Annotated in this window: 65 protein-coding genes (1 of these 65 cut by a window edge); 9 read left to right on the top strand and 56 right to left on the bottom strand. The window is 58.3% G+C overall.

All coding sequences use genetic code 11. The features are described 5' to 3' along the window. Positions 1-1,633, top strand: the 3' end of a protein-coding gene (gene mobF, locus FFS45_RS08180; RefSeq protein ID WP_249362719.1) for a MobF family relaxase. The gene continues 1,892 nt to the left of window position 1, outside the view; only the last 1,633 of its 3,525 coding nucleotides appear in the window; its start codon lies off the left edge, out of view; it ends in the stop codon at positions 1,631-1,633. Between the two features lie 72 nt (positions 1,634-1,705). Here mobF and FFS45_RS42710 read toward each other — a convergent pair whose 3' ends face one another. The 6 genes from FFS45_RS42710 to FFS45_RS08155 all read right to left on the bottom strand — a co-directional run bounded on the left by FFS45_RS42710 (position 1,706) and on the right by FFS45_RS08155 (position 7,458). Next, positions 1,706-1,837 carry a hypothetical protein gene (locus FFS45_RS42710; protein ID WP_256390511.1) on the bottom strand — a complete coding sequence of 44 codons (132 nt, stop codon included), beginning with the start codon at positions 1,835-1,837 and terminating at the stop codon, positions 1,706-1,708. Next, positions 1,824-2,735 carry a hypothetical protein gene (locus tag FFS45_RS08175; protein ID WP_137954125.1) on the bottom strand — a complete coding sequence of 304 codons (912 nt, stop codon included), beginning with the start codon at positions 2,733-2,735 and terminating at the stop codon, positions 1,824-1,826. The genes FFS45_RS42710 and FFS45_RS08175 overlap by 14 nt, the downstream gene beginning before the upstream one ends. 9 nt (positions 2,736-2,744) lie before the next feature. Continuing rightward, positions 2,745-3,080, bottom strand: a complete 336-nt coding sequence (locus FFS45_RS08170; RefSeq protein WP_063501180.1) for a hypothetical protein — start codon at positions 3,078-3,080, stop codon at positions 2,745-2,747. 14 nt (positions 3,081-3,094) lie between these two features. Beyond that, positions 3,095-4,471 carry a conjugal transfer protein TraN gene (traN, locus tag FFS45_RS08165; RefSeq protein WP_283204751.1) on the bottom strand — a complete coding sequence of 459 codons (1,377 nt, stop codon included), beginning with the start codon at positions 4,469-4,471 and terminating at the stop codon, positions 3,095-3,097. Positions 4,472-4,518: 47 nt separating this feature from the next. Beyond that, a complete protein-coding gene (locus FFS45_RS08160) occupies positions 4,519-5,805 on the bottom strand; it encodes a hypothetical protein (RefSeq protein WP_137954124.1) in 1,287 nt (428 codons plus the stop codon). A 564-nt stretch (positions 5,806-6,369) separates the two neighbouring features. Next, complete coding sequence (locus FFS45_RS08155; RefSeq protein ID WP_137954123.1) at positions 6,370-7,458, bottom strand: sel1 repeat family protein; 1,089 nt, start codon at positions 7,456-7,458, stop codon at positions 6,370-6,372. Between the two features lie 219 nt (positions 7,459-7,677). On the opposite strand from FFS45_RS08155, the gene FFS45_RS08150 reads away from it, so the two are divergent. From FFS45_RS08150 to FFS45_RS08140, 3 genes are all read left to right on the top strand, one after another. After that, positions 7,678-9,192 carry an ATPase, T2SS/T4P/T4SS family gene (locus tag FFS45_RS08150; protein WP_137954122.1) on the top strand — a complete coding sequence of 505 codons (1,515 nt, stop codon included), beginning with the start codon at positions 7,678-7,680 and terminating at the stop codon, positions 9,190-9,192. Position 9,193: 1 nt separating this feature from the next. Continuing rightward, complete coding sequence (locus FFS45_RS08145) at positions 9,194-9,820, top strand: thiol-disulfide isomerase (RefSeq protein ID WP_137954121.1); 627 nt, start codon at positions 9,194-9,196, stop codon at positions 9,818-9,820. Positions 9,821-10,289: 469 nt separating this feature from the next. After that, positions 10,290-10,811: a hypothetical protein gene (locus FFS45_RS08140; RefSeq protein ID WP_063501187.1), complete on the top strand. Its 522-nt coding sequence runs from the start codon at positions 10,290-10,292 to the stop codon at positions 10,809-10,811. Positions 10,812-10,923: 112 nt separating this feature from the next. Here FFS45_RS08140 and FFS45_RS08135 read toward each other — a convergent pair whose 3' ends face one another. From FFS45_RS08135 to FFS45_RS08015, 24 genes are all read right to left on the bottom strand, one after another. Next, complete coding sequence (locus FFS45_RS08135) at positions 10,924-11,118, bottom strand: hypothetical protein (protein WP_063501188.1); 195 nt, start codon at positions 11,116-11,118, stop codon at positions 10,924-10,926. Positions 11,119-11,313: 195 nt separating this feature from the next. Next, the gene (locus tag FFS45_RS08130; RefSeq protein ID WP_137954120.1) at positions 11,314-11,823 is read right to left on the bottom strand and encodes a hypothetical protein; all 510 of its coding nucleotides are present in this window, start codon (positions 11,821-11,823) and stop codon (positions 11,314-11,316) included. A gap of 96 nt (positions 11,824-11,919) precedes the next feature. Further along, a complete protein-coding gene (locus FFS45_RS08125; RefSeq protein ID WP_137954119.1) occupies positions 11,920-12,864 on the bottom strand; it encodes a hypothetical protein in 945 nt (314 codons plus the stop codon). Positions 12,865-12,954: 90 nt separating this feature from the next. Further along, positions 12,955-16,185, bottom strand: a complete 3,231-nt coding sequence (locus tag FFS45_RS08120) for a conjugal transfer protein TraG N-terminal domain-containing protein (protein ID WP_137954118.1) — start codon at positions 16,183-16,185, stop codon at positions 12,955-12,957. A gap of 17 nt (positions 16,186-16,202) precedes the next feature. Further along, entirely contained in the window at positions 16,203-17,684 is a 1,482-nt protein-coding gene (locus tag FFS45_RS08115) for a conjugal transfer protein TraH (protein ID WP_063501192.1), read from the bottom strand. Between the two features lie 9 nt (positions 17,685-17,693). Further along, positions 17,694-18,680: a conjugal transfer protein TraF gene (gene traF / locus FFS45_RS08110; RefSeq protein WP_137954154.1), complete on the bottom strand. Its 987-nt coding sequence runs from the start codon at positions 18,678-18,680 to the stop codon at positions 17,694-17,696. A gap of 10 nt (positions 18,681-18,690) precedes the next feature. Further along, positions 18,691-19,221 (bottom strand): signal peptidase I, encoded by a 531-nt coding sequence (lepB, locus tag FFS45_RS08105; protein WP_137954117.1) that lies wholly within the window; start codon positions 19,219-19,221, stop codon positions 18,691-18,693. Beyond that, complete coding sequence (locus tag FFS45_RS08100; RefSeq protein WP_137954116.1) at positions 19,214-19,633, bottom strand: hypothetical protein; 420 nt, start codon at positions 19,631-19,633, stop codon at positions 19,214-19,216. The genes lepB and FFS45_RS08100 overlap by 8 nt, the downstream gene beginning before the upstream one ends. Further along, a complete protein-coding gene (locus tag FFS45_RS08095) occupies positions 19,630-22,209 on the bottom strand; it encodes a TraC family protein (protein WP_137954115.1) in 2,580 nt (859 codons plus the stop codon). Before FFS45_RS08095 ends, FFS45_RS08100 begins: the two co-directional genes overlap by 4 nt. A 94-nt stretch (positions 22,210-22,303) precedes the next feature. Continuing rightward, positions 22,304-22,696 (bottom strand): hypothetical protein, encoded by a 393-nt coding sequence (locus FFS45_RS08090; RefSeq protein WP_062085483.1) that lies wholly within the window; start codon positions 22,694-22,696, stop codon positions 22,304-22,306. Between the two features lie 15 nt (positions 22,697-22,711). Continuing rightward, the gene (locus FFS45_RS08080) at positions 22,712-23,395 is read right to left on the bottom strand and encodes a TraV family lipoprotein (RefSeq protein WP_063501197.1); all 684 of its coding nucleotides are present in this window, start codon (positions 23,393-23,395) and stop codon (positions 22,712-22,714) included. After that, entirely contained in the window at positions 23,392-24,729 is a 1,338-nt protein-coding gene (locus tag FFS45_RS08075; RefSeq protein ID WP_063501198.1) for a TraB/VirB10 family protein, read from the bottom strand. The genes FFS45_RS08080 and FFS45_RS08075 overlap by 4 nt, the downstream gene beginning before the upstream one ends. Before the next feature lie 2 nt (positions 24,730-24,731). Then, the gene (locus FFS45_RS08070) at positions 24,732-25,682 is read right to left on the bottom strand and encodes a type-F conjugative transfer system secretin TraK (protein ID WP_249362717.1); all 951 of its coding nucleotides are present in this window, start codon (positions 25,680-25,682) and stop codon (positions 24,732-24,734) included. Beyond that, positions 25,679-26,278, bottom strand: a complete 600-nt coding sequence (locus FFS45_RS08065) for a TraE/TraK family type IV conjugative transfer system protein (RefSeq protein WP_137954114.1) — start codon at positions 26,276-26,278, stop codon at positions 25,679-25,681. Before FFS45_RS08065 ends, FFS45_RS08070 begins: the two co-directional genes overlap by 4 nt. 12 nt (positions 26,279-26,290) lie before the next feature. Continuing rightward, positions 26,291-26,653 (bottom strand): hypothetical protein, encoded by a 363-nt coding sequence (locus tag FFS45_RS08060; protein WP_062085477.1) that lies wholly within the window; start codon positions 26,651-26,653, stop codon positions 26,291-26,293. Continuing rightward, positions 26,643-27,113: a hypothetical protein gene (locus FFS45_RS08055; protein ID WP_063501200.1), complete on the bottom strand. Its 471-nt coding sequence runs from the start codon at positions 27,111-27,113 to the stop codon at positions 26,643-26,645. Before FFS45_RS08055 ends, FFS45_RS08060 begins: the two co-directional genes overlap by 11 nt. 35 nt (positions 27,114-27,148) lie before the next feature. After that, the gene (locus tag FFS45_RS08050) at positions 27,149-27,649 is read right to left on the bottom strand and encodes a TrbC family F-type conjugative pilus assembly protein (protein WP_062085475.1); all 501 of its coding nucleotides are present in this window, start codon (positions 27,647-27,649) and stop codon (positions 27,149-27,151) included. A gap of 10 nt (positions 27,650-27,659) precedes the next feature. Then, positions 27,660-28,685 carry a TraU family protein gene (locus tag FFS45_RS08045; protein WP_249362716.1) on the bottom strand — a complete coding sequence of 342 codons (1,026 nt, stop codon included), beginning with the start codon at positions 28,683-28,685 and terminating at the stop codon, positions 27,660-27,662. After that, positions 28,682-29,350, bottom strand: coding sequence for a hypothetical protein (locus tag FFS45_RS08040; RefSeq protein WP_062085474.1), 669 nt, complete (start codon positions 29,348-29,350; stop codon positions 28,682-28,684). The genes FFS45_RS08045 and FFS45_RS08040 overlap by 4 nt, the downstream gene beginning before the upstream one ends. Then, the gene (locus FFS45_RS08035) at positions 29,347-29,868 is read right to left on the bottom strand and encodes a lytic transglycosylase domain-containing protein (protein WP_062085473.1); all 522 of its coding nucleotides are present in this window, start codon (positions 29,866-29,868) and stop codon (positions 29,347-29,349) included. The genes FFS45_RS08040 and FFS45_RS08035 overlap by 4 nt, the downstream gene beginning before the upstream one ends. Further along, complete coding sequence (locus FFS45_RS08030; protein WP_137954113.1) at positions 29,868-30,125, bottom strand: hypothetical protein; 258 nt, start codon at positions 30,123-30,125, stop codon at positions 29,868-29,870. The genes FFS45_RS08035 and FFS45_RS08030 overlap by 1 nt, the downstream gene beginning before the upstream one ends. After that, complete coding sequence (locus FFS45_RS08025; RefSeq protein WP_063501202.1) at positions 30,122-30,898, bottom strand: DsbC family protein; 777 nt, start codon at positions 30,896-30,898, stop codon at positions 30,122-30,124. The genes FFS45_RS08030 and FFS45_RS08025 overlap by 4 nt, the downstream gene beginning before the upstream one ends. Positions 30,899-30,905: 7 nt before the next feature. Next, positions 30,906-31,166 carry a hypothetical protein gene (locus FFS45_RS08020; RefSeq protein WP_062085469.1) on the bottom strand — a complete coding sequence of 87 codons (261 nt, stop codon included), beginning with the start codon at positions 31,164-31,166 and terminating at the stop codon, positions 30,906-30,908. Positions 31,167-31,313: 147 nt separating this feature from the next. Continuing rightward, complete coding sequence (locus FFS45_RS08015; protein ID WP_137954112.1) at positions 31,314-31,646, bottom strand: DUF5658 family protein; 333 nt, start codon at positions 31,644-31,646, stop codon at positions 31,314-31,316. A gap of 410 nt (positions 31,647-32,056) precedes the next feature. On the opposite strand from FFS45_RS08015, the gene FFS45_RS08010 reads away from it, so the two are divergent. From FFS45_RS08010 to FFS45_RS42295, 3 genes are all read left to right on the top strand, one after another. Continuing rightward, positions 32,057-33,325: a hypothetical protein gene (locus tag FFS45_RS08010; protein WP_137954111.1), complete on the top strand. Its 1,269-nt coding sequence runs from the start codon at positions 32,057-32,059 to the stop codon at positions 33,323-33,325. 70 nt (positions 33,326-33,395) lie between these two features. Next, complete coding sequence (locus tag FFS45_RS08005; protein WP_062085465.1) at positions 33,396-34,607, top strand: DUF1173 domain-containing protein; 1,212 nt, start codon at positions 33,396-33,398, stop codon at positions 34,605-34,607. Between the two features lie 79 nt (positions 34,608-34,686). After that, positions 34,687-35,220: a hypothetical protein gene (locus FFS45_RS42295; protein ID WP_249362715.1), complete on the top strand. Its 534-nt coding sequence runs from the start codon at positions 34,687-34,689 to the stop codon at positions 35,218-35,220. Positions 35,221-35,309: 89 nt separating this feature from the next. Here the strand turns inward: FFS45_RS42295 and FFS45_RS07995 are convergent, their stop codons facing one another. From FFS45_RS07995 to FFS45_RS42705, 13 genes are all read right to left on the bottom strand, one after another. After that, positions 35,310-36,542, bottom strand: coding sequence for an SGNH/GDSL hydrolase family protein (locus FFS45_RS07995; protein ID WP_137954110.1), 1,233 nt, complete (start codon positions 36,540-36,542; stop codon positions 35,310-35,312). Positions 36,543-36,953: 411 nt separating this feature from the next. After that, complete coding sequence (locus FFS45_RS07990) at positions 36,954-37,502, bottom strand: DUF2726 domain-containing protein (RefSeq protein ID WP_137954109.1); 549 nt, start codon at positions 37,500-37,502, stop codon at positions 36,954-36,956. 286 nt (positions 37,503-37,788) lie between these two features. Beyond that, positions 37,789-38,115 (bottom strand): hypothetical protein, encoded by a 327-nt coding sequence (locus FFS45_RS07980; RefSeq protein WP_137954107.1) that lies wholly within the window; start codon positions 38,113-38,115, stop codon positions 37,789-37,791. A gap of 17 nt (positions 38,116-38,132) precedes the next feature. Beyond that, entirely contained in the window at positions 38,133-38,303 is a 171-nt protein-coding gene (locus tag FFS45_RS41655) for a hypothetical protein (protein ID WP_171029601.1), read from the bottom strand. Between the two features lie 59 nt (positions 38,304-38,362). Then, positions 38,363-38,800: a hypothetical protein gene (locus FFS45_RS07975; RefSeq protein WP_249362714.1), complete on the bottom strand. Its 438-nt coding sequence runs from the start codon at positions 38,798-38,800 to the stop codon at positions 38,363-38,365. Between the two features lie 96 nt (positions 38,801-38,896). Beyond that, complete coding sequence (locus FFS45_RS07970; RefSeq protein ID WP_062085448.1) at positions 38,897-39,451, bottom strand: hypothetical protein; 555 nt, start codon at positions 39,449-39,451, stop codon at positions 38,897-38,899. Positions 39,452-39,855: 404 nt separating this feature from the next. Further along, positions 39,856-40,542 (bottom strand): hypothetical protein, encoded by a 687-nt coding sequence (locus FFS45_RS07965; protein ID WP_137954105.1) that lies wholly within the window; start codon positions 40,540-40,542, stop codon positions 39,856-39,858. 2 nt (positions 40,543-40,544) lie between these two features. Next, positions 40,545-40,799 carry a hypothetical protein gene (locus tag FFS45_RS07960; protein WP_137954104.1) on the bottom strand — a complete coding sequence of 85 codons (255 nt, stop codon included), beginning with the start codon at positions 40,797-40,799 and terminating at the stop codon, positions 40,545-40,547. Between the two features lie 516 nt (positions 40,800-41,315). Further along, complete coding sequence (locus tag FFS45_RS07950) at positions 41,316-41,510, bottom strand: hypothetical protein (RefSeq protein WP_062085440.1); 195 nt, start codon at positions 41,508-41,510, stop codon at positions 41,316-41,318. 4 nt (positions 41,511-41,514) lie between these two features. Beyond that, entirely contained in the window at positions 41,515-41,721 is a 207-nt protein-coding gene (locus tag FFS45_RS07945) for a hypothetical protein (RefSeq protein WP_137954103.1), read from the bottom strand. Positions 41,722-42,014: 293 nt separating this feature from the next. After that, positions 42,015-42,209, bottom strand: a complete 195-nt coding sequence (locus tag FFS45_RS07940) for a hypothetical protein (RefSeq protein ID WP_137954102.1) — start codon at positions 42,207-42,209, stop codon at positions 42,015-42,017. Positions 42,210-42,239: 30 nt separating this feature from the next. Next, complete coding sequence (locus tag FFS45_RS07935) at positions 42,240-42,839, bottom strand: hypothetical protein (protein WP_137954101.1); 600 nt, start codon at positions 42,837-42,839, stop codon at positions 42,240-42,242. A gap of 286 nt (positions 42,840-43,125) precedes the next feature. Continuing rightward, positions 43,126-43,251: a hypothetical protein gene (locus FFS45_RS42705; RefSeq protein WP_269447479.1), complete on the bottom strand. Its 126-nt coding sequence runs from the start codon at positions 43,249-43,251 to the stop codon at positions 43,126-43,128. Between the two features lie 199 nt (positions 43,252-43,450). Here FFS45_RS42705 and imuA point away from each other — a divergent pair, with 199 nt between their 5' ends. Then, positions 43,451-44,146, top strand: a complete 696-nt coding sequence (gene imuA, locus FFS45_RS07930; RefSeq protein ID WP_137954100.1) for a translesion DNA synthesis-associated protein ImuA — start codon at positions 43,451-43,453, stop codon at positions 44,144-44,146. Positions 44,147-44,328: 182 nt separating this feature from the next. Here the strand turns inward: imuA and FFS45_RS07920 are convergent, their stop codons facing one another. From FFS45_RS07920 to FFS45_RS07890, 7 genes are all read right to left on the bottom strand, one after another. Beyond that, positions 44,329-44,799 carry a hypothetical protein gene (locus FFS45_RS07920; protein ID WP_235429569.1) on the bottom strand — a complete coding sequence of 157 codons (471 nt, stop codon included), beginning with the start codon at positions 44,797-44,799 and terminating at the stop codon, positions 44,329-44,331. 2 nt (positions 44,800-44,801) lie between these two features. Beyond that, positions 44,802-45,896 carry a hypothetical protein gene (locus FFS45_RS07915; RefSeq protein WP_046565166.1) on the bottom strand — a complete coding sequence of 365 codons (1,095 nt, stop codon included), beginning with the start codon at positions 45,894-45,896 and terminating at the stop codon, positions 44,802-44,804. Between the two features lie 20 nt (positions 45,897-45,916). Then, positions 45,917-46,609 carry an SOS response-associated peptidase gene (locus FFS45_RS07910; RefSeq protein WP_046565164.1) on the bottom strand — a complete coding sequence of 231 codons (693 nt, stop codon included), beginning with the start codon at positions 46,607-46,609 and terminating at the stop codon, positions 45,917-45,919. A 26-nt stretch (positions 46,610-46,635) separates the two neighbouring features. Then, positions 46,636-46,935, bottom strand: coding sequence for a hypothetical protein (locus FFS45_RS41650; RefSeq protein ID WP_046565162.1), 300 nt, complete (start codon positions 46,933-46,935; stop codon positions 46,636-46,638). Between the two features lie 198 nt (positions 46,936-47,133). Continuing rightward, positions 47,134-47,481: a hypothetical protein gene (locus tag FFS45_RS07900; RefSeq protein ID WP_046565160.1), complete on the bottom strand. Its 348-nt coding sequence runs from the start codon at positions 47,479-47,481 to the stop codon at positions 47,134-47,136. 73 nt (positions 47,482-47,554) lie between these two features. Continuing rightward, positions 47,555-48,034, bottom strand: a complete 480-nt coding sequence (locus FFS45_RS07895) for an RES family NAD+ phosphorylase (protein WP_046565159.1) — start codon at positions 48,032-48,034, stop codon at positions 47,555-47,557. Beyond that, positions 48,031-48,564 (bottom strand): antitoxin Xre-like helix-turn-helix domain-containing protein, encoded by a 534-nt coding sequence (locus FFS45_RS07890; protein ID WP_052719590.1) that lies wholly within the window; start codon positions 48,562-48,564, stop codon positions 48,031-48,033. Before FFS45_RS07890 ends, FFS45_RS07895 begins: the two co-directional genes overlap by 4 nt. A 138-nt stretch (positions 48,565-48,702) precedes the next feature. Between FFS45_RS07890 and FFS45_RS07885 the strand changes: the two genes are divergently transcribed. Beyond that, the gene (locus FFS45_RS07885; RefSeq protein ID WP_046565157.1) at positions 48,703-49,014 is read left to right on the top strand and encodes a hypothetical protein; all 312 of its coding nucleotides are present in this window, start codon (positions 48,703-48,705) and stop codon (positions 49,012-49,014) included. 789 nt (positions 49,015-49,803) lie between these two features. On the opposite strand, the gene FFS45_RS07880 is transcribed toward FFS45_RS07885, so the two are convergent. The 6 genes from FFS45_RS07880 to FFS45_RS07860 form a co-directional block, all read right to left on the bottom strand. Further along, positions 49,804-50,724, bottom strand: coding sequence for a hypothetical protein (locus FFS45_RS07880; RefSeq protein ID WP_052719567.1), 921 nt, complete (start codon positions 50,722-50,724; stop codon positions 49,804-49,806). A 638-nt stretch (positions 50,725-51,362) separates the two neighbouring features. Next, complete coding sequence (locus FFS45_RS07875; protein ID WP_046565154.1) at positions 51,363-51,893, bottom strand: hypothetical protein; 531 nt, start codon at positions 51,891-51,893, stop codon at positions 51,363-51,365. A gap of 91 nt (positions 51,894-51,984) precedes the next feature. Beyond that, positions 51,985-52,872: a hypothetical protein gene (locus tag FFS45_RS07870; RefSeq protein WP_046565152.1), complete on the bottom strand. Its 888-nt coding sequence runs from the start codon at positions 52,870-52,872 to the stop codon at positions 51,985-51,987. 51 nt (positions 52,873-52,923) lie between these two features. Then, a complete protein-coding gene (locus FFS45_RS41645; RefSeq protein WP_158380663.1) occupies positions 52,924-53,100 on the bottom strand; it encodes a hypothetical protein in 177 nt (58 codons plus the stop codon). 38 nt (positions 53,101-53,138) lie between these two features. Then, a complete protein-coding gene (locus FFS45_RS07865; protein ID WP_137954097.1) occupies positions 53,139-53,909 on the bottom strand; it encodes a hypothetical protein in 771 nt (256 codons plus the stop codon). 129 nt (positions 53,910-54,038) lie between these two features. Then, entirely contained in the window at positions 54,039-55,094 is a 1,056-nt protein-coding gene (locus FFS45_RS07860; RefSeq protein ID WP_200898818.1) for a hypothetical protein, read from the bottom strand. Between the last annotated feature and the right edge of the window lie 132 nt (positions 55,095-55,226).

Raw genomic sequence — 55,226 nt, 5'->3', positions numbered from 1 at the left:
GATCGGAGTGATGCTGACGGGTGTCGCCAATCGAAACCGTGACGCGGCCGCGGAAGCTCGCGAGAGTGCCGCTACCTTCGGCCAGCGTGTTCGGGCCGGGGCGTTGAACACCGGCGTTGAGTTCGCGGAATCGCTGGGTCGACGGTTCACCACGTTCGAACAGGTTGGCACCGTGGAGGCCGTTGCGGCACGAAACACTCTCTATCTGGACAAGGACGGAGCGGGTAGTGAGCTGAAGCGGGAGTACGAGACGAAACAGGCCGAACTGGCGAACCTCAAACGCTTTGGCAATGCAGAAGGCCGGAAAACCCTAATCGTTATGGACGAATCGTCGCTGACCGGGGCATTCGACACGGAGAAGATCTCGAACCTCGCTCGCGAGATCGGCGCGCGAGTCGTGTTTCAGGGCGATACGAAGCAGCACGGGAGTGTGGCAGCCGGCCGGGCTTTCGAGCAGGCGCAAAACTCCGGGATGAAGGTATCGGTGCTGCAGGAGACCCGCCGCTTCGACAAGGCGACGCAACAGACCAAACAGGCGTTGCTGGACATGAAGGCGGGCCAGTATGCGACGGCGATAGGACGCCTGGATACCCGCGTGGTCGAGGAGGACGCGCTGGCCCGCGAGGTAGCACAACGTTATCTGACCAACATGATCGAGTTGAAGGAGCGGGGCCCTGAAAATCCGAGGGTTGGTGTCGTTGCCGTCACGAACAACGACCGCAAGGCGATCAACGCGGAGATCCATGGTCTGCTTGCAGAGAAGGGGCTTATCTCAGACAAGTCGTTTCCGAAACGACATTTGGACGATCCCAAGCTAACCGAGGCCGAGCAAACGCAGGCCGTGATGCTCCAGCAGAAGTTTGTGGACACACTAATCTTTCGAAAGACGTACCGTGAAATCGGCGTTGAGAAGGGCGACGTCATTTCAGTTGTCGGCTATGACCTGTCCGCTAACCGGATCATCGCGGTGAATTCGCAAGGCAAGAAGGTCGAGATCAATCCCCAGCGGCAAGACTACTTTTCTCCGGCGAAACTTGAGGACCGCGAGTACGCCGCCGGCGATCGCATCGAGACACGCGCGATCATCCGGTTGGAAAATCAGGACCGCAAGCGGATTGCCAACGGCACACCTGGCGTGATTACCGAGATCGACGCCAAGGGAGCCAAAATCAGATGGACCGACAATGAAAAGGGCGCCAAGAGCCGACAGGACGGGGAGCGATCTGAGTCGTATCTGACAAACGCCGAGTTGAGGTTCATCGATCATGCGTACGCGCATACCTCGTACAAGGAGCAGGGCGCGACAAACGACCGGGAGATCATTGCGGTCAGTGAGGTAGGCGCAAAGGTGTTCAATAAGCAGGCCGCCTACGTCGCAGCGTCGCGCGCCAAGGACAACACCGAAATTGTCACTTCGGCTCTCGATGCTCTCAAGAAGAACGCAGGGAAGGACGTCGAGAAAACGACAGCGATTGACATGGAGAAGCAGCCGGAACGGACACAGGCTCGAACGACCCAGCAGAATCTCAACCAAGGCCGAGATCCGGGACGGCAGCAGCAACCGGGCCGTTCTGGTGTGCAGCAGACGCCGGCCGATAAGGTCAAGGACAAGGGGCAGATCCTGGAGCTTTGATCGTTACTCGACGCTCTAATGAAAAACGGCCCGCTCGAATCGCAGCGGGCCGTTTTTTTGGTCTTCCAACGCCTAGTGATGTTGCACGAGGGAGATTACGGCAACGACCGCGATCGCGGCAAATGCCACCCACGTGATCCAGCCATTCTTCTTCGCAAACTTCTGGCCAAACGTTTCTTTTTTTGCGTTGTCACTTTGAGTCATTAGATGCCTCCTTTTGGCATTTTCCATCAGCTACACATGCGTCCCAAATGGCGACGCGTTTCTCAAAATCCCGTTGGCGTGACTGTTCTACAGCCTCGGGGGTGGTATCGGCGCCCGTCACAGAGACGATCGCCTTGATCAGTGCGTCCTGCTCGGCCTGCGGTGTCTTGTCAGCCTTGTACGCGATGATGATTTCGCCGGGCGTGTCCGGCTTGAACTCAACGCGTCGAACGTCGATTTCCTTGTAGACGCTGGGGTCGAGTGCCGGCAGCGCTGAGGGCGTCAACACCGACCGCGCCGGTCGGGGGATGTTTCCGATATCCTCCGCAAGCCCGGAGTTGGCCATAACCTGCGCTCCCATGCCAGCGCCCAAAGCGTGAGCGGGAATGAACAACGCCCCCACCGAGAGCACATTACCCACAAAGTTGCGAACCCGGACGCTGCCCGGCAACGTCCGCGGATCGCCTTGGCGAAGAACGAACTGCGTGTAGTACTCGACCTGCGCTTTGGCAAAGAGCGGGTAGTCGGCGGGAGCCAGCGCGGTGTAGTCCAGCACATGAAACAGGTACGCACCGTTCCTGACGAGGTTGGTGTCGCGTTCCTTCAAGGCCGACTCCACACCGAGCGTGACGGGATTGTCGCTCACGCCCTGCAGGACGAGCGGGCTACCGCGATAGCGCGTGCCGTCGAGCTTTACATCGTACGATACCTTGCGTTCACGCACAGCGGCCAGCGTTGCGTCTAGCGTCGACGTGTCGCCGGACCACATGTCGATTGGGCGTACCACGATGATGTGCGCTGCGTCCGTATCGAGTTCTACCGGCTGCGCATGCGCAGCCGATGCTCCCAGGGCAGCGATGGCAACGCAGATCGACGCCACGAACCTTGATCGCTTCATTCCTGTCTCCTAGCTCTTGATGTTCAGCGACTGCCTGATGGTCTCGCATGCCGCGGCCTGCGTTGCAAACGCTCCGACGCTTTGCTTGAGCTTGTCGTAGTCGGGCTGCATGGTCTGGAGCTGGTCGCGCATCGACGCGAGCTGCGTCTCATCGTCCTTTTTCGTCCGGCTCAGATCCACGACCTGTTTGTCGAGTTTGGCGAGCTTGTCGGACTGCTGCTTGTTCGTCCTTTCGAGCGACCTGTTTCCGAGGTACATCACTCCGGAGAATCCGAGGGAAGCGACAAGCGCGATCGAACCGATCACGATCAGGGCCTTGCGAATAAGCTGTTTAGTGTTCGTCATGGTTATCTGGCGGTTTAGTAGGTAGGAAGAACCGATGAACCGGCTTTTTGCGCGGTGCCGTTTGAGCTGTTTTGCTCGATAGGGTTGTAGTTGCCGCTGATGTTCGTCGGCAGGTTCGAAAGTGCCTGATTCATCATCTGCGACGTGAAAGCGCTGAAGTCGATCTTGGTGAAGTCGATCGCACTGATCTGTGCGGGCGACAATCCGCTACATCCGGCGAGCGGTAGACCCAGCTGGGTTTTGCCCTGGATGTTGATGATCTCTGCAAGCAGCGAGTTAAAGGAGCAGTAGTTGTCGACGTACTGAACACAGGAGCCCAGCACGCTCTTTGCGCACGTTTCGTTAATGTAGGTGCTCAGGCCTGATCCCTTGTGCAGCGCGAGTAACTGTTCCGACTGCGAGCACTGCGCAAGGTGTTCGATCACCTGGATCGCGACCATTGCAGCGAAAACGTACGGGTTAAAAGCGAGGTAGCCATCTGAACCGAAGGACGCCAGTTCCATGTTGCCGCCCAACACACCGGCGGACATCGTGCCGGTGCCGACCGTGAAGCCGTAAGCGCCGACAGAAAGGCCGTTCGTCGCCAGACTTGTCCCTAGCGTACCGCCGCCATCGGCGGCATTCATCGAAAACGCCGTCGTGAAGTTCTCTGTCAGCGCCTGCGAGAAAATGCCGTTCGAGTACATGGCGTCAAAGACATAAGGCGAGGCCATGTCGATTGCCTTCTCACCGGCGTATTTGACAACGGACGCGGCCGCACCGATCGCCACACTCATGACGGCCGAATTGGTCTGGCCGCCCGGCGTGCTCTTGCAGCAGTTCTGGATCCCTTCATATCCCTTCCGGCAACTCTCGGAGACTCCAGCGAAGATGCTGTTTCCGTCCGTGTAGGTCTGGCCTTCGCCAGTGATTTCCAGACCGAGGGCGCCACGTGCGAACGAATTGTTGTTATTAGGCGGCGTCGTGAACCCTCCGTCGTTAAAGAGGCCACTGGTGCAGCTCATTTGCTGCGCGGTCTGCTGTGCCTGCGTCAAACATGAGTACGTATACGTCCACTCATCGCACTGTCCGGTCTCAGCGATCGTGTCGTTACAGACGCTACCTTTGACGCCGCAGGCAGAGTTGTTCCGATACTGCGCGCACGTGTCCGTCGTCGTGCCCGTGCAGGCGTATTGATACGAATATTGCCAGCAGCTATAGGGAACGGCCAGCGCGCCCGATGGCAGGGAAGCGGTTGAGAGACACACCTGCTGACCGTTCGAATCTGTCTTGCAGGGTGTAGTGTCGATGCACGTTTGTGAGCCCGGGATTTGGGAGCAGGCACCCGCTGCATAGGTTTCCTGACTCTGCGCACGTGGAGCATGAGCCAGCGACAGCACACACACGATCACGGCCAGTGCGCGCCAAAGCGTCAGCGAAGACGCGAGATTTAGCGTTTTCAATTTTGTGGCACCCCAAGGGAAACACCGGCGCTCTTCTCGTAGGTTCCGCACGTGTCGGTCCAGCTCGTCGTGACGGTTTTCTGGATGCAGTTCGTGCCGTTTAACGTCTGACCGGTCGGGCAGCTGTACGTGGTTGTGGACGATGTAGTGGTGGACGAAACGCAGGTCTGTCCCTGCAGCGATCCACCACTCGGGCAGCTGTAGGTAACGCCTACGGTATTGGTCTGCGTGCAGGCCGACCCGTCCCACGTGTAGCCAGACGGGCACGATTGCAGCGGCAGGTAGTCACCGAGACACGTGCCCCCTAACGAGAAAACAATGGCCTCAAGCGGCATGCCGGCATAGGAAGCCGGGCACCCATTACTAAATTGAGGCGCGAGGCACAGCATCGTGCCGTTGTTCGTATGGTTTTCCGTAGTGCCACCCGGGCAATAGGGAGTGCCCGCCAGTTGCGAATACTGGATGCACTCATTCACGTTGTCTTGGATATAGCCGGCCGGGCAGGAAATCGTAGGGTTGTAGTTAATGGTATGCACGCATACACCGGCCTGCAGCGTGCCGCCATCGGGGCAGCTCGTGGTCGACAATGCCTGATTGATCGAGTTGGTGATCGTCGTGTTCAGATATTGAGAGCACGTGTTGTCTTCTTCATCGGTGGAGACAATGCAGGTATTGGTCGCGTACTGAGCCGGCGTTGTCACGACGGTTTGGGTAGAGCACGTCTGGGTAAGCGTGTTCGACGCAGTGTTGCCGAGATTTTGCGTTCCCGAGAAAATCGGATCGCTGGGCGTGACCTGATTGCCGTAACCGAACTGAGACTGACCGGCGCCGTATGTACCCGCGCAGTTTGCGGAGGTGCCTTGCACCGTGCCAGTCTTTCCCAGGACGGACGCTTCGCCCGTCGTTGGCTGCATGCACTGGTTGTTCAAGAAGTTCACGGCAGCGCAATACTGGTTCTGGTACGGGTCGCTGCCTGGCGTGTAACTCGCGCAATCGATCTGAGCCTGATTCCCGAGCGCAGTCAGACTGCCGGACTTTGCCGCGGTCAACGCGGAGGATGACGTGTTCGGGTTGGAGAAACCGGCGAAGCCTGACGGTACCGTGGTCGGTGTCGTGGTGCTTCCTGACCAAGCGCTGCTAACCCCGGACGGATTCACTATCTGCGAGGGCGAGGTAGGAGCGATCGAGTTGGCGAAGCTTGTCCCGTTTGCCACGTCGGCAGCGCTTTGCGCGAAAACGGCGGGCGCGCAGAGTGCAAGGAGTAATGGTAGCAGACGCCTCATGTCTATTGCCCCTTTGCGCCTTGCGCAGCGCCGTCATGCTGCGGGCGAACCATTTTCGATGCGTCTTCTGGCGTCATGCTGCCGCCCGCAACAGCCGCCTGAATCGCTGCGGTAACCTCAGAGGTGTCCGCGGGCGTGGACCTATCCGGGCAAAGGCTGTTGGCCAATACGAGTTTGTCCGGGTGACCGGCGCACATGCGCAACGGGGGTTGGCCGTCCTCGCAGATGTTCAGCTGGCCGCCCATATCTGGCCACGCAAGGTGAGCGCTTGGCTGTGCGATCACGTACGCCACGCGACCGCATCGAGGCTGTTCCTTGAAAGTCAGGATGCGCGCGGCGTAGAGCATTACCGGACCGTCGTTTCCCGTCCTTTGCTTGATTGACGCAATAGCGGCCGCAAACTGTCCGTTGTCGTCAAGAGGCGCGTTTGCCTTTCCGTCTACGACAGCCTGTGTGAGTACGCTCTTTGGCGAGTCGTCAGCCGCGTGTCCAACAGCCGGTAGCACGAGCGCAATGGCACTCACTGCCAGTGCGGAGATGGTCAGTCTCATTTCTTGTTGGCCCTTATTGTTTTGTATGACTTACGAATGGTGAAAAGAGGTCCACGTCCTCTTGACGGAACGGCAGGTACGGCACGCTCCACGCGTAGTGAAACTTGTTGGAAGCACGCGACTTTTCGAGCGCGCGGATCTCCGTAGGCACGAACCCGATAATCCCCGGAACGACGGTGTTGAGCTTGAGAAGTGCCTCTTTGGGATCAGTAGGTGCTGAACCGGACTGCCGGTAGCAGCTCACCGCATCGTCCTTCAGCGTGTTGCCGTTGAGCGTGCGGCGGTATTTGTCGACCAGCATGTATTTGCATGCGAGATACTGCGGCTCTGGCCCGGCGTCGTGAGTGACGCGCGCGAGCAATCCGTAGCCGTCGTCAACGCCTGTCGCGATCGAGGCGCGCAGCAGCATGACGCGTTGATTCGGTGTGACCTGATCGTTGTACAGCGCTTTCGGAATGCCCGCGAGATCGGACCAGCAAGATTTTGTATAGGTCAGCGCCCGTTGCTGATCGCCCTGGCGATAGCTGAGGAACGCGCCGAATCCACAGACACGGTATGAGGCATCCGGAGCGATGGCTGCAGCCTGACTTATCAGCGCGGACGCTGTGCCGGCGTCCGGGCGTTGGCCCTTGCCATACGCAGCGGCAACGGCGAGATCGTAGATCGCCGGCTGGTAGTTGAATGCCGCAGCGTTCCGGTACAGGTCCATAGCTTTCGGGACGCTTTGCGGTTCGCCGAAGAGACCATACTCGGACACAAAACCCTCGAAGGTCATTGCTTCAGGGTTGCGCTGGGAAGCCAGATTGGCAAGCCTTGTCAGGAAGTCTTTCCGTTGTGCGGCGTTCGCGCCGGTCAGTTGGATCATCCACGAAACGATCGTTTCTCCGTCGTTGGTCACAACGTTATGGGTTCCGTAGCGAATCCTGTCGCCATATTCCGATGCTTTCGGCAGCGCAGCCTTGGCCTGTGCGACAGCGAGATCGTTCACGCTATTGACGACCGCCGAATTTTGATGCTGGTAGTTCTGTACCAGTCCTTTGAAGACTTCTGAATTGAACGTTGACTCGGCGAAGCCCTTCACGCTCTCGGGCGTCGTCGGCATGCCTTGCGCAAACGCCGCTGTACAGAATAGCGCGGCCAGGACTGCGCTTGAGCACATGGCGACTGGACGGCGAACACCCGGGACATTGGTCTGCATCGTTATGTTGAGAGCTAGGTATAGTTAAATTATAATCAGTTCCCTTGCCGACTCAAATCAATATTTGAGTGCTTGGCGAAAGCGCGACAACCTAACGAGTCAGAACAGTAAACGGGGGCTAGGATGGCCGAGAAAGATCTACCTGCAGTAAAGGGACTGGATGCCCTGACGCCTGACCAGCGCAGGGCGATCATGATGGTGAAGGAGGGTTCAAGCGAGCATGCGCCCATCGAGCAGGCCATACGCCAGCTATTCGTGTGGGCGATCGTCACGCAGTCATCCGATGTCCACATAAGTGGGCGCGGCCACAGGGACTCGCCCGACGTGTTTGTGAATGTCCGCACTCCGGGCGGATTCAAGAACTTCAAGTTCAGATACGACGGTGCGGCGATTGGCCGACATTGGGAAACCAAGATGTTCCAGCTGACTGGTACATCGCAAGGCGCCACGACCCCTGAAATCGCGTCTACCCGTTTCGAGCTGGAGCTACCGGCCGAGTTCGCTCGCGAACATGGCCTGCGACCGTTCGAGGGCGAATCGTTGTATATGGTTGACGTGCGGGTCGAATACACGAAGACCTATAACGGGTTCTCGTTCAAGTGCCGGCTACTCGACCCGCAGCGCGCTCCAAAGCTCCATGAGCTTCGTCTGTCTTATGCGCTGCTTCGCACGATCCTGCGCGCGCTTTCGGAGCCTAGTGGACTGATCCTCGTGACTGGCCCTACAGGATCAGGGAAGACCACATTACTCAACGCGATGCTGGACTGGTTGAACGACGAGCAGAAGGCGATCCACACGATTGAGAACCCGGTGGAAATCGCTATTCGCGGCGACGGGCCAATTACGCAGGTCCAGATTGGCGGCAACATCACGTTCAAACGAGCGTTGCGCTCTTCGCTGCGTCAGGATCCGGACATCATCATGGTGGCCGAGATCCGCGACTCGGAGACGATGGAGATCGCCCTGCAGGCCGCGCAAACGGGGCATCTGGTGCTTGCAACGCTTCACACCAATAGCAGCTTCGAGACGTATTCCCGCTCCATTGATCTGACCGAGGACAAGGTGCGCGACGCGTACCGTGTCGCGCAGGTGCTGAAACTGGTGGTTGCGCAGCGGCTCATAGATCGCTACGAAGGCGTGCCCACGACCCGCAGGCTGACCCGGGATGAGCAGTTCTGGCTGAAGTCCAACGGAATGTATCTCGGAGATACCATCACGGAGGTTAAGGATGGCGTGAAGAAGGGCAAGGTTGCGCTCCTTGAAGTCATCACGACGACTCCTGAAATCAAGGGCTTGCTGCAAGCCGACCGGGTTGACACTTCCGCGATCTATCGCGCTGCTTGCGAGCAGGACCAGTTCGAGCCTCTCGCGGTGGCCGGCATTCGCGCCGTTCAGTCGTTTGGGTCGACCATGGCGGAAGTCGTCACCAAACTCGAAGGGAACATCGACGCAGAGGCGCATCCGAGCCTCCGCGTTCGACTTTCCAAGACACACGGATTGAACTACGTCCAGGTTGCGAACGCGATCGACGCTTACCACCAGGCGGCCGATGCCGGTAGCGACGAACCGCTTTCGTCACATATGGACCGTGCGCAGGTTGACGCCATCACCGAAGTTATCGAAGCCGAAGAGGTCTGATATGAAGCGACTCGCGTCACTGGTTCTGGCCGTCGCCGTAGCGCTGCCCGTTGCTGCTCACGCCCAGGTTCCGGCCGGCATGGAGCAGCTCAAGCCGTACCTGCAGGTCAAGCCCGTTGCGGGCGATGAGGAGACTGTACGGGTTTTCTTTTCGCCCAGCTGCCCGTTCTCCCGTATGTATTTCCAGTTCTTCAAGAATCTGGAGGCGACACTGCCGCAGGATAAGACCTTTGCTTTTACGCCGCTCGTCAATAAAGCCGATGGAATCCAGTTCGCGTTGAGTTATCTCGCTGTGCAGAAATATTACCCAGCGTACATACATAACTTTATGGAAGCGGCATTTATAGGGGTGCAGGATAAAGGGTTGTCCACGCTGAATTGGGCGGGCATTGACAGGATAGGGCGCGCGGCGCACGTGCCGGTATCGGTACCTGAGCTGGTGCAAGCGCACGGTGACACGCTCAGGGCTAGTCTGCAGTCGCTTCTGGTGCTCCAGAAGTCACTGCAGATCACAAACACACCGGCCGTTTCGGTTGCAGGAACTTACATTGTGACGCCGGAATTTACGGGAGGGGATACCGCGATGTTCAGTCAGCTGGTGAACGGAATCATCTCAATGGCGCGCTGACGAGTGTCGCGGACGCGCTTGCGGCATTCAGGAAGAGTGGGGGGAACCGCGTGGCCCGCAAACTGCTACGCTGGTTTGTGCTTTCCTTACATTACAATTATTAACAGTATTGTCATGTTCGATCCGATACCATTGCGCGCGCCAGTGCCGCATCCTTGGTTTAGTAAACCACGGTAAACACCTTTTGTGACGGGCGTCACAGCTACATTCTTTCCGAATTTTAAATGACGATGTACAGTGGCAGGGGTGTTCCGGCACCTTTTTTAGGGTCCGGCTCCTTGTTATGTAGTTGTAATATCGTGTCTAATCCGGGTAGCGGCGCTCCGTACATGCTCCAGACGCTTGGAAAGTCGCTTTCCCCCGGATCTGATCTGTCGGTTTTCGCCATGCTTGTGTCGCCGCCGGCGGGCCGGGACATAACAGAGTCTGATCCTGTACGTGGCATCCCAAATGCTCCCGATGGACCGCTATGCTGACTGACGAACAAAAAACACTTATTAAAAAAGGTCTGGGCAAGGGTGTCGCCGATACTCAAATCGCGGAGTCCATCGGCGCGAAGCACATGCAGGTCTTTTCCTATCGCAAGCAACTAGGCATCACGGCCAGCCAGGTACTGGAGATTCGCTACGACACGTGGATCCGCCTGCTCGAGTCCGGCATGAGCGTCGACCTCGTGGCCTCGCTCTACAAGGTTAAGCCCGAGTCCGTCTTGAACACGCTGTACCGCAAGCGGAAATTTTCCTACACCGAGGCGAAGAAGCGCGGCCAGAAGGCGATCGAGGCGGGTTTTCGGAAGGCAATGGGCCTGACGGCGCAGGACGTCAGGGAGCAGCGGCTGGAGACATGGCTGAAGCTTTTCGATTCAGGCATGACGATCGATTCGATTGCGGACCTATACAAAGTAAAGGCGTCGACGGTGCGCAATGCGTTGAAAAAGCGAACGGCCGGCATGGAGCAGCCCGTGTGCGAAGGCGCTGCGTTCGACTGGTAGACGGTGGCACCATAGAAAAAGGGCTGGTTTCGCATGCGAAAACCAGCCCTTTCTATTTCCTGTTCAGCGCGGCCAGACCGTCACCGTTGCGACGCGGCAACTCAGCCGATGCTCAATACCCCGAGCGGCCGTTCATGCCGAACTTGTTCTTCGGACCCGGTGCGCCCAGGCCAACCCCGTTGTGATTTATCCCTTTTGCCGGGCCACCATAAGAATTGCCACCGCTGTAGCCGCCGGGGCCTTCTGCAATCGGAATACGTTTGATCAGTTCGAGGACTTTCAGCGCCGCCTTTTTTAACATCGCCATTTTTCACCTCTAATTTTCATTGATTTTCTTTCACACTAGCACAAAAGAGTTTTTACCGAAACCCCTCTCTTTTAACGCCAGATTTTCGAATTAATACCAGAGTCAGCGGATCGGCTTCGCACGTACGTGTATTCATTTACAGTCGATCAATCGGCTCTGCTGATCGGCTATCGATGGGGGAACTGGCGCGTGACCCTACACCACCGGTTTAGCCGTTCGCGGACCGCGGCCGGTTGCCGACGCTCGGAAGGCGCGGCGACTCGATTCGAAGATGCCGAGCATGGAGGCGAAAAAGGCTGCGACAAACACAGCGATTCCGTAGCCACCCCACAGGTATTTACTCGCTTCCGATGTGAGCTTTTCAATCGGTTGTTCCGAGAATCCGAGGGTCTTGCATATGATCGGTGGCAAAGCGGCCTCGGTCTTCTCGCCGCTCGCCAATTTGCGGACGTCAGGATCCTTGCATGTTTGCACGGTCACGTACCCGTCTTGAGCTGTAGGATATTTGGCTACATCGGAGACGTATTGATAGAACTCGCGTGGAATCGGCGAGAACGAAAATCCGCTGTACAGGGCCAGCGCGACGCAGAGAAGCACACTCGGCACAGCGAACAGCGTGTAGAACGCCCACTTGGCCCAAAAAGCTATATGCCGTACGACGGTCCATGCGGCCTCGAGCTGGGTCTGCAAAGCTTCCTGATTCATAGATCACCTTAACGTTGGTTATTGCCGGAGGAAATCCCCTGCCGACTATCTTTAAATGGCGCTCGCGCACGAAAACCGGCAAAGCCGGTTGTGAAATTACTGCGGGGCCTGCGAACCACGCGACGTGCTGTCGCTAATTGCCCTCAATAGACCATGCCGGACGCGATCCAATTCGGCTGCGGTAGTTTTCCTGTCGGCCTCTCTGCGTTCACTTCCGTGCGTCCATGCCTCCTGAAGCTCGGTGTCGTCTTGCAGGAGATGCGGCATCGGCTCGCAAGAAAAGAGATACCCGGCGCGCTCGGCAAACGCCCACGCATCCGACCTGTGCCGGTCGAAGGCTTCGGTGCCGACATCGCCCGAAGTGACCAGAAGCCACATAAGCGCTGACTCAACGCGGGCATTGAGCGCCAGGCTGAAAAGGCTTTCTGCTGCCGCATCGTCGGTCGGCGAATCGGGCCAGAGCCTCTCAAGCATCAACAGGGCGGCGCTATCACACGCATCGAACCGATCGTCTTCGGGCGAGCGGCGATCATCGTCGTCCGGATCCTGGCAATACGGCGGAACCGGCCCGAGGTCTTCGCCCTTCCTGACGGATTCCAGCAGCCATTCGAAATGACCCTCGCGCGCCAGAAACGCGCAGTTGTCCACACCGTACGCGTTGGTCAAAGACCAGCCATCGCATTCCCGCCAGAGTGTGTAGCCGTGGAAGTCGTAGCTCCCTTCAGAAGCATTCACTTCGGCCATCAATTCGGCTGCGGTCGGCAGTGAGGCGAGCCACGTGGCGTGATTGTCGGCGGCCTTTCGTTGCGCTTCCTTTGACGTCGCATATCGTTGTGCTGCGTCGTGTATGGCCGCAAGCTCGGGAATCGCATCGAGCTGGGACAGATCTACGTCGGGTGCAGTCAGCGCTGTTTCGAACGCATGATCGAAGGCGGAATATAAGTCGCCCCAATCTGGTTCGTTGAGCACGGCGAGGAAAGCAGTTGCTACCGCAACCAAGCCAGTATCAGGCACGACTTTTTCAACAGTGTCCTCTATCACCTTTCCTCCGGGACAAAATCGGTTTCGCGGTTCGGGGCGTATTGTGTCGACGTGGAGCGCACCATCGCGCTCCACGTATCAGGGATCGACTCAACCCGGCCCGCGTCTGACAAATCTCGACTTCGGTTCGGCAGCCGGTGGCGTCGGCGTCGGTTTTGCCGGAGTATCGGTGTTGCCAAGACGCGTACGGGACGAAGCGCCCGCTGACCGGCCTGCGTCGACCACGTTGTCTGCCACGTTTGCTGCCGTTCTCGCAACGGTGCCGTGGCCATTCGCATCGAGCCCTGAGTCAGCCGCCAGGTGCTCCGCGCCAGTGACCTGCTTTTCGATCCCTCGTTGGGCTGCTGGCACGCGGGTCTCTACCTCCCTCTTCAGATCCGGAGCAAGGTTGAATTGGGGCGCGGGCGCTACTGGCAGGCTTGGGACGCCCGCGATTTGCGGCGACGCAGGTGCTGTAGGCGTTGCACGTGTTGCAGATGCTGCAGGAGCGGCACCCGCGCTCACAGGCGACGGCGACCGGCCGGCGTCATGATGCGTAACGCCAGATGCGCGACGGTGAGCTGCCGCTACCGGGTCGTTGGCGGCCGGCGCAGTAAACGGGCTGCGCTGGGTGGTCGGCACGGCAGGAACGATCGCGCCAGGTGTCCTCGAATTGGCAGCGCCCTGCAACCCGCCACTGTTGACGCCGGTGCGGTCCGCAGGAGCCGCGATGTCCATGTTCATCGGGCCCGTGTTAGTCGGGTCGAATCGCATGTGCTGCATCGCCCGACCTTCATCGGTCAGATAGCGGGCTGCTGCAAGCCTGTCTTCCGGTTTGGCGCTCTGATCCTGCGCAAGCATGACGGCCGCACGGTGACGGTTGATCGCTTCCTGTCCTGCGGAGTCACCTACAAGTCGACCTGTCGAGCCGGAATTCGCGTCGGAGGAAGCGGTGGCCAGGTACTTGCCGGCCGCTGCGTTATCGTTGAATTTGCGCCCGTCGATGGCCTGGAACGCCGCATATTCGGGATTGGTTTTCTGTTGCCATGCAATTTCTTCGGAACCGATCTTCGAGCTGAGGTCGACGAAACTGGAGCTTTCGTGGACGCCTTGAGACGCAGCGTCGCTCGTCGATTGAACCTCACTGAGCGTCTTTTGATAGGACTGCTGGGTACTGAGGCTTCTCGACAGATCGCTTGACGCCTGTTTGCCCGCGCTGGTGTTCTGATACTGCGACATCGTGTCGGACAACGCCTTGGTCAGCGCGACAGAATTGTTGAAATTTTCAGAACGACCACGATCCTGATTGGCCTGCAATGAGTCCTGCGCGGCCGTACCGGTGTCGCCGTGCGCGCCAGCGGAAAGGCTAAGCCCGCCCATCTTCCCGGTGCTCGCACCGATGCTGCCCCCCATGCCGGCGTTCGTCGCATTGGTGTTGCTCCGTAGCCCGGTCAGGCCGCTACCGGCATGCAACTGGTTCTGCGCCTGCTGTTCCTTGTTGTAGTTCGTCGCAACCGACTGCCCGATTGACTGATCGATGCCGAGTTTGCTGTAGTTGCCTGTACTCATCGCCTCCCGCCACTCGGCGAGATTCGTCTGTCCCGAGCTGATCGCCTGACTGCGGGTGTCAGACTGCGTCAGCACGCGGCCCGCGTCCCGCACCGAATTGCCGAAGGTGGACGTCGTGGAGACCGCATCTAGGCTGCCTTGCATTGCGAGCTTGCCGGACCCATTTCCCAGCTGGCTGATAGTGCCGACCGAGCTGTTCTCAAACATGGGCCGTGTTGATGCAGGCGTAGGCGCAAGGTTCTCTTCGACATCTTTGCTCTTGGGCGCAATGGTCGTGGCCACGCTCGTCATTGCGGACGACTCGCCGAGGCCGAAAATCAGACTCATCAGAACCGGCAGGCTTGCCATGATGTGCGAGCCGACGCCGATCTGCAGGCTGAGTTCCTTGTACGCGGCCAGCGTGGTCGCCTGCGACAGCCAGCCACCTTGCCGGATCGATTGAAGGTAGTTCGCCACGTCGATGCACAGCATGCCGTTGACCAGCTCCGCGCCAACGTTCACGACGAGCAGCGGCCACACCATAATGTGCGCGGCGGTCTTGACACACTTCCCAGCGTCTACGCCGGCGAACATCATGAACATGATGATGACGGGTCCGAGGCCGATGATCAGGGCGATCAGGTAATTGCCGAAGCTGCCGGCATAGCGGAGCATGGGCACTTCACTCGCCGCCTGCTGCAAATTGTTGCGCTCGACTTCCGATGCTTGCAGCGCTGTCGCTTCACATTCGGTCAGCGTGTCGCTGCTCGCCCGCAAACAGTTAAGGTCGTTCTGCACCATCTCCGAGAAGATCAGGTTCATGAACTCCGCATTCGACTGCCCGGTGCCGCCGGCAAACACACCACCGAGCGTGTTCGCGGTAGTGACTGCGTTGTATTGCGACGCGACGGTGTTAAAGCTGTAATCCGCTCCCGGAACAGGCGAGTCCATCCCGTTGACCGCGCCCTGGATCACGCGCGTAAATTCGACCGAGTTGAGCGCATTCGTGACGTCGTTCGCCACTTGATTGGCCGCTGCCGAGCACGAGAGCATGTTCGTGGCGTTCAGGCCCGGATCGTTGACCATCCCGCTGGTATTGAGTGACGCCTGATAGAGCAGCGCGCCGAGCGCGGTCGGATTTGTGCCGTTGATTTCAATTGACTGTGAAGTGGTCGCGCCCGTGTTGCCGGCGTTCATCACAAGATTCTGGATATTGGCGTAGTTCACGCCCGAGTCCGGCCCAAGACACGCGGCCAGTACAGTCTTCACTTCCGAGTCGACACCACCCAGCCGGACCATGGCCGTGCGGGAGGTCAACAACACTTTCAATGGGTTCAGAAAGCCGTTGGCCGTGGCCGAAATCGCTGGATATTCGGCGTCGACGTTCTGGAAGGCGGTAGAGAAAAGCTGGTTCAGATTCTGTGAAAGCACGCTGCCGAAAGCCGGGATGGCCGAGATCGCCAGCGGAACGTGATCGACTTCGGTCACGGCTCCGTTGATGGTCGACTCCAGCTGGACGGTTCCCTGCAGCATGGGATTGGTGAGTGTCATCGCCAGAATAAACGGCATGAAAGCACTCATTGATCCGGACGCGAGCACCGCGCCCCCCTGCCCGTTCGCGCCTTTCAGCGCGGCACTGGTCGCGGTCGAAAGCAGACGCCACAGCCCCACGGCGAACGCGAAACCCCAGATCAGGGCGTTCTGCTGACAGATCATCGCGACGCCGTTGAGGACGGCACTCAGGGTCGTGAGGTCCGCGCTGACCGAATAGTACGTTAAGGTAGGTATAGCCACTGATACGCCCCGTTCGGTTACTTGATGTTGGAGGCCGTGAAACGCGTGTCCTCGTTGATTTCCGAGACGATCTTGAACAGCACGTCGCTGTTGTTGCACGCCGTTTCCTTGGTCAGAAAATCGCCACGCAGCTGTGCAATACGATCCTTCTCGTCCTTGGTGATATCGAAGCCCGTCGTCGTCTGGATGAGGTTAGACCCCTTATAGAGAACCTCCCCTACATGCGAAGCCACGCAATCGACAATGTGCGGCGCAAGACGCTCGGCGATTGCGATACGGGTATTCGGGTTCGAGGTCTTGGCCAGCAGAGCCGCCAGCGGCACCCCAGCCTGATTCATGAACTGGATTTGCGATGCCGTAAATTGTGTCGACTGCCCGCTGTTCACCTGCCCGATGATCGAGGTTCCGGTAATGGACGAGGCGGGGTCCGGCGACCCAAACAACATCGTATTCACCCACCCCTGGATGCCTTGATAGTTGAACGGAATCACCCGCATCTGCGTACAGATCTGATCGTCCACACCGCCAGTAATGCTTCCGCTCGGATTGACACACTGATAAAGCGACAACGGTGTATTTGGGTTCAATGAGCCGCTGCCGCCACCCTTGATAATGTCGTCGAGGGTAATGAGAGCCGGTCCAGAGCACGTGACCTGTCCCACCGTATTATTCGCGGGAGTGCTGGTTGACGGCGCTTGACCTGCCCCGTTGTAGCTATTGCAAGGCACGGCATCAATGTTGTAGCCGAGCAGCGCGTAGAGGATCTCGTTGTTCAGACTGTTCGGATTGGTCGGATCATCACCGCTGCCGTCGACGTTGCCGAGACCGGCAAGCCCCATGATCGAGGATGCGCCAGAAGACACAACCGTCTTGACCAGTGCGTTGCCGCTCTTCGGGTTATTAGCCGACTGCTGTTTGAGGTACGAATTCGCCTGCGACAGATAGTTGGTCAGACCACCGAAGGCGTCGGAGAACATGTTCGAGTTCGTACCCGCAATGTTGCCGTCACCATTGACTGCATTCGACAACGCCGAAGCTGCGGGATCGACGAGCATGTGCGCCATCTGGCAGGAATTCTTTGCCAGGTTATTCATGTTTTGCAGCAGCGTCTGAAATTCGGTGATCAACGCGTCGAGCGACGGAGAGATCGCCTTGATAGCAGCCTTGAACGCGAGGCCAGCCGCGTCGGCCGCAACCTGACGGAATATCTGGATCAACTGCTGGCCATTGATGAAGCTGAACGAACCACCGTACAGGTCAATCCCGCCGCACCCAGCGTCAATGCGCGGCGGGTCGAACGTAATGAGGTTCACGGACGAGATTGGTGTCCGCATGGTGAAGCCCCCCATGAACACGCCGACCCGATCTTTGGTGCTCATTGTGCTGGGCGCTGTCGAATTGCTCATGACCATCGAGCCGAGGTCCGCAAAGATCCCCGCGAAGGCGAATATCGGGGCGACCATAAGCACGATGGCCGCCAGGAAATGTTTTAGACGCATGGGCGACTCCTAGTACTGCTTGAGCAAGTAAGGTTGGAGGGTTTCTCTGAACGTATCCGGCTTGTTCGGGTCGAGCTTCAGGTTTTGCAGGTCGGTGCTTGTCGCTACGCCACGATCCCACACACTCAAATCCCGCATGACATCAGCGCTGAGCAGTCGCGTATCGTGACCGGCATAAGCGATCTGTTTGATCAGTTCATCTTCCGCATAGAAGCCTTGCGACACGACGAGATATCGGTTCGGGTCTGTTGAGCCGTCATAAGCCTTGGGATGAGGAACGAAAACGACAGACGGAGTGAGCTTGAGATTCAGCTTGTGAAACAGCCCGTTGTCCTGCATCACGTTGCCCTTGAATCCCTTGGGCTTTGTGCCGTCGAGCGATATCACGACGTACTCAAGGCCGAATCCATTTTTAAGCATCCCCAGCACTGGCAGCTCCATCGCGCAGAACCTACAGGAGCCATCTACGAACACGACCAGACCGCCAACTTGAGAAAGCTCCTGAACAGCCTTCTGCTGGGCTTGATAGTCCGCGTTTCGTACCGCGATCGCGCCCGTCGACGCATAGGGGACACGATTGTTTTCGTCCAGCACAGGATCCTCGTGCAGCACTCGCGTAACGGCCTCACTGAACCGTTGAGCCTTATCCATGACGATGCGCTTGGTGTACATGTAGGCAGAAACATTGGCGTCAGTCGGGTCGTTGATCGCGCGCTCTTCCAGCATTGGATAAACCTTGCGCAGAAAAGCGACGTCGACGGTCTGGCTACCGGTCGGCTTGGCAGCGGAAGCAGGAGCCGGCGCTGCGGCCTGCGGCGCCGGTTTGGGTTCGGCGTCGGGTTTCTGGCCCGGTGTCACGTAGGGTTCGTAGTTCAGAAAGGCGTCGCCGTAGTCGTCGCCGCGCGGAGCGACTTGCTGCGCGAACGCAACGGCAGATGCCGCCAGTGAACTGACGGCAACCAGCAGGGCGAGAACGGTATTTCGGCGGCCGGGCATGTCGTAGTCGTTAGAAAAGTTTGTAGGCAAAACCGGCTATCTGGTGCGCGTCCAGATAGCCCCAATAGCGCGAGTCGTTCGACAGCGGATGCACGCCGACCATAAAGAACTCGCCTGCAGGAATGGTTTCATCGCGATTGAAATCATTTGCGCTTCGGTGATAGAAGCGGGCAAGCGGAAAACCCTGAACCACCGTCTTCCCGTTGATCTGTACCTTGCCGTCCCTGATCGTCACGTGGTCCCCAGGAACGCCGGCGACTTCCTTGAGAATGAACTGTTCCTTGAAACCAGCGAGTGCGCCGCTAGGCTTCCAGAAAATGAGGTCTCCGTCGTGTACGGTCTGCGGAGCTTCGTGAACGAGCAGCGCAAGATGCAGGTCAGGCAGGCAGCGCTCGCTTTGAGGATCGAAACCGAGCGTGAGGATCGGCTTGCACCAGAACCCGACAACGAGCAGAAGCACACCGAGAAAAAGCGCGGCGAATTTGCCGCGCTGGTTGCTGCGCTTCGACCCATCGTCGGATACGGGTGCCGCGCTATTCATGATTGCCCACGGCCGCCGCGTTGGAGGCCCCAGCTGGAGGCACGGCCAGGGCAGGCTTCTGGATCGGAAGATGAACGGCCGTACGCAGTTCATTCGTGATGTCAATGGTATTCGGCGGGATCGCGGCCACGGTGATTTCGCCCTGGTCATTGCGGCTGGTGTCGATGACGACGTAGCCGTTTTTCTGATAGCGGCGTAGCACTGCCTTGATCGGCTCGCTCACCTGGGCCTTGATTTGCGCCTCCGACAGGTTCGGGCGGTCGAGTGTCGCTTCGAGGATGACAGCGCCCTTCTCCACGACCGCAACGTTCTTTGCCGGCGTCGCGGCCTGGTGACCCATCAGATATGTCGCGAGGCACAGCATGATCGCGACTGAGTATGGAAGGTCTCCGGCGGTAAAGTAGTTCTTCATTGGAGCAGCTCCGTTATCTCGTTAATGATTTCCCTCGGCGAAAGACCGTCGTGATCGGTCCAAAGGTTGAGCGCTTTCTTCATCCACTCCGTGCGCCGTGCCTTGGTATCGCCCATGACCTTCGCAACTGCGTCGAGCACGTCCATGCCCTCTTCCATGAGCTTGAACACGACGTCCTTGTCATCGCCTTCGGAGCTAAACAGGGTCGCGGTAAATTTGTCGACATACAGACGCGCGATCTCGTAAGTCTTCTCGCCCATGATGAGCATCTCGCTCCAGAATCCCTTCTTGGATTCGACGCTCCGCAGCAGACGGTTGAAATACGCATCCTCGGCAAAAGCGGTCATCACCTTCTGGTCGATCACAGCGTCAATTTCTTCAGACTTCTGAGCCATGATGACCTTCCATGCCGACTGCCGCAGAATGACCGAGCCGGCGGGGAACATAGAAACCTTCATGAGCGACTGAACAATGATCCAGACCGCCAACTCTTCCTTACGCCCCTTCAGATACAGCCCCTCCAGGGCGTCGGCAGCAGACGGGACCTTGATCAGATCCTGTGCTTCGTCGACATAGATCCGCTTGCGCCCTCGCACCGTCCGGATTCGGGTCATCAAGACGTTCAGGCAGCAAAACAGCACGCAACGCTTCAGGTGATCGTCGTCGCCCAGGCTTGCCAGTTCGAAAACGGTCAGCTGCTTTTTGGGGTTCAGCGTGCTCGGCCCGCGGAAATACACTCCACGGGTCGGAGATTCGATGAAAGCCTTGAGACGTGGAATCAGGTTCAAAGCTGCCGTGACCGGCTCGCTTCTCATGGGATTTTCGATGGCAGATGCAACGATGCGCTCAAGGCAGTCGATGACCGTCGCGATTTCTGCCTTGTTGCCCTGTTGACCCCACGCAGCCTTGACGGCTTCGTTGGCCGCAATACGGGCGCCACGGTCCTGTTCCTCGTTGTCGTACGCCATCATCGTCAGCAGGGCGGTAATCGTCTCCTGCTGCTCATCGAACTCGTCATCGGTCAGGCCAGTAAACGGATTGAGAGACGGCCTGAAACCCGATGCACCGCCGAACTCGTTGAACTCCCCGCCGACCGAATAGCAATACTTCTTGGAGCTTCGACCATTGTCGAAAAGGACCACGTTCGTGCCTTCAGCCAGGTCACAGTCAATCATGTACTGCAGATTGAAGGACTTGCCTGCACCCGATTCCGCTGCCATGACGCCACAGAAATTAGAGTTGCTGACGAAGGGGTCAAAATAATGGGCGCTGCCCCGTCGCGTAATGTAGGACGCGCCGGTCGTAGGAAAACGATTGTTGACGTTGCCAAGAGCGTCGCCATAAACCGGCAGGAGGCACCCGACCTCGGATGCAGCCATGACCGCTTCGCCATCGACCTTATTGGCGATAGCCGACGAGAAATTCAGCGGCAGTGACTGTGCCCAGCGCACGAGCCCATTCCCTACTACTTCCCGCGCGTCAAAACCGAGCTTGTTCAACGTCCCCTTAACCGTTGCAGCTGCGCGAACTGCGTCTTCACGCTTCCTGCCGAACAGGAACACGTTGGTGGACGCGTAAACGAATTTGTTGCCGTCCTCGGCCGCCTGCTTCTTCAGCTCGAGGAGATCGTTCAGCTTGGCGGCCGCGTCTTCGACGCCCAGCTTCACCGGGAAGTTTTGCGTTGCGGTGCGCGACTTGATCGCGCTTTCCATGCGAGTCCATTCCTTGCGTTGGCTCGCGACGCGCACGGTTGTGGTGAGGATATACGGTGTGTCGATACGCTTACCGCCGCCTTCCTTGGTCGTGCCGCTATTGAAGGGGGCACCGCTGACGAGATTCATGATCCCGTGGAATGGCTTTTCCGGGTATGACTTACAGGTCACAACCGTGCAGTAGGTCTTCTCATTGAAGATTCCCACACGGGAATCCCGGAAATCAAAATTCTGGTCAGGGCCGTAGATCTGGTACTTCAGATCAACGAGCTGGTCGAGTGCGACCTCGGTCTGCGGTTCGAAGATATCGGCGAACAGTCGGTACACCCCTACGAGCTTGGGCGCACTCAGAACTTCGGCGTCATAGAAGCCACAATCTTTCAGATTCGCATAGAACTCGTTGTGCAGATGTTCCGCGTTTTCCAGTACGTCGCTGTCGACCTTGCGGCTCGGAAATGCGAGTGAGATAACGACGGTACGCTTGTTGAGGATCGGCATGTCCACGAGCGATCCAGTCGTCAGAGCCGACTGTAACAGCTTCTTGTGGCGGCCGATCAGATCCTGAACGACGTGGCCACCGTAGAGCTTCCCTTTGGCGAAGGTTTCCGGGGCTTCATGGTCGGGATGGACGACGAGACTAACCTGAATAACAGAGTCATCCGGAACGGCCTTGAAGATGTTTTGCACAACCGTGCTGAACTCTCCACCGCCGCCGGCGAGAGGCGTCATCCGATAGACCGCGCCCACATAGGGCTTCTCCGCTTCCGCCTTGCTGATGACAAGGTTCGTATCGGAGGTGTAGGTCTCGAGATTGACCATGTCACTGGCCGGTCTCTTTTGCAGCTTTTGGGTGGTAGCAGTCAAGGTGAATCTCTCTCGGCGTCAGCGGAACGCGGCGTGACCAGGAAGGCTCACGCCGCGCTTTGAAGGCCTTTCGCATGCGAAAGGCCGCGGGGTTTTAATGCGCGAGATCGAAGGTGCTCATTTGCACCTGGTCGACAGTCGAAGGCACGCCAGTAGCCGTCGCGACCGTGGTCATAAGGGACGGCCCGATGAGGGCAACGGCGAGGATGCCCAGCACAACCGTCAGGTTTCGATAACCTTGACCGTGTGCCAGCTGCCAGATCGTTACGATCAACGAAAGAAGCACGAGTGCCATCACCAGCGTGCTGCCCAGCATGCTCTGGATGGTTGAGACGAGTGTGTCCCACGCGCTGGCCCCGAGTGCCGTACCGCCGTTCAGCGCGCCAACCGAAATGAGCATTGCGCCCATGGCAAGAACGATGACAGCAGCGGGACGAAACGGGCGGACAGACGTGGTCAGCGGACTTACTGCGGCTTGTTGTTTCATTGGTTTCCTCTCTTATTACTGTGGCATTGAATTCGGCATTGAGGTGCCTGGGCTACTTTCACCAGCCGACGTTTGACCGCCCGGCTGGATGAAATCGGTACGCGGAGACGGATCGGGCGCGGCCTTCGTATCGGCAACAATCTTTGTCTCTGCGATCTTGTGGGGGTAGTTGCCTTGCGTGCCGCCGGCGGGATTGCCGCCATCGAATCCAGCCCAACGGGTCGGCACGATCTCTTTGTAGACGGTCATGTCGCTGGTCAACATGTCGCTGTCGTCAACGAAGTGCTTGATCCACGTTCGCTGTACGACCGGGCCTTGGCGAACCGGGGCTCCGTCTTGCGGCGCGGGATCGGCGCCGCCGAGTAGCGGAAGCGAACCTGAACCCATGACGAGTGCTTCGCCACCACCGGACTTCATGCCCGTATGTGACTTGTCGCCCACGGGGGCGATCTCGGTGTCCTTGTCGTACTGGCTGAACTTCAGCTCGGCGTCGAACCGGCTGTCGGGGAGTTCTCCGTTCGTGGAAGACTCCACGGCCTTGAAGCTGTGGCAGTACTTACTGCTGGGGTCTTGCTTGCGGTTGCAGTCGTACGAGTTCGACCCAATCGGGTTAAAGGCTGTCGAACAGCCGGAGAGCGCCACGAGCAGGCAAGCGGCCACTGTTGCGGTCAGGATGTTGGAACGGCGTATCTGCTTCATTGGTCAGTGTCCTTCTTTGGGGTCCGCTTCTTCAGTACGATGTCTTCCTTCAGGATCCACGTCACACGCGTGCCCGCGGTAACCTCCACGACGGGGAAGGTCTCTTTGGCGAAATTGAGGTAAAACTGCGAAAGCTCGGTTGCGGCGTGGTTAATGCCTTGCCCAACTGCAGTGCCGGCCAGATAGCTCGGGCTCGGATAGGTGAAGCTCTGTTCCGAACCGCTGCCAACATTGGTGTTATACGAAGGCACCGAGCTAGGTGAGAGTGCTGAGCCGAGACCGGCGGCCACGCCGGTTAGCGCCGCCTGCATCAGCATGGCCCCCTGTTTGTTGACCACTTTGCCAGCGAGACCGAGGGTGCCGTCCACATCCAGCGCGTACGCCTTCATCGGCGCTTCGTAGACATCGCCGTTCTTGAAAATGCAGCTAATGTGGTCCGCAATGCCGTACGCCCGCTCGGCGCTCAGAACAGCTGTGGCGGAACCACCGATGAAGCAGTTTTCGAGATCTGATGCCTTCCAGGAATTAGGCATGATCGCAACGCCCTTCACGCGCGAAACGAACGGTGCGCCGACGTCGATCGCCGAGGTCACGCTGCCGACCGCTCCGCCACTCGATCCGCTCGGGCGAGCGTTGATGCCAGAGAGCATGACTGCCTCAACGCCCGTGTACATCGGTAGAACGAGATCGGGGCGACGGTTGGCATCGTCAGCCGACGACATTTTTTGGACCGGATCAGAGACCATCATCGGACGTGCCGGCGCTACGGGCACAGGCGGGTCCATCGGTGCGGCGGCTCCGTCCGGCGAACCGGCCCCGGCTTTGCCAGCACGCGACCCGGGCTGGTCGAAGCTCACAGATGCGGGCAGATCCTTGCCAAGGCCGTTGTTCGATGCTGTGTCGGCGCCGCTTGCCGCAGCAGGAGCCGCGGCGTTCGTTGGCTGGCTGACGACACGCACGTATCCCGTCGAACCGCCACCCGCGTTGCCCGTGCCTTGTCCGCGCTGCAATGCCGCCACCTGCTGCTTGAGCGAATCGATCTGCGTCGTCAGATCCTCCAGCCCCTGATTCCGCGGAGACGTAGGCAGAACGCTGATGTTCTGGTTAAACCCCGGTTGCTGCGGTGCAGGCGTGCCGGGAGTGGCTGCAGTCGCCGGCACTACCTGCGCGGGCAATGCGGCAGCGGTCGAAGGTGCAGGGGCCTGATGGATAATGCGCTGATAGATGATGAAGGCCGTACCGATGACGGTAACGCCGATCAGCAGGTAGCGGAACTTGGGATCCATGTCGTCCCATTCCTGCCGCTTCTGCACAATGAATGATGGCATTTCCATGCTTACTGTTCCTCACGCTTGCGGGCAAGCACAATGACTTTCGTTCTCTCGCCGGGCTGCAGGAGCGGCTTGGGGAAAATCGAAACGGCAAGCACGTTCGCCCCGTCGAATTCCTGCTCCCTCAGAAGCGCACGGGATTGCCCTGGATTGCGAACGCTGTAGACGAAGATATCGCCGTCGCGATCGCTATAACGTTCGTCAACGGTGACAGCCAGGCCATCCATGGCGATAGGCGGCAGATTCACGTCGACCTGTGAATATCCGTCCGGTGCATGGCCGAGCGCGATCGTCGCCATGACGTCCTGCACGTGGCTGATGTAGTCGCTGCTGCTCGATGCCGGCTTCCGATGTCCGGACACAATTCCGGTGTCGTCCGTCACGATCACGGTCTGGCCCGGAATGTCTTTCGGAACCAGCTCGAGGCCGAGCGTCGGGCCACCGTCCGGCGGCTCGATGAACAACTGCCGCGCCTGCGCCGGCAACTGCGGCCAGTACACGTAGATGTTGTTACTTGCCGGGCGGTGATCGACCTTCACATCGCTGGTTTGAACGATATAAGGGTTCTTGAATGGCAACTGGATGCGGTTGGGCTCGTTGATGCTCATGTAAACGGTCTGCGAGCCGCCGTTTGTCCATGCGATCCTTCGCGCCTTGGTCGGATCGGGCACGTCCATGCTCTCACCGGGCACCTTGAGCACGCCCGGCAGATCGATCTCTTTCGGCGCGGTCGCTTTCACCGCAACGCTAGGATCGACGGCGAGCGGGTCACGCGCCTTCTGGTGGACTGTATGCACGACCTTGCGCTTGACATCGGCACTCTTGGGTGCGGTCGGGGCCGGTTGGCCAAAATCAACAGCGGCGGGGGCACTGTCTGCTTGGGCAGCGCCGGCAACTGAAAGGCCGATCGACGCGGTTAGCAGCGCGGCCAGATAACGGTTCGTTGTCTGCATCATTTCTTCTGTTGCGCCTGGATCCAAGTTGAGTTGTGCACCCTGTCACCGGAGTAGGAGGTGACGTCGTCGAAGATCATCTGGTAGTTGGCGAAATGCACCGGATATTCGAAAACGTAGGGCTCGGAGGTATCTTTCGCGGCATTGACCGTATGTAGCTCTCCCTTCACGAAGACCCGGCCAAGCTTCTGGTCAGCCTCAAAACCGCGAAGAACGAAGTAGTAACTGCCGAGTTCGTGCTGCGAGCTGAGCAACGCGACCTTGTTATCGATCGCCTGACTGACTTTGGTGAAACAGGCCGGCGACAGAAATGGCTGAACGAACTTCTTCACGCTATCGCCATTGCTCGGATTGATTGACGCCAGCGCATTCGTAACGGCGTACGCGTATGCCTGCATCGCGCCGGCGTCCATACCATTCCGTTCGATCTTCGCGCCGTCCGGCATGCCGGGAACCTGATTGATAACAACGTCAGACTGGAAGAAAGACTTTGCGGCGATGAGCAACGCCGCGATGGCAATGCACATCACGGCGGTGATCAGCTTGTTGTTGTCCTTGCGCAGTTCGGCGACGGACTTGTTTCGATTTGGAAGATCCATATAACTTTCCTCTTACTCCCCGTCAGGAAGGATTCGTTTGAGCAGCCGTTTAGAGCCGGGATTGATCACTTTCGAGTCTCCGACGTACACCGTGCGCTGCGAGTTGAAGCCCTTGGAGTATTTGGCAAGACCGAACCTGAAAAGGAACACCGTTACGAAGCCTGGAAGACGCGAACTGCGCCATTCCAGATACTTGCGGTTCGCGTGATAGCCGACGAAGGGAATCCCGAGGTATGCGCCCGTTCCGTAGAACCGGCCAGCGACCAGGGCGACAAAGACACTGATGATCAGGATGTAGGTGTCCTGAAACTCGACGCCTAGAAACGCGCTTTCCGCACCGCCGTACTTGGGAATATGGAATGACCTATTCGACACGAGAGTCTCCGGCGCTCCAGCAGACGAGATGATCCTTCCAGTCGGCCGAGCTGGCGAACGGCAGCTGCGGCACGCAGGTCTTGTCTCCCATCAGGACCACTTTGGGCCAGTTCAGCTTCGGTTGCGCATGAAAACGCACGTGGCGCAGACGGGCTCGGTTGCGAGCTGCAGCGGCAATCTGATCGGCGCGCACCTGAGAGAGCGCAGCTTCTTCCTCGGCGCTGAAAAGATCGTAGGTCTGCCGGGCCGGCTTCCCGACCATGAAACGCATCGAGCGACGGCCATCCTCGACGGGCTTGGATGAATACACGTACATACCACCGTTCGCGGGCTGGACCGTGGCTGCCCCTGCGGCGTATGGTCCGTGCGTAACGAAGGTGACCCCGTCATTCGGCAGTGCTGCGAAAGCGCTTGCGGGCAGTGCGGCACAGATCCAGATGAGTAATTTGTGTTTGTTCATATCTTTATGTTAATCACTAGATGAACTGACCACAATTAATATTTGTCGCCGTATGCAGCGTAATAGACACGCTTTGCATAGTCGCTTGCGGAAATGAGTTTTGAGTCCTGCGCGAAGAACTTCAGGGCCTGTGCGAGGCTCATTTCGCCGGAGACTTTCGAGTATTCGCCCGGGTTATCGCTGCTGCCGTGACCGACCACGAAAGTCGGCGCAGCAGTTACGCCATAGCGCTTCGTGAGATTGGGATCGATGATCCAGCGCGCGGGCTGCTTGCCGCAGCAAACCGCGTTGACGTCGGCCGCGAACTTTTGCGTCGAGGTCAGCGTGTTGCCGGGGCCGCCAAAGCCGGTCAGCACGATGACGGCGTGGGCCTGGCTTGCCTCACGGGCGAGTTCAAGCACAGTCTGTCGCGGCATTTGCGTCGAAATGAAGATGAACGTGTTCCAGCGGGCCGTCATTGCGTCCACGAGCGGAGTATCAGCGTGCGTGCCCATTGAGGCGGCAGCGAGTGCGAGAAATGCGAACAGCTTTTTCATGCGTGTGCCTTTATTGGATGGTCGTGGTTGCGCAGCAGTCCTTGCGCTGGAAGACGAAGTAGCCGTAATCCTTGTCCTGCGGCCGCGACGCGCCAATCTCCTGAAAGGCCAACGGTCGACCGATCGGCGTACACATGTTGTCCGGGAACGGGAAGGTTCGATTGGTCTTGTATTGGCGCTTGTCCATGATGAGTTGCGGGACGCCGAGCGCACCGCAGGAGTCCAGCGCATCCTGCCCCGCCGAGGTCTGCTGTGCGCCTGCTGCATGAAGCTTGGCAAAGATGCGGGCCACCATCAGGTGAGAGACTTGTTCCTGCGTGTTGGCGACCGCCACATTGCCATCCAGCGGATACATTGGCCCCCAGGCGCCGGCTACCCAGAAAAGGACTTCCATGGGAAACCCAAAGGTTGCGGAAATGGCGTCGGGCAGTTCTGCCGCTACGCTCGCCACCCCGGCGAACGGATATGCGTAGGGAGTCAGCATTAGCGACAGGGCGTCATCGTTCCACGTAGGATCGGCCCAGCTGAGGAACGGCACGTCGAACGAGCGGCTGTCCAGACATGGGTTGTTGACCACCACGCCGAGCGCAGACATTACGGGGTTTATGTATTCGTTGACCTGCATGAAGGCGGCTTTTCGCTTTCCCCCTAGTGGCGCGGTCGTGAAGTTCTCGCTTCCGTATTCAGCCGAGTTGTATGGTGTGTCAATGTCGATCCCGCCGAGGAGTGGCATACAGCCCGGCTTGGTCGTCGTGTCGACCATGTACCGCGGCTCCCAAAAAGAGACCGGCGTACCGATTGCAAGGTTGTTAGCGCAAATACAGATCGGCGACCCGCTCACCCCCGTATCGTAGTCATCGCCCGACACGCCAAGATTGATGAACCCTCCCATGATCGAGATCGGGAAAATGCAGTCGTAACAAACGTCGGTAATCAGGTTGGGAAAGCTGCCGTTACAGATCTCCTGGGCTTGTACGCCACCAGAAAGCCCGAAGCCGACAACGAGGGCGAACCAAAGACGGATCAGATATTTCAATTTGAGGCTCCCATGCCAAACTGGATCGCGAGCTTGTCGCCCTGCTGGAACAGCGCGGCCGGCACGCTGTTGATCTCGACGCCGTAGAGTTTCGAGAGGGTGCTGATGATCATCTTTCGCTGGTCAAAGTAAAACGGCACACCCATGCCGCCATGCCACGGAACATTGCGGTACTTGATCCGCATGAGGTACGGCGAGCCAGCGGTCAGAACGATTTTCAGAGGCTCTGACTCGCTGCGCTTGATCGCATACTCGACTTGTCGGGGATCGTTGCCGTCAATAAACAGCAACCCGTACGTCAGCGGCATGATCTTCAGCGGCTCGACAACGGTGCCGCGCTTGACAATCACGCGCCCGTTCTGGTCCTTGTAGTCTTCCGGAATCGCGAACTGCAGCGCACGCAGCTCTGCGTGCGCCGTGTAGTCCGTCTTGATACCGAGAGACGGCGGATTCTTGATCGCGGCAATCGTGCGGTCGCGATAGGTCTTCCAGAACTGGTCCATTTCACCGCTTGCCTTCTTGCGGCGCATCACGTCCTTGATCTGGTCCGCGGCGTCGCGGTCGAGCGCATAGGTCTGCGCCTTAACCCCGAGGTCTTCCGCGCGTGCTCCGCCGGCGACTGCCGAGACGGCGAGCGCGACTGCAATCAGAATTCGTTGTTTCATTGCTGCACCACCATCGTTGGTCTTTCTGGTTCTACTCGGACAGCGCCGCGGGAGACGCGGGCTGTGGCGGATTTGGTCGGCGCGGGATTTGTGATGCGGTCGTACGCCTGTTGCACCAGTTGGGCGTAACCGATCCGGGCCTGCTCCTTGTCGGCCGCCATCCCAGCGCCGTATGCGCCAACGGCTCGCCACGTATTGCCGTACATCCGGACGAAATCAGACAAGAGGAACGCGCCTACATTGATGTTCGTGCAGGCGTCGTACAGGTCGCGCTCGTAGATGCCGTACTTCTTCAGCCAGTTCAGATGAAACGGCATGATCTGCATCTCTCCGATCGCATACGTCTTCGTGTTCGTCACGTACGGCCTGTAGTTCGACTCGACCCTTGCGATCGCGCGCAGCAGGTTGACGTTCAGGTGCCGACGTTGCGCAGCATGGGCAAAACACTCGTCAGTGTCCGCCCGTGCTGCATTGCTTGCGATTAGTAATACTAAAAGAGGCGCAATAAAGCGAATCATCACGAATAACGACGCAGGCCGCCCTGCGCGAATTTTCTGACGAGGGCAAACACACCGAGAACGATCTCAATCATCACCGCGGCGAACACGACGTAAAAAGACAGCGCTATGATCAGCGGACCCATCGCCCCCATCTCACCTGCCGTGTACATCATGAAAACCGCCGTGGCAATGAGCGTGACCACGCCGGCGTGGAGGACCGAGTGCTGGCCACGAACGGCCAGCCGCGAAAGCAGTCGGGTAAGAAGGTTCTTCATTTGGAGGCCGTCGCGATGTTGGCGTGAGACTTTGCGAGTTGCGCCTCGATCCGTTCAGCCGGGGCCGCGCCGGGGATTAGCGTGCCGTCTTCGAAGACCAGCGCGGGCGTGCCATTCAGATGCCACTTTTCGCCGAACGCGAGATTGCGGGCGATCGGGTTGTCGCACACCGGTTGTTCCGGTTGTTTGTGTTGATGGAGATAGTCGTGCCATGCAGGCAGCAGCGCATCGGCTTTGACCAACTGCGCCATGTTCTGGTAGTCGTGCCACGCCTGTACGCGGTCAGCCTGACACCAGATCGCTTCGGCAACGCCCGGAGCGTTCGGGTGTAGCTGGGCGAGCGGAAAGGGGAAGATGTAGATCGTGACGTCGGTCAGCTTGGTCAGGCTGCCTTCGAGCATCCGGCAGTAAGGGCAATCCGGATCGGAGAACACGTAGAGGTGCCGGGAGCCGCTGCCGAATTTGATTGCGTCCTTGGTGTCGAGCTGCGAGACGTCGATCTTGGGACGGTTCGCTTCTTCGAGGTCGTTCGTGATGGAGTGGTTGGTCTTCAGGTCGATGACGTTGCCAGAAATCAGGACCGACATGTCGTCGCGGACGAAGAAAACCTCGCTGCCTTTGACGACGGACCAGAACCCCGGAAACGCCTTTTCGATCTTCGCGCCCTGAGCGGCAGGGAATCGTTTGACCAGATCATCGGGAAACCCTGCGTGAGCCAACAGGGTGTAACCGGCAAAAATCAGTGCTGCAGATGCTTTGACAAAGAAGCGCATGAATCCTCTAAGTAGGGTGAGAGCGCCTCATGAGGCGGATCGTCACCTCTGGCAGCTCGGGTTTGTAATGCAGGATGAACTCAATGAGCGGGTTCACATTTGCCCATGTGCGTACGCGATTACGCTGCGTGTACAGGGTGTGCTCGACATTGGATCGGTTAAAAACGGTGAGAAGGACATAGCCCGTCTCTGCTTCTTCGATTACGAAATTCTTGATCGTTCCGGCCGCAGCTGCGTCCTTCAGATCCTGTTCAACAATGGCGGTCATTTTTCGCTCCCGGTTGCTAGATCCCGAAATGATACCGAAGCGAGCCAGCACGCCGGGCGTTTCTCCTTTGCAGTGCCGAGAGGGGAGCCTTACGAGTCAGGTCAGAGCAATGATACACATCTCAACATCAAAATATCAATATTGATGTTATGAGGCGTAGTTATTGACGACCACCGCGCTGTAGACCAGCGCCGACACGCACAGGCAGACCGTGAACTCGAAGTCGTACAGGCCCTTGTGTTTGCGCCAGTAGAGGAATCCCACGAAAAGGATGGCGATGAAGAACAGCTTGACGATGGAAATCACGAGCGCGAAGCCCATCCACTGACTGAGCCAGTTCAAAAGCTTGTTCGTCTCGAAGCGCCCCCTGGGGGCGATGAGAGTGCTATGCCAGTCCAGCACTTGAAGAACCGCAACTGCGCCGAGAAGGATCGGCGTGCGGTTCCCTAAAACCGTTTTTAGAGATTGGTCTCGTGTCATTTTGCCCCCGTATAGGCTGCGCCGAGTTCTTAACTTGTATCATGCGCGGTAGTGAGTATAATTTAATTTTCAATGAGTTGCATTACCTGACGCAGCCTTACCACAACGAAATTTTCGCAAATGCGGTCAGAAATATGCATCCGCGATTTCACAGGTTCGTGAGACCTCTTGCGAGCCCGATCAGCTGGTCGAAATGTGTGTCGATACGCGGGGAGTCTCGCAACTTCTGCCAATGGAAGCCACAAATTCGCAAGAGTTGAGCGCCGCTGTCCGTTCGCTTTGAGCGCGGATAGTTGGCGAGTTCGTGCGGCGGGTCGGGTGTTTGCCTTGAAGGAAAGAGCAGCTTTTAAAATCGGTGTTGTATTGAAGAAGTCCCGCCATTAAGTGGTCTCAATGACCGGAGTGTGCCTATGCAGCTTGAAAATATTCGGTATGTGAATTTCGATGAACCGGATAGACGCCTTGTGCAGGAGAAAGCGATTGAATCGGCGCAGGCCGAACCGGAAAAATACATCGAGGCATACCGGCAGGATGCTCGGTCTTTCGATGGTCGGTATGTCGCTGCAGATCTGTTCAAGGAGACGTTTCCGGAGTTCAGCGCGTCCCGTGAATCGCGCAACCGCTACAACAATCCGGTTCACAACACGGCTGCGGTGCTTTCTTCCGCCCTGTTCGCGGAGAATCTGCAGGGCAATCGTGAATCAGGGCGCGACGTCGTCTACTTTCTGACCGGGTCACCAGGCGCGGGCAAGACGTCGATGGTGCTGAAGGAGAATGCTCTGCCGGCGGACGCGCACATGATTTTTGAGGGGCAGATGTCAACGTTTGCGACCAGCGTCGACAAGATCCAGCAAGCGATTGACGCCGGGTTCATCCCTCATATCATCGTGGTTCACGCGCGCTCGGAGAACGCGCTGGACAACACGCTTCGGCGGTTCTATGAGGAAGGACGCGGCTCGAGCGTCGCGACGATCGCCAAGATTCAGGGTGGCCTGCCGGTGTCACTGGAGCAACTTGGCGCATACTTTGGGAATAACCTGCTGCTGGACATCATCGACGTCCGCGATCGGGCAAATCCGGTCAATCTGCAGGGATTCGACAACATCAATGTTCTGAAATCAGAGGGTACCCATGAACACATCCAGCAACGACTCGAAGCCCGAGTCGAGCAATACCGTGAAGCCGGACGAATCAACGACGACGCCTACCGGCAAGCCCTTGGACTCGCACCGAGAGATCGCCTCGCAGTGGATCAACAGCGCGATGAAAGGCATCAAGGAGATGCACGAGAACGAGGAAGCACGCCAGGACGTCGCGAAGAGGCTGTTCTAGCAGCAGATCGCCCCGCCGAGGCCGGACAGGCACAGTCTGCGCAGACGCGGTTACGGATTACCGAGGCGAGCCAGGTACGCGCGAGCGTGGCGGGCAAGGTCGTGGAAGTCACGGACACCCACGTCCTGGTGCAGACAGGTCGAACGGACGCCGTGCGCTTCACGCGGGCTCAATTGAGTGGCGAGGTGCATGTAGGCAAGAGCGTCGAACTCGAATACCGGGCGAACGAGCGCAAGCAGACGCCGGAGCAGACCCGACAGCAACAATCGACGCAGCAGCTCGATCAGAGCCGTCAGCGTGACACCACGCAACAGAACACGCAGAAGCGGTCGATAGATGGGCTATGAATCCGGTGAGGCGGGCCCGCCGGAGTCACCAGAGGCCCACGGATAACGGCAACACTACGGGGAAGTGGAGATGCACCAATATTCGATCGACGGGAAGATATATACCGAGGATGACCCGGGCCTGCAGGCAGCGCTGGGTCGCGTACACCACACGAAGATCCGGCCGCTGTGCCTGTGTGTGAGGCCGGGGGCACCGATGTATGTCTCTAAGGTCTCCGGGCACTTCCAGATCAAGCGGATGCCCGAGTCAGGCGCAGAACACTCAGCGGACTGCGACTCGTACGAGCCGCCCGCCGAATTGAGCGGCCTGGGCGAGGTGATGGGACACGCGATCAAGGAGGACACCGAGGAGGGCAAGACCATGCTCAAACTCGACTTTGCCCTCAACAAGATTGCGGGGCGGGCGCCGCCCGCCCCGTCCGATTCGGAGCCCGGCAGCGTCAAGGCGGATAGCTCCAAGCTGACGATCAGGTCACTGCTGCATTTCCTGTGGGACGCCTCGCACCTGACACACTGGAACCCGGGCATGGGTGGTAAGCGCAGCTGGGCGACGGTTCACAAGTACCTGACGCGCGCAGCGCAGGGAAAATTCACCAAGGGCTTGCACCTGCCAACCACACTCTATGTGCCGGAGCCCTTCTATGTGGACAGGAAAGACGAAATCACGCAGCGACGGAAGGCCTTCATCGCGGCTGCCGAGCAGTCGGACCGACCCGGTCAGAAGCTTTTTATTGTGATCGGCGAAGTCAAGGAAGTCACTGCGGCCCGGTATGGCAAAAAGATGGTCCTGAAGCAGGTTCCGGACTTCTTTTTCATGATCAGCGAGGATCTGAACAAGAAGCTGAAGGTATTCAAGGACGAGGTCAGCCTGTGGAATGCGTTTCCGGAGATCCACCTGGTGACGATCGCAACGTTTAGCGTCGATCGAACCGGTGTGGCGCAGATTGAGGAAATGGCACTCATGGTGATGACGGAGCAGTGGATCCCTTTTACGAACGTCGACGAAAAGAACCTCATTGAGTCGCTGATCGGCTCGCAACGGAGGTTTGTGAAGGGGCTGCGATACAATCTGGCCGCTTCGAAGCCGCTTGCCAGTGTCATCCTGAGCGACACCCAGGGCAAGCACACGGCGATGTATCTGGTGCCGTCGAACGCGTCAGAGGACTATATGATGGCCCTGAACGATCTGACGGATAAGAGCGATCTCGAGCACGTGCGTTGGATCGCCGGCGACATCATGCCTGCAATCCCGCCCGCTGCCGCTCCCTCACGCGCCGCGTAATGGTCGAGATAGCAGTCTTTCGCATGCGAAAGACTGTCCTACCCTGTCTCAGTCCTTTTGCGGTTGACTCGCATTTCCGGTGATCCACTTCCCAGCTCTTGACCATGTTGCGATTCGCCCGATCGCGGCCTACCTCACGCCGGCAGTTCTCGGCGCGCTTCTGCTTGCTCGGTGCGCGCGGGGCAACGCTCTGTTCGCCCTCATCGCCCTGCCCGGCACGCTCGCCCATGAGCTTCTGCACTTCCTGGTTGGATTCGTGACACTTGCGCGGCCGGTGAGCCTGTCGGTGTGGCCACAACGCACACAGGGCGGCTCGTACGTGCTGGGTGAAGTGCTGTTTGAGAATCTGCGTTGGTGGAACGCAGCGCCCGCAGGCCTTGCCCCTATGCTTGGCTATGCCATAGCGGCGGCGGTCGCGATGATGCGCCTGCGAAGGGGCTACACGTTCTCGTCGTGGGACCTGGCCGTATGGGTAGCTCTCGCGCAGCTGATCTTCGCAGCGTGGCCGTCGACGGTGGACTGGCGTCTCTCCCTGAAATCATGGCCGCTGTTGCTCGCCGCGTTCGGAGCTTTATGGTTTCACTACTATTCCCACGGTCTTGCACCCGGTTAGTCCGGGCATGGAATGCAAAAGGGGCGCTCATGGAGCGCCCCTTTTTTCGACAGCCTGATTGTTTTTCTACACCACCCCCACCGAGAGGACTACTTGCCCAGCCCGCTTTTGGCGACTTGCTGCTCGACGTACTGAGCGAATAGCGCGTGCAGATGCGTCGACGGGTGAACGTTGTCTGCAAACATGTACGTCTGGTCAGCCCCGGCCACGGTGTAGGTTTGGGGCGAGCAGAACAGCGCCGAGGCGAACGAAGCGCCGTATTGGGCCGCGGTCAATCCATTCAGCACGCTCGGATTCTGCGTACCGTATGCGGTCGCATTGGCCGCCATCGACTGCAGATTGCACGCAGTGCCAGTGTTCGACACGGTGAAGCCGTTCGTCTGATAGCTCGCGTTGATGCCGTCCTGCCAGCTGAAGGCGTCGATCTGGATCACCTTGCTGGCCGGCAGTCCAAGGCCCTGGATCGCCTGGGTGAGCGCGGCGTTATAGACGCTCGAGAGCGCGGTGAGCAGTTGCTGCGCAGACGATCCGCCCGTGACGCCGAGCGGAGTCTGCCCGATGTCCGGAACGTTCGAAACGACAACGTGTGAGGCGCCGGCCGCTACGATCTGCTGGATCACCCCGGCGAAGGTCTGTGCGACCGGACCGAGGCTGGCAGTCGCCTCTTTCTGGATCGCGGTGGCAGGGTCCATGCCGCCTGCTACGTCAGCAGTGACGGCCGCTTGGATGGTGGATTCCAGTTCGAAAATGTCATTGGCGCCGCCGTTGATCAGCACGATCTGGTTCGCGTTGAAGCTGCCATGAGCGGCGAGGTAGTTCTGTAGCTGCTGCGTGACAGGAACGGTTGTCGCGGCCGAGTAGTCCGCATTGGCGGTGCCGACCGGCGCATGCCCTTCGCCAACCGGATCCTGCACGCGCGCCCCGCCCTGTGCGTAACCAAGGCCGGTCGACGCCGCGAGAGGCTGGCCGAAGCCGCCGAGGTAGGCCGCGCTGAGCGTACCACCGTAATATTCCGCGACCTTTTGGGTCCACACTTCGCCGGGGTTCGTCGTGAAACGGCCACCGCCGAAGCTCGCGGTAATGACCGGAGCATAGGTGCCGACATCGGAGAGGCTGTCACCGAACGAAACGACCTGAAGGTTGACGCCGCCTGTCGGCGTGCTGGTGTTGGCCGAGCTGGTGTTGCTGCTACCACCGCCGCCACCACCGCCGCATGCTGCCAGCATCGCGAAAGCAGCGCCGGCGATGGCCAGTTGCGCGAAGCGCGCGAGCGTGTTGCGGTCCGAACCGGTCTGAATATTGGTTTGATTGATCGACTTCATCGGGTCATGTCCTCGTTTTGTGTGGCGACGGTCTAGCCGTCCAAGTTATTTGATTTGAGTCATTGATGCGGCCGCAGCGTCAGAGCAAAACTACGTCGCATCATGTTTAACATTGTAACATCAAAACATCAAAAACGATATTTTGATGTTTTAGAAGATACGTTCTTCAAAAGAAAAAACAACAACCGTTCTACTCCCCCAACGTGATGCGAGGTCGGCGACGAGTACCGCCGACAAGACTTCTGCCCAACAGGGAACTGACGCCGAAAAGCAACGCTACGAGTATCGCGATCGTCAACTGGTACATCGACGTTTCGCTGAGGGGACCGTGACTCAGATACCAGAGTAGCCAGCCAAGCGGCCCAAGGGCGGCGCCGATTCCCACGATGCCACCCACCCCGAACAGTGTTTTCATACCAGGTCCCCGGACTTCCCTGACGGTTGTACGTTGCCATCCTCGAGCATCGCGTCTTTAGGGAGGCGTGATACCGGCAACGCGGCTTTCTTTGGGAAAATCGTCGCATGGATCTCGGCGACGCCCGGCCTGTTGCTCGACTCGAACCGAACGGTACGAATGCCGGCGCTGGCAACGTACAAATCGCGTTGCCGGTCCTTCACACGATTATGGGTGCGGTCATCCAGCTCGACTATTGCGATCAACTTCAGATCGCGGGTGTAGATGGCGTAGTCGACGCGCTTTTGAAGAATCCTGTTCAGATCCAGCAATCTTTGTTTCCCCTGCGCAACCGGATCCATGAGGGCAGACATCGCCACTTGGGGGAAAATGTATTCGGTCGGAAGCGCCTGGGTCAGTCTATGAAAGAACTCGACTTCATTCTTCGTCAGCAGCGCGCGCGGTTTGTAGCGGGCTTCTGCTGCTTTCCGGGTTTTCTTCGGCGATACAACCGCTATAACGACGAGAACGACCAAAACTAAAATAACCACCGAACTATTATTCATTTTCGACCTTGATGTTTATGGATCAGGAAGCGAGGCCAGTGCCGTTACTCACCGGTTGGGAGACCCTGCATAGCTGCCTGCTCCGGCGCACCCACAGGCTCTACCAGTTGCGTGTGCAATCGCATTGCTTCGCGGACGCTGTCGCGCTTACCGCGGGGCGTGTCGCCCTGCCACAGCATGTAAACGGGCGCATCGCTTACGTTGTATTTCGCGATAGTCCATCCGCTGGGATGCGACATGTAGTAATCGTTCTCGATCTTCCACTGTCCCATCGCTGAGTCCGATCCTATTCGTCGCGTGCAACGAGGTGACGCTTCAGACGCTGCTGAAAGGAACAGTCAGCAATGGGTCGATCCGCGCGTGGTACGCGCAGCGTCATCTTGCGGCATGGCTCGATCTGTTCGAAGCGGTACGCAGCTGCTGCTGCGAGGGTCGAATGCCAGACCGCACTACGCGCGGGTTCCTCAAAGTCGACGTCCGCAAGCATGACGACGCGCACACGACCCGCGCGATCCTTTAGGTACTCGCATGGCATCCAGTTGCCAGCGATCTCAACGTCCGTCACGTTGATTTCGCGAGGCACACGGGCCGCGGATTGTTTCTCGGCGTGCATATACGTCCTGCTCCACATCAAGCGGCGGTAGGTCGAGCGGCGCTCAACCGTTCCACCATCTTTTCCACGTCCCTGCCGTACAGATAGACCGGTCCGAGTTCTTCGTAGCCAAACGAGCGAATGTAAGCGTACGCAAAGCAGGGGTATTCCTTCGGCTCCCGTTCGTTGTCCGCGTCCCCCTTCGGCATGCTTAGGTCGTTCAGCAGGAATCGGCGCCACGCGCGTCTGTCTCGGAGTAGTTTCATGGCTATGTCATTGAGACGGGTTGTCCGTTGGTGAGCCGTCTCGCGATCGAGAACAGGACGGCCCGTTCCTTGTCCGCATCGGGCGTATGGGTAAATTCTGCCCAGCTGCCTACAGCGGTGTTCGGTCCCGGCCAGATGTTTCCCTGCGGCCGCAGGACTTCCCGTATGGTGTGCCCTACCGCGTAGAGCAGCCCCCATCTTGGCGGCAACTCGTCGACTGCGATCAGCCCGAGCGGGCAGAGGTAGAACCGGTACACACCCAACCCCGAGCCAGCCGTCTGTCGTTCTGGTTTCAAGGCGTCCGCAAGAAAGTCGCCGCGGCTTATCTTGACCTCGATCAAGGCCGAGCAGAGGGAGCGAAAGCCAATTACGTCTGGCTGTTCGCGACTTCCGGCGGCAATGATCTCCGTTCCGACGACGTCGAAGCCCTGCCGCTTCATCCAGCGGGCTCCCAGTGTGGTCAGCCTGATGTGTTCAGGGCTAGGCATTCCATCGCCTCGGTGTGGTCATGTCGGTGTGCCGAAGGTGACGCCAAGTCATTCGGCGGATCCTGCTTGCGCCTGGGCTTGTGTGTGCTGTGACATCGCGAAAAGGTTTGGATGCGCCCTATCCACCAGATGAGCCATCTGGATCAGCGTGCCCAATGCGATGACGACCAGGCCGCTACGGCAGTACGTCGAGGCGTTCACTAGGGCCTTGACGGTCAATGTCTCGATAGCGGTCGGCTGCGCAGCTCCAGGGGGCGGAGTCAGCAGGGCGAGCATGTTGCTCTCTTCTTTCTTCGTCATCACCGCGCCAATCGCCACCCAGCACGTTCCCACAAGCACAACACAGGCAGACATCCAGTCGAACGTGTCTTCACGAAGCACGAGATTGAACGGGAAATTGACACAGAGCGCGATCCAGCCCGCGATCGCGAGGACGAACGCGATGTTGTGTTGCTGTGTCGCCGTACCGGCATTTTGCTTGTGCTTCAAGCGACGGAAGAAGCGTGGGACCGAGTAAACCGTAGCTGCGATTGAAGCAAAGAAGAGGAAGGATTCCTGCTGCGACATGGTGAGCAGCGCGTGGGCGATGGTTTGGGTCGTCATTTGGATTGGTCAGTCGTTGGTTTGTTGGTATTGGCCATTGCCAATCACGTTCTTTCCAGCTCTGCGAGCGAAGCCTTGCGCGAACTACCCCGGCACAGGCTGGCGTTTTGTGTTGGACTCGGATTGCGTTCGTCCGGAACTACAACGAACAAACATAATTTTAATCAGTTAAAAGGGTGAGCACAATCAATATTGAAGCGTGTTCGATTGCCTAGATTTCGGCGCGCGTGAAGACTGGAACGGGCGGTCGGAAGGGCAATTTTAGGAGGCTCGGCGAGTGCGGCTGCGGGCAAGCGGCGCGGGCGGGCGCCGCTTCAAGAGTGCTTGACAGCCACCGCGGTCAGGGTAGTCGACGGGCTCACTCCGAGCAGGGGTGTATGCGGACAACCCTAGACAGCCCGAAACTACTGCGCCGGCATCACGCGAATCTCGCTCGCGGGGATGGCGACGACGACTCCACCTTTCGATGCAGCGACAGCCGCGCTCGCGCTCTCGGACTCACGTTTCAGTTGCCTGCCGTCAGCCTCGCCTTGGGTGAACGAAGGCCAGGGCAGAAAAGGTTCGCTGTAGTCCCTACCAAACTCGCCAGAGTGCGGGCAACGGTAGATAGCCTTGTCGCCGTCGAGCCGAACGAGGACTGCCGTTTCGCACTTGACAGAGGGACCGACGAACGAGGGGTCGACCACGCCCGCTTGCTCCGGATGCCGGAAGAACAGCCAGTGATCGGCGACAGTACCGCAAATATAGAGGCCCGCAATGACTGCCCAAATCGCCAGTCCGAAACGTAACGCGACGCCCCTGTGCGCAGATCTGTCGCGGGCCAGTCCGACAAGCCGCGCGCCGAACATGAGAACTGTAAGCAGGCCAAACACGAAGAACGCGACGACGGACCAGTTGTACGCGTCACCGGCAATGCCCTTCCTGGGGTCCGGCACCAGTTCAAATCCAAGGAGCAATCCAAGCGCCCCAACCATGCACACGATGAAGTGAGCTTGGGCGACGACGGCCGCTCGCCCCTGGGCCAAAAGACCGCGCACCGCAAGAATCAGATTCGCATAGGCCGCAAAGAGAAAAACGGGGAGAAAGACCATGGTCAGTGTGCCGCTTCCGCGCCCTTATTACGCTTGTAACGAGCGTCGGCCATCTTCCCGACGTACATCGCGACAAAGGCCCCGATCAGTAACAGCGTACCCGACGCAAGCAAATCTCTCGGCGTCGCCTTGGTGTGCCAGCCATAAAAATGCGCCATGAGCAGCTCCTGAACGATGACCCACGCAATGAATGTGGCGATCGCACAGTTGCGACCGTATTTCGATGCGGCAATTTCAATCGGTTTTCTCGACTTCACAGTAGTTCCTTTCGTGTGGCTGCAGGAGGTAGATATATGGTCTAGTGGGCGTACAGAAAATTGTTACTCGGATTGCGACTTGGACAGATATGCCCCGCGAATCAGCTCATCGCGTGAGCCGTAACGCTTTACCGCATCGTGAACTGTCGAGCGCGTGGCCCCGGTAAATCGCATTGCGTCAGCCTGTGTCATTCCGTCAACGAGTACTGCCCTCGCGGCATGGTTTGCCGGGCTATCCGGGTCGCCGCCGAGCAGTATTGTGAGCACATCGAATTGCTCGCCTGTCATTTGATTCATTCACCTACAACAAAGCCATCTGAGCGGTCAGAAAGTGTCTCGAGCTGGCCTTCCCCGTATCCGGCCCGCCGGCGACGCGTTACGTCAATGAAGTGATCTCGATCCGCCTTGGCGTGCTCCGCACTTCACCGCAAGCAGTGCGACGAGTACGAACATGTCGCCGAATCCCCAAACAATTGCACCCAGCAGACTGCTTTTAATTCGGTAGACTCCGGCAGGTTAGAAGCGAATCCGGTCGGGCTTGATGCCATCGGCCAGCAGGTTGGCCTCAACATGACTAATGATTTTGTTCCCGCGCCAAGCCTTAGAGAAACGAAAGCCAGTAAGGCGCATGACCGGCGCAGCAATGTGAGCTGCTGCGCGCATCATTTCGTAGTGAAGTCTCAACACGACGAGTTTTGGGAGCATCGCCATTTCGTTACCTCCAGACGGTGATGCTTCGATTGACTGGCAGAAACTCGGTTACGCCGAGGTCCGTGTCGATCTTCACATTGACACCAATCACCGTTACTCCGACCACGTTAGCCAGCCGGCCACACGCGCTGCCGCTGTGCACCGTGGCTAGTCGGATCGCGTCGCCCACGATCACGTCCTTGCTGGCCACCTGCAGCTCTTCACTCGTCACTTTTCTTACCCTTGATTGAGAGGTTTATCTGGACCACTGTCGCGACATCAGGCGACGTGCTCTCCAGAGAACATACCGCGTAAGCATCGGTTCAGCGAACAACCTGACTGCAAGAACTCCCGCCATGACACCTGCGACAGCGGCTACTGAGTCAGGCATGTCGATATTGGCAACGACGGCCGCTTTCCCCGCGACGAACTGAACCACGACGCACCCACCGATTGCCAAGAGGGCCCGAATACCGAGCGCGACATGCCTGTCTTTGATTCGCATGGTTGTCCTTTTCCTTTGAGTTATTCAACGATCCTGGCGAGCTGGGACTGAACATAGTCGGCCGGACTGTAGCCTTCGTTAAACACCTGTCGCATATCGTCCGAGCTACCGAGGAGCCACGTCACATCGCCAGTCGTGCGGTCGAGCACGCGGCGGGCGTCTGCTTCCGCTTCTACTGTCCATTCGGCAAAGGTCATACCGGGCTCGATCTGCATCGTCATTTCCTAGACGTTTTGGTTGCGGATTCAGCTGGGCTTGGCAATGGACGCTTGCAGCATCAGGAGCGTCATGTACGGGCGCTGTTCGTCGGTGGTGGCTGTCAGCGTCCCGTCCTTAGCTTCCCAATGAATGCCACCAATGATCCCGGGCAAACCTGACGTGGATTTAGGCGATCCCAATTTCTCGGTCAGGCTCTTCACGATCGGGTCGAACGCATTGCCGGCGATCTCAACCGAGAAACTCTTTAGCGCGCCATCCGAATTATCGAATGCAAACTGCTGCTCCGCACTCGTGGAGTTCCCGATAGTGACCTGGGAACGGACTCGCGCCCCTGCGGCATCAAGACTGGTCCACGTGCAAAACGTGAGCGTAGTGCTCGGCGGGAGGCCTGAGACCTGATCAAACGCGGTGTCGCCATCTCCACGACAATACAAAGACGATCCGGAAGGTGATGCTGTCTTAACCGCATCCCGAGTCATACCAGGGTGGACGCCCAGCAGCTCAATGTGAGCGGGTTTGCCGCAGCCCGCGAGAGTGAAAGCCGCAGCGCAGGAAAGCGTTGCGAAGTAGGTCTTTGAACGAATCGTCATACGTGCGTGGCCGTTTTGCTTGTTGATTTTAATCATGCTTTGTAGTGATTTAATTTACGTATGAATATACGCCTACGAAGACGTATGTTCAAGAGGAATTGCCATCGGTGATTGACCGGCTTGGCATTTGAAATCTGCTGATGGAAACGCCCCTCGAACCTCAATATCGGCAATTCCAGCCAAAACCTTGATCGCATAGTCTGTGGCGCGAGAGGACGTCGGTACGAGGTGGATCGCTGCCGCGGGCTTGCAATCGCCGATAGCGGCGGGTCGCCTCAAGAGTCATAGGAAAAGCGCGCGCCTCCCCCGGCGCGCGCCGCTTTTACTTCAGTAGGAAGCCGATCAACATCAGCGAAGCAGCGAGCATGAGGCTGCCCCGGTACTCTTGCCGAATCGCACCGCATAGGCACGCCACCAGTCCAGCCGAAACAAAGAGAATCTGCAACATCGTTACCTCCTTTGATGGGTTCGTTGCAGAGAAGCTATGTCAAACAGGTGTACATAAGCAGGTGCGCCAGAGCGCGTGGGGATTCGTCGGCGAGGCAGGTCAGGCGCGGGGTATCAGCAGAGTTTCGGCGATTTCTCGGACGAGGATTGCACCGCTCGCTCAAAGGAGCATAATACTGTATGGATATACAGGTCTTGATATGGGCGCTCTCCCCGCATCCCTCGACGCGATACACCCAGGGCTCTGGCGAGCCTCCCAACTCGGCCGAGCCAGCGGGCGCACGGTTGAGACGGGCTATGCGGCGCTGTCTGCCGAGCTTCCGGGCGGAGGCTGGCCCGAAGGTGCGCTTGTCGAACTGTTAGTCCAGCAGACTGGCATTGGTGAGCTTCGGCTGCTCGCGCCGGCGCTGGCCACCGTTGGCTCCCGCGCACTTGCCTTCCTGCGGCCGCCGCAGCAGCTGAATGCCATAGCGCTCCCGCACATAGGCGTGCCGGTCGACAAGGTCCTGTTGTTGCGCCCGAGGCTCAGCGCCGACGCGTTGTGGTCGGCCGAGCAGATCCTGAAGGCCGGTAGCTGCGGCGCACTCATTTTCTGGCAAGAGGCGATCCGCGCGGAGTCGTTGCGGCGTCTTCAACTCGCGGCTCGCTCAGGGCACACTCTCTTTTTCGTGGTCAGACCGCTGATCCGGGCTACAGATCCATCGCCGGCGGAGCTAAGGCTGACCATCCGCCCAAGCGCGGACGGCGTTACGGTCGAGGTGATCAAGCGCAAGGGGCCATCAATGGCGGGCAACGTGAAGATCGAACTGCGTCCGTCGCCGCTTCTTCTCAGCCCGCACCGTCGCGCAGCGCGCGTTTCCCACGCAGCGATTGCTACGCTCAGTCAGGAAGGTTGAACTTCACGCCATCGTCCCATTCCAGGGTCACAGGGGCGCTGCAGACATCGCACGTAGTTTCTTCGCCGTCATGCGCTTCATCGGGGAGCCGTCGTTGACCGCTATGCCCGCACGCTTTGCAACGATATGTGTACAGAACATCGCTCCGATCGGACATTGCACTTTCCTCCGCTGGCTGCTGTCTATCGGGTCTTCAGTTGCGCAAGTACAGTCTCGACGTGTTTGGGCGGCACTGAGAACGTCGCGTACTCGAGTTGCAGGAACTTCATCATTGCGACAATCCGGTGACGGCCATCAGTCAGCGTGGCCTTGCCCTGCTCAACTCCCATGTACGGCGTGTAGCACCATCCTTCGCTGAGGTCGCGCCGAACCCGGCTCCAGCGTGCGGGATTCAGGTGCAGGCGTTCGCTCGCCGGCATCGTGTCCAGAGCGCTCCGCAGGTCGATTGTGACGAGCTGGAAGTCCCTGCAGATCGGAGGCACACGGAACTCAATATCAAGCGTCGGATAGTCGTGCTTGAGGCACGGCGGCAGGTCCTCCATCGCTTCGAACCTATACCACTCGTCGCCGAACGTTTCATTGCCCGCGGCGAACCTCATGTAAAAGTACATCGACACGCCGTCAGGCACAGGCGGCAGCATTTTTGTTGGCATTCTCAGAATCCGTATGGTTGTTCCTGCCAGCGTTTCAGCACGCGGTAATCATGTTCCGGCAACACGATCAGGCCGTCTTCGGCCGCGGAAACGATGCGTTCGAGCGCGCCGGCTTTCACCAGGTTGCCGTGCAGGCCATAGAAATACCAGCTGAACGGCACGCCAATACGCTCATCGAACTTGTTCAACCGGCCATACAGCGCATAGTCGTCCATATTGCGGATCTTTTCGACGGCCGCGACCTTACGGTTGTGGCCCCACTGCGGGATGAAGTACAGATGACGCGGCTGGCTCTTGTCGGCTTGGTAGCCCTGTGAATCCTGTGGTTCAAATACCCATCGCCGGCAGATCCGTTCGCCGCTGCTGCCCGCGCTGGACTCAGACCAGTCGTCGAAGAAGCGTTGCGATTTGTTCGGATATTTGTCGAATCCCGGATGAAATTCGGCAAACGATTGTGTCCCGGATTCGCCTGTCTGCAAATTAGTGAATTTGAGGCGACGAGCTGCTGCGACGCGACGTTCCTCATCAGCACACGCCGCGGCCACACGAAGGAATATCTGCATGTCGATCGCGTCGTAGAGGCGGTATCGTTCCGCGCCCAACGGACGAGGCTCGATCGGGTCCCCGAGATAGTCGTGATACACCAGAAGATCGTTCGGACTCTGCGGCCGCCGCCAGTCGGCGGTTGTGAAGAGGTTTCTGGTGATCGCCTCGGTCTCTGTGAAGATGCGCAACTGCGTAAAGTTGTCCAGGGCGCCGCCGCGGTCATGGGCGAAGAAATGCAATACAGGCTGGACTTCGGACAGCAGATAGCCCTTGTCCTTGTTGTGCTCCCACACTGCGGCGACGTCGCCGTTGTGCGCCTCGATCTCGGCCTTGACCCAATCGCGATAGCTCTCCCCGATCCTCACTCCGGACGCGTCAAAGACAGCGCCAGGATGTGCCGCATACGTGTCGCGCGACGTCACGTACGCGGCCGACCTGTACTCGCTGCGTGTAGCAAGCGTGGCAAGCAGTGCGGCATGGCGCGGCTCAACCCGGGCGGAGGCCACGATGGTTTCGAGGACATCCGTCTGGACGCAGTATTCGTGCTTCATGTCTGTGCCTTTACTCGTGCCTACTTGTCGTCGATGGGGTCGTTGAACGTTGGACTATCGCCGCCCGTACGATTCACGCCGGGCGTGACCTTGTGCCAATGAAAATCGTCAGCGGACTTCCCGGCGGTATTTGCAAGATGTACGGCTTCCTCGAACGTCGTCGCGGGGTCGAGCCACACTTTGGCCTCTTCGAGCGTCAGCACAAGAGGGCGCCGGTCGTGAACGTCGAGCATGCCGCTATCGGCCGCTGCGGTGACGATGACAAACCCGAACACAACCCCGGGCGTTTCTGACGGAGCTGCGTCCGGCCGCACGCTGCTCAGCCCGGCAAAATAGACAGGAGGCCCGTCATTCGATTTGATGAAATAGGGCTGCTTTCTGCCTTCAACAGTTACCCATTCGTACCAACCGTCAGCGGGAACCAAGACCCGCCCCGAGCTGAACATCCATTTCCACGTACTCGATCCAGCTTTGTCCATCCGCGCATTGACCATCATTTTGGTCTTTCTAACCACCGCCCATGCGGGTCGGAATCCCCATATTTCAAGCCGCGGGCCGTCCGGGCCGATGATCGGCTGTTTTGTGCCCGGCGAAACGTTCCAGCTCGGCCGGAAGATATCCGCGTGGCGGGCAAATCGCTGATCGCCAGCGTCAGACATCAGTGGCTCGACGTAGAACAGATCTTTCTGACCGCGAGAATAACGCCCACACATGATGAACCTCCGGCGACGGCAGTTTTCTAGAAGAGCGACGGCTGTTCGGACGGACGTGTAACCGGCTTTTGTGTCTTGCCGGGCTCGCTCATACGGACCATCAGCGGCACGCCCATGCGGTCGATCGTCAGACTCAATCCGTAGACCCCGGGACCAAGGTGAGTCAGCCGCTTCCAGCTCGGCATGAAGCCCCGATCACGGGCCATCCTGGTCATGTCTGCCCGGCCTATGCCCTTCACGCAGTCCCGTACGAACTGAGCCCCTGCCGCTGGCATCAGGTAGGCTGGGAAACTGTCGGGCAAACCGAACGATTCAAGCCGCTCCATGGGTCACCCCTGCGTGGCGCGTGATGAATCTCGTGCGACCAATCTCGATCATGAAAGCTCCCGATTCCTGAAAATTGTCGTTAGCGGCTCGATGGACAAACGCAACTAACTATCAGCTTTTCAACCAACCCCACTGGACGCGCTCTCGCCCGCCGATCCGGCCCAAGCATCCAGGCAAACCGGTTGCAGCTCGGGCCCTCAATGCTCGACGCGTCCGAGACGCACCAACCGGGAGTCGATCGCGCCTTTGGTGCGACCGTGCTTCGCGGCGAGCTGCTTCGGCGACATGCCGGCGTCGAAGTCCCTCAACAACGCCTGGTCTTCTTCCGGCGGCCACGCCCGACCGGCGTTCTGCGGCCGCTCACGCTCCGCTTTCCCAGCCGGATCCGGTTGGATGAGCTTGTCGAGCTCGGTCACAGCAAGAAACAATGCCCGGATCACCTGCGGGTTATTGAACGGGCTCTGTTCGGAAAGGATCTCTCCCGTAGCAGGATCGACGCCGCGCGCGAGCGTCTCAAGGGTCGATTTCGCTTCAAGGTGATTCATACTGCATCCGCTCCGTTTCTCGGTCCTGTTTTCTATCCACGTTGCTCAGGTGACTCATGCGTTGGCAACATTCCTACTTCTTGATTCGGCTGTCATAGAGCCATTTGCGCCGCTTCGTCGCGGTCAACGTGGCGGCGTCCGGATGCAACGGATTGACAAGCGCGTTGAATTCTTCCGGAACGATCACTGATGGCACCAGCAAAAGCGCAGACTTCTTCGCGCTGATCCAGCCGTCGCCGAGGTCCAGACTTACCTTGCCTTCAGGTATGGCGTCCCAACCCACCGGACCCGCGTCGGCCGGCACGATCGTCGCGGCGTTCCAAACGTCATCCGGCACATCTATCCGGACGAGATACCTGTTCAAAGGCAGGCCCCCGGCATTCCAATGCACCACGGTTTCAAGGCAGGCCAACGCAATGCTCGACGCGCAGTACAGCACCGGCATACCTGCCCTGTTCCATCGTCCCCCGGTTCGCTTGGCGCCCTCGCCAGACAGGTCATCGGCGGTGTAATCGGGAGTGTCAGTGGCGATCCGCCAGATCGCCACCGTCATGCGTATGCCCCGCTCTGCATCTTAGCGAGAAGGCCGGAGATCACTTCCTGTCCTTGAACCGTGTCCATCAGCTCGGCGGGAGGAATGCCCCCGAGTGCGCCGTTCGCTTGCTCAAGCCACTGCCCAACCCATTGAGCGGCGTCAAAGCCTTCCGGCTCGCCCGATTGCTCGACCATCGTCTTCACCTGGCCGACGAGCTTCATCAGGCCAATGACGCGCTCTGACTGCTCCTGCGAGAGATTCTGCTTGTTACGTGCTTTCCGGTCGACCGTCGCGCGCGGAAGCCCAAGCCGCTTGAAGAGCTGATCCTTTGTCGTATGCATCGACGTCGCCAGATCAACAAGCCCATCGGCGCTGATTCCGCTTTTGATCAACTCGATCCGTTCCATTGGACCCGCTTCGTAAATCTGCACGAAGTCGCCGATCGTTCGGGGCGTGCGGCCGATGGCCGGCCGCGCTGCCTGCGCGACAACGGCGGCCGCCGTTTTCCGGGTGGAGGGTCGTTTGGCGCGCTGGATAGTAACGGTCATGATTTCGTTTCTCCGCATATGAGCATTTAGTATAGCTCAAATGAGCAACAACGGGTGTTCTTCGGATTGTGCGTTTTCGGGTCGGCGGGTTCGGCAGCATCTATGCTTTATGTCACACAAGCGCACGGAGAGAGAATCATGAGCGATCTGACCCCGGAAGCATGTAATGACCAGATCGGGATGCTGTTGCGGGACTTGCCGCGCGGCACGGTTGCTGAATTGACGGATTTCGCGGTCGCGTATTGGAACGGGCGACGTGTGGTGTACGCGTATTTGCGGGACGACTGTCCCGAACAGATCGAAGAAGAATTCGATCTGTTGGACTGCGTTTGGCTCGACCTGCAACCCGAGTTCGCCGCATGGATCGCAGCACCGAGATTTAGCGTGCGAGACGAAGTGATGAACTGGCTGAAAGACACACCGCCTTTCGACGAGGCATCAAGCCGTTAGTAAGAAGGACCGGCGAAAAAAAGCCGACCGCAATGGTCGGCTAAAGATTCTGCCAATTCCGAGGGCCGTAGCAGAACCTGAGAGAGGCTGAATTATGCCAGCACTCCGGCCGCGCCATTTCGTCCCTTTTTTCGCATGCGAAAGAGTTTTCTCGCCGTGCTTGGCACACTTGGTCGCCAACCGCATCCAGATACGCCTCGTTGATCACCCGGTTTAATGCACCGCGCGATCAGTCACAGCAGGGGCTTCAAATCCAGCAACCCACTCTTCCCTATTGGCACTAAACGTCGACCACGGGCCATCCTTTCCTGAAGGCTCGTGACACACCTTCAGGCGAGCGATAGCCGTCTTCAGTAGCCTCTCAAATCTCACATCGTCCAACTCATCAGTTGCCTCGAGTTCCTTCTCAAACTCAGGCAAGCCCAGAGCCGTCCACTCCTCGCGCATAAAGTCAAACACCCACTGATTGAACGAGAAAGTAATGCCATGTGTTTCCTTAGCAACCCTGAATGGTATCTACCCCCTCGATGACGACGCCACCCGTAGTTGACTTGTCGCCCACCTTGAGCAAGTACCGTTTCATGTTCTTTACCTGTTATTCGCAACAGGCGAAGTCATATCATGCGAGAACGATCCTCGGCAATGCGACAAATCTGGATTTTTGCGACGGCACGAGAAACGTGACAATCTTTGACAATATCGCTTCGCGATGCTCAATGAATCTCAAAATAATGAGTCGCTACGCATAAAGCACTTCATTTTGAGACAGCCTGCGGCGCGACGATGCGCTCAGGCAGAGTGCGGCTGCTCCAGCATCGCTTCTGCGAATTGCCGGCGGAGCGACATCGCCTTAGCTTGAGAGCACCGGAACAATTTCCGAATCTCGGCGACAGTCGCACGCGTTCGACCTGCCGCCACTTCCGTGGCGAGCAGCGCAACGTCCGCGCTTACCGTTCTCGCTACCATCACCGTTACCGTCTGATCCTGGTCTTTTGTCAGTTGCCCATCGGGGTGACCGGTTGCGACCGATGCGTTACTGACCGGAACGGCGGAGTTACCTGCGAGAACGCCGTCAGCCAAGGCTGATGACCCGTCGTTGCCCGCGCGATGCACGACGCTACCGGGCACGACTAGCGCGTTACCGTGGGTCATCGAGGGTGTGTCGGTGATGGGCGAGCCATGCAGAGCGAGCAACCACCCAAGACACGCGATGCACTCAAGCACAGCACCGAATCCAAGTCCCATAACCAGATTGATCGTGTCCGTTGACCCCCCTAAAAGCAGGGCAACGCGACTTGTTACCGGATCGTTCATTGCATCCGATCGCAAAGCCGCCTCTCGATCGCGGGCCACGCTCAGCTTGTCATCCGCGCGCTCACGACGACGGGCTTCTTCCAGCGCGATGTTCAACGCGTCCAGCCGGGACAACAACGCCACACGGCGTAGCGTTTGAGTTGTGCAACGGCCGACACATTTCTGCGACGTTGCGTTGGCGAGTTCCGTTTTAACCCGCGCACGCTCACTGGCAATGGTGGTCAGGTCTGGACCGGATGAAACCCGAGGCATGGCCATCGGGGCGCGCGCATCGACAGCTGCCGCACGGAGGTCGCCGGCATGCCGCTGCGCCTGCATGAAAAATGTGGCGTGGCCGTATCCGGTTGCGAGCATCGACAGGGCCCACAGCATGAGAGCCGGAACACGCAGCATCATCGGTGCGGATCGCGCGAGTGCCGGCAAGAGATGCGCGCCGAGCAGTAGAACAAGACCCACGCCAACCCAAACCAGCCGTTCGGAAAACTGGCCACCGCGCTCCCATGAGGCAAGGAATGATACGCACGCAGATGTACCAGTCGCAGCCATCGCGAGCGCTGCAGCACACCATCTCAGCGACGACGCAGCGCGAGCAGGTGCGCGGTGCACAGTCGCGACACGGGCGACGTCGACGGGGTTAATTGCGCAGTCGGCCACTGCCGGCGCCGATTGCATGAGCGTGGGGGAAAGCAGCGACTTGAGCGGCAGGATTGAATGTGGATGCACGGTGCGGCCTCTTGTGTGAGCGTTACCCGGCTTCTCATCGCCAAATGAGGTGAGCGGGCGCACGGCAGGGTTGGCGAACCGGTCACACAAGCAGCCGGCAGACCCTAAGGTCTCCCCACCAAGGCCCGCCCATAGAAGACGGCGCGCAGAGGCAACACGCACAAAAAAAGCCGCATAGCGCGGCCGTGCGCTTGTATGAAGCGGGTCGCCAAACCCGGCACTCGTTGTCTGAAGTGCGTGGTAAGTATACCGCAGCTATCGAAGTGGCCAAAGCCCCGCCGAGCAGAATGCGCTGCCAGACGAGATGCCGATCACGACGGCTCAGCAATGGTCGACGCAGGCCGGCCGACGGTCGGACGGGTCACCGCAAAATGGGTCTTCAGAAAATCTCCAAGCGGGACTTTTCCTCTCTCGTCCAGCTCGCAGAAATAGTAGACCCCGAGGTGTACCAGGGCGAGACTCGCTGGGCCCACGATCAGCCCATCGGACAGGCCTGCGCCGCCCACCCGCGCCGTTCCATTCGCAGCGACGCAAACATAGCCAAGATACACGTCAACCGGAAAGCCCGCGATGAATGCGAGCGTGAAGATGGCCGCGGCCGGCACTTCCATGTTGCGCCCGCGCGCCCTGGGCAGCCAAAGCGCAACGCACAACAGGATGACGCCGGGGGCGACGTGGACAGCATGGCTGTCGCAAAAGGAGAAGTGCGTCGAGACCAGCATGGAAAGCCCAAAGATCGCGCCGTAGAACCACCCCAATGCACGAACGGTGCGCGGGAGATATAGGAGAGAGACGGCCAGCGGCAGCAGACCGCCAACAGCATCGATCGAAACGTTATTCAAAGGCTAGTCCTTCTTCGTTATACGACCTTGGCAGGCCCTGCAGGGCCCGGAAAGACTCATGATGTACGAGTTTAGCAACTTCAATTTAGGGTTATCCGATCTGTCCGGGCACAAAAGCCGTCGCGTCTCGGGCAACGATCCTGTCCACAATGCTGAACACCGCGCCGTCAAGCACTACGCCTTCTGTCGCTGCCCTTTCCAAGGAATTCTTCAAGAGACGCGGCGAGATCGTGCTGTCGCCGAGGAGTCGATACAGGTCGAGCATCCGGTTTAGAAGCGCCTTGTTCTTGCGTCGCGTCTTCCATCGAAATGGCAGTCCGATGAGCGACCAGACCACCGATACTGCCCAAAGTGCTGCAATGGCCCAGCCCGTCGTCTCATGCCCCCTACTAACCACGAAGTAGGCGATCGCCGGCAACAATAAGTATCCGAAAACAAAGCCGATCCCGTTGAAGAGGGCCAACAGTGCGAGGTATTTGACCACGTTGCCGCTGGCGAGCGTTGCCGCAAAGCCGGAGATGTGCCACGAATATGCATCGAGTTCCGCAAACACAATCGCATCGAGAAGAAGCCAATCGAATTTGTTGGTTCGAATTTCCGGATGACTCAGATATTCAGCCGCGACGCGCAGCATTTCGTCTTTCTGGATGCTCATCCCGCGCGTCGCATCATTGGCGCGGAGGATGTTGAAGTTCTGGTGCACCCAATAGTATTGGGGCTTCTCGTTTGCCTGCGTGTAACTCGAACTGGCATTCCCGTGCAGCGCGTAAAACAAGTCGACTGTCGCCATCAGGGCACGTGTGCATCGTTCGTGGAATTGTTCGGTGGTCCAGTTTTCGGCAAGCGCATTCACCTTCAAAGAGGGGAGAATCGAACCGTGCCAAATGGGTTCGACAAACGGTCGGGCGTCATCGCCCATCCGTTCTGCCCAATGGACATTTATCGGATCGGCTGCCGCGTCAAGCTGGTCATGGTTCATGGTTCCCGTGCCTTATCGTGACTCGTCAAGAAATGCTTTTGCGGTCCGTGGTCAGTCGACCTTGATGACTTCGAGTTCGTACTCCGCCATCCACTCAGAACCAGTACCACCGTCGCTGGTCACGACGCCGTTATCGAGCTGGTCGCGGATCTGCTCCTCAAATTCTTCGACAGAGCTGCAGTCCATTTCTTCGAGTTCCGCGTCGGAAACTTCAATCCTGATGATCACGTGTGTCTCCTTTCGCCCGGAAGCCCCGGTCTTTCCGATTAATTTGGCATCTTGCCGGTTTGCTGCTCCATCTCACGAAAGCTTGACTCGACTGAGCGGTGAACGTCCTCAAGTTGCTTGAGCGAAACAGGATGTCCGTCGAATGTTAGTGCGCGCCCGCTGCGAATCACATTTTTCTCGAACTCGTAATCGGCCTCCGCTTGGTGCTCCTGCTGGTTTATGCCGTACACAACGGCCTCTTTTGTCGTGAGACCTCTACCTTGAGTTTGGATCATCTGCTGAACAACGACCAGTGTATTGTGGTCATAGCTGTAGTAGTCGGTCCCGGCGTCGGCTTTGATTTGCAGCACCATCCAGTTTTGCCCCGGATGATCTGAGAGACCAATGGCCCCCGTCATCTCAGAAGTGCTGTTCCCATTTCCGTCCAGAAACGGAAGGCAAACTGGAGCCTTCCCGTATTCGTTGCGAAGGCGGTTCATCAGGTCAGCGCAGGCACGGTAGACAGGCCCGTCAGTTCGCGGATGATGTGGAGCTTCCACTGTTTGCGCCATGGCCTGTGCGGGCAAGCGCTGTTGTTCGGCTGCTTGATGAATTTGTTCCGCTTGCTTAGCTTTGACAGCCGGATCGGCTTCGTGCGCGCACCGCGCGCCGTAGTCAGACATTGGATCTGCCCCGCGTCGACAGGCGTCGTAGGTGGGATCACCCATGTGCTGTACGTCGTTCACGAAATTCGACGGATATGCGCAGCCGCCTAAAGCAAACAATAGAAGGGCACCTTGCACCGCTGTACGCGTGACTTGATGGAACATTGTTGTCTCGTTTTCCTATGAAGCCCGCGCGCCCGGCGCGCGAGCTTTTCGAAGCGTTAATGTTTCTGGCGAAACTGAGACGCTACTGATCACCAAAATCACTTCCTGCCGGCACGAAGCAAGGTCAGTTCAGTAAATTGTGTTGTCGGTCATGTTCTGCCAAAGAATCTTCCGCTCCAGCTTCTTGCCTCGGTATATCACCTCGCCAAAAGTGTCATCAACGACGCGGCGGGGACCGTCCCCCTCGTAAACGTGAACATGGATTCCGCGCTCTTGCGGACGGTCTGCTGTCCATAAGACCGCCGGAGTTGACGACCACATTTCAAAGTGGCTATCCGGATAGTCGTCTAGATTCAATTGACGATCCGGCATCACGTAGGTATTGCTGTTGTTAAACTGGTCGTGAAGAGGCTTCAACGGTGTCGAAACGATCTTCCCGTCACTCCATACACTATCGTTCCCACAGTTACCGCAAAAATGTTTGGCATGCGGATGAACAGCGAAGCTGCCCAGATCCAAGTGAGGGTAACCGCACTTTTTGCACGTAACGCAGGATGTTTCATAGCCCTGTTCAAGCGAACGGACAAACTCAAAGGCTGCAGGCGGCGTCACCTGAATTAGCGTGATTTCAGTGCTATCGAAGAGGCCGGTATCTTGGTTGTACGAGCAAACAATTGCGTCGAAATCGCGATCAAGCAACTTTTTATCAGCACCCGAAAATCTCTTGTGCACGTGGATTTTTGGCGAGCGTTTTACGATCGGTCGACTGGACAAAGCTGGAGGCAATGAACACCAAATGCCGATCTCTTCGTAGTCGTTGAACTCCACTTGGAGAGGGTCAACGACATAGCTCATTTCCATCGAGTGGTTACTGCACCGCACGTCGCCAGACTCTGGCAATGCGGCTAGATCGGCGTTAGTTCCCCAGTGAATTTGGTGTGTCTTGCAATACCAACGAGCAGCGCCGTTTCGGAATTTACCGCACGGCACCACGTGACAAGGAAGAATCGCATTGGTACCGGCCTTACCTTCGAAGTGTCCAAAAACCTCTTCTGAGCTTACCGCGATGTTTCCGATTGTCCGTCCAGGCGCCCAGCAGATCGCCGAAGCCGCTGAGTATTCGTCATGCTCGAATTCCACCTCGCCTTCGTCGCCATGCTTTCGAATGAATTCCTTCTTTGCCATGCCCGTGCCCGGGTTGGACCACTCACACTCCCAGACCTCGACGCGGCCGGTCTCCCTATTCAACTTGCGCGAATAAAACATTTTTTAATATCCTAAAAATACGAATCGGCAGGCGTCAAGGGTTCTCTCGGG

The organism is Burkholderia sp. 4M9327F10 (assembly GCF_005503145.1).
Lineage (GTDB): Bacteria > Pseudomonadota > Gammaproteobacteria > Burkholderiales > Burkholderiaceae > Paraburkholderia.
The sequence above is the reverse complement of the archived record's forward strand: the minus strand, read 5'-3'. Positions and strand labels throughout refer to the sequence as shown.

Bases quoted from the DNA above. Each gene is read 5' to 3' on its own strand.
- FFS45_RS07885 (WP_046565157.1), top strand. From the start codon at position 48,703: ATGAGCGATCTGACCCCGGAAGCATGTAATGACCAGATCGGGATGCTG.
- FFS45_RS07860 (WP_200898818.1), bottom strand. From the start codon at position 55,094: ATGGCAAAGAAGGAATTCATTCGAAAGCATGGCGACGAAGGCGAGGTG.
- FFS45_RS08140 (WP_063501187.1), top strand. From the start codon at position 10,290: ATGCTGACTGACGAACAAAAAACACTTATTAAAAAAGGTCTGGGCAAG.
- FFS45_RS07890 (WP_052719590.1), bottom strand. From the start codon at position 48,564: ATGACCGTTACTATCCAGCGCGCCAAACGACCCTCCACCCGGAAAACG.
- FFS45_RS42705 (WP_269447479.1), bottom strand. From the start codon at position 43,251: ATGTTGCAGATTCTCTTTGTTTCGGCTGGACTGGTGGCGTGCCTATGC.
- FFS45_RS08155 (WP_137954123.1), bottom strand. From the start codon at position 7,458: ATGCCGACGACGCCCGAGAGCGTGAAGGGCTTCGCCGAGTCAACGTTC.
- FFS45_RS08055 (WP_063501200.1), bottom strand. From the start codon at position 27,113: ATGAACAAACACAAATTACTCATCTGGATCTGTGCCGCACTGCCCGCA.
- FFS45_RS07910 (WP_046565164.1), bottom strand. From the start codon at position 46,609: ATGTGTGGGCGTTATTCTCGCGGTCAGAAAGATCTGTTCTACGTCGAG.
- FFS45_RS07895 (WP_046565159.1), bottom strand. From the start codon at position 48,034: ATGACGGTGGCGATCTGGCGGATCGCCACTGACACTCCCGATTACACC.
- FFS45_RS08065 (WP_137954114.1), bottom strand. From the start codon at position 26,278: ATGGATCTTCCAAATCGAAACAAGTCCGTCGCCGAACTGCGCAAGGAC.
- FFS45_RS08080 (WP_063501197.1), bottom strand. From the start codon at position 23,395: ATGAAGCAGATACGCCGTTCCAACATCCTGACCGCAACAGTGGCCGCT.
- FFS45_RS07915 (WP_046565166.1), bottom strand. From the start codon at position 45,896: ATGAAGCACGAATACTGCGTCCAGACGGATGTCCTCGAAACCATCGTG.
- lepB (WP_137954117.1), bottom strand. From the start codon at position 19,221: ATGAATAGCGCGGCACCCGTATCCGACGATGGGTCGAAGCGCAGCAAC.
- FFS45_RS08030 (WP_137954113.1), bottom strand. From the start codon at position 30,125: ATGAAGAACCTTCTTACCCGACTGCTTTCGCGGCTGGCCGTTCGTGGC.
- FFS45_RS07995 (WP_137954110.1), bottom strand. From the start codon at position 36,542: ATGAAGTCGATCAATCAAACCAATATTCAGACCGGTTCGGACCGCAAC.
- FFS45_RS08010 (WP_137954111.1), top strand. From the start codon at position 32,057: ATGCAGCTTGAAAATATTCGGTATGTGAATTTCGATGAACCGGATAGA.
- FFS45_RS08130 (WP_137954120.1), bottom strand. From the start codon at position 11,823: ATGAATCAGGAAGCTTTGCAGACCCAGCTCGAGGCCGCATGGACCGTC.
- FFS45_RS08150 (WP_137954122.1), top strand. From the start codon at position 7,678: ATGGCCGAGAAAGATCTACCTGCAGTAAAGGGACTGGATGCCCTGACG.
- traF (WP_137954154.1), bottom strand. From the start codon at position 18,680: ATGCCCGGCCGCCGAAATACCGTTCTCGCCCTGCTGGTTGCCGTCAGT.
- FFS45_RS07935 (WP_137954101.1), bottom strand. From the start codon at position 42,839: ATGATTAAAATCAACAAGCAAAACGGCCACGCACGTATGACGATTCGT.
- FFS45_RS41650 (WP_046565162.1), bottom strand. From the start codon at position 46,935: ATGGAGCGGCTTGAATCGTTCGGTTTGCCCGACAGTTTCCCAGCCTAC.
- FFS45_RS08040 (WP_062085474.1), bottom strand. From the start codon at position 29,350: ATGAAACAACGAATTCTGATTGCAGTCGCGCTCGCCGTCTCGGCAGTC.
- FFS45_RS08145 (WP_137954121.1), top strand. From the start codon at position 9,194: ATGAAGCGACTCGCGTCACTGGTTCTGGCCGTCGCCGTAGCGCTGCCC.
- FFS45_RS07965 (WP_137954105.1), bottom strand. From the start codon at position 40,542: ATGGTCTTTCTCCCCGTTTTTCTCTTTGCGGCCTATGCGAATCTGATT.
- FFS45_RS08005 (WP_062085465.1), top strand. From the start codon at position 33,396: ATGCACCAATATTCGATCGACGGGAAGATATATACCGAGGATGACCCG.
- FFS45_RS07975 (WP_249362714.1), bottom strand. From the start codon at position 38,800: ATGAAGCGGCAGGGCTTCGACGTCGTCGGAACGGAGATCATTGCCGCC.
- FFS45_RS08175 (WP_137954125.1), bottom strand. From the start codon at position 2,735: ATGAAGCGATCAAGGTTCGTGGCGTCGATCTGCGTTGCCATCGCTGCC.
- FFS45_RS07920 (WP_235429569.1), bottom strand. From the start codon at position 44,799: ATGCCAACAAAAATGCTGCCGCCTGTGCCTGACGGCGTGTCGATGTAC.
- FFS45_RS07870 (WP_046565152.1), bottom strand. From the start codon at position 52,872: ATGAACCATGACCAGCTTGACGCGGCAGCCGATCCGATAAATGTCCAT.
- FFS45_RS08035 (WP_062085473.1), bottom strand. From the start codon at position 29,868: ATGATTCGCTTTATTGCGCCTCTTTTAGTATTACTAATCGCAAGCAAT.
- FFS45_RS08170 (WP_063501180.1), bottom strand. From the start codon at position 3,080: ATGACGAACACTAAACAGCTTATTCGCAAGGCCCTGATCGTGATCGGT.
- FFS45_RS07880 (WP_052719567.1), bottom strand. From the start codon at position 50,724: ATGATGCTGCGTGTTCCGGCTCTCATGCTGTGGGCCCTGTCGATGCTC.
- imuA (WP_137954100.1), top strand. From the start codon at position 43,451: ATGGGCGCTCTCCCCGCATCCCTCGACGCGATACACCCAGGGCTCTGG.
- FFS45_RS07940 (WP_137954102.1), bottom strand. From the start codon at position 42,209: ATGCAGATCGAGCCCGGTATGACCTTTGCCGAATGGACAGTAGAAGCG.
- FFS45_RS08090 (WP_062085483.1), bottom strand. From the start codon at position 22,696: ATGAAACAACAAGCCGCAGTAAGTCCGCTGACCACGTCTGTCCGCCCG.
- FFS45_RS08115 (WP_063501192.1), bottom strand. From the start codon at position 17,684: ATGCGTCTAAAACATTTCCTGGCGGCCATCGTGCTTATGGTCGCCCCG.
- FFS45_RS08100 (WP_137954116.1), bottom strand. From the start codon at position 19,633: ATGAAGAACTACTTTACCGCCGGAGACCTTCCATACTCAGTCGCGATC.
- FFS45_RS07980 (WP_137954107.1), bottom strand. From the start codon at position 38,115: ATGCACGCCGAGAAACAATCCGCGGCCCGTGTGCCTCGCGAAATCAAC.
- FFS45_RS41655 (WP_171029601.1), bottom strand. From the start codon at position 38,303: ATGCCGAAGGGGGACGCGGACAACGAACGGGAGCCGAAGGAATACCCC.
- FFS45_RS08160 (WP_137954124.1), bottom strand. From the start codon at position 5,805: ATGAGGCGTCTGCTACCATTACTCCTTGCACTCTGCGCGCCCGCCGTT.
- FFS45_RS07900 (WP_046565160.1), bottom strand. From the start codon at position 47,481: ATGAATCACCTTGAAGCGAAATCGACCCTTGAGACGCTCGCGCGCGGC.
- FFS45_RS07865 (WP_137954097.1), bottom strand. From the start codon at position 53,909: ATGTTCCATCAAGTCACGCGTACAGCGGTGCAAGGTGCCCTTCTATTG.
- FFS45_RS08135 (WP_063501188.1), bottom strand. From the start codon at position 11,118: ATGGCGATGTTAAAAAAGGCGGCGCTGAAAGTCCTCGAACTGATCAAA.
- FFS45_RS07950 (WP_062085440.1), bottom strand. From the start codon at position 41,510: ATGGCGATGCTCCCAAAACTCGTCGTGTTGAGACTTCACTACGAAATG.
- FFS45_RS08070 (WP_249362717.1), bottom strand. From the start codon at position 25,682: ATGATGCAGACAACGAACCGTTATCTGGCCGCGCTGCTAACCGCGTCG.
- FFS45_RS07970 (WP_062085448.1), bottom strand. From the start codon at position 39,451: ATGACGACCCAAACCATCGCCCACGCGCTGCTCACCATGTCGCAGCAG.
- FFS45_RS07990 (WP_137954109.1), bottom strand. From the start codon at position 37,502: ATGAATAATAGTTCGGTGGTTATTTTAGTTTTGGTCGTTCTCGTCGTT.
- FFS45_RS08020 (WP_062085469.1), bottom strand. From the start codon at position 31,166: ATGACCGCCATTGTTGAACAGGATCTGAAGGACGCAGCTGCGGCCGGA.
- FFS45_RS08050 (WP_062085475.1), bottom strand. From the start codon at position 27,649: ATGAAAAAGCTGTTCGCATTTCTCGCACTCGCTGCCGCCTCAATGGGC.
- FFS45_RS08075 (WP_063501198.1), bottom strand. From the start codon at position 24,729: ATGGAAATGCCATCATTCATTGTGCAGAAGCGGCAGGAATGGGACGAC.
- FFS45_RS08025 (WP_063501202.1), bottom strand. From the start codon at position 30,898: ATGCGCTTCTTTGTCAAAGCATCTGCAGCACTGATTTTTGCCGGTTAC.
- FFS45_RS08015 (WP_137954112.1), bottom strand. From the start codon at position 31,646: ATGACACGAGACCAATCTCTAAAAACGGTTTTAGGGAACCGCACGCCG.
- FFS45_RS42710 (WP_256390511.1), bottom strand. From the start codon at position 1,837: ATGACTCAAAGTGACAACGCAAAAAAAGAAACGTTTGGCCAGAAGTTT.